Source organism: Hymenobacter sp. 15J16-1T3B (assembly GCF_020711235.1).
Taxonomy (GTDB): Bacteria; Bacteroidota; Bacteroidia; order Cytophagales; family Hymenobacteraceae; genus Solirubrum.
On the sequence record NZ_JAJFAV010000004.1, the window covers coordinates 228,154 to 284,650 of the forward strand.

50 protein-coding genes and 1 tRNA gene (1 of these 51 cut by a window edge) are annotated in these 56,497 nt (G+C 65.1%); 22 read left to right on the plus strand and 29 right to left on the minus strand.

The features are described 5' to 3' along the window. The 7 genes from LJ737_RS08985 to LJ737_RS09015 all read right to left on the minus strand — a co-directional run. A protein-coding gene (locus LJ737_RS08985) for a DUF58 domain-containing protein (protein ID WP_227764843.1) crosses the window boundary here: on the minus strand, nt 1–79 show its start. Its footprint begins 1,277 nt before the window's first position; only the first 79 of its 1,356 coding nucleotides appear in the window; it begins with the start codon at nt 77–79; the stop codon falls past the left edge of the window. A gap of 172 nt (nt 80–251) precedes the next feature. Then, the gene (locus LJ737_RS08990) at nt 252–1,295 is read right to left on the minus strand and encodes an AAA family ATPase (RefSeq protein WP_227764845.1); all 1,044 of its coding nucleotides are present in this window, start codon (nt 1,293–1,295) and stop codon (nt 252–254) included. A 147-nt stretch (nt 1,296–1,442) separates the two neighbouring features. Then, nucleotides 1,443–2,666 carry a DUF4350 domain-containing protein gene (locus tag LJ737_RS08995; RefSeq protein WP_227764846.1) on the minus strand — a complete coding sequence of 408 codons (1,224 nt, stop codon included), beginning with the start codon at nt 2,664–2,666 and terminating at the stop codon, nt 1,443–1,445. Beyond that, nucleotides 2,666–3,457, minus strand: a complete 792-nt coding sequence (locus tag LJ737_RS09000; protein WP_227764849.1) for a DUF4129 domain-containing protein — start codon at nt 3,455–3,457, stop codon at nt 2,666–2,668. Before LJ737_RS09000 ends, LJ737_RS08995 begins: the two co-directional genes overlap by 1 nt. Then, nucleotides 3,457–4,431, minus strand: a complete 975-nt coding sequence (locus LJ737_RS09005) for a hypothetical protein (protein WP_227764851.1) — start codon at nt 4,429–4,431, stop codon at nt 3,457–3,459. The genes LJ737_RS09000 and LJ737_RS09005 overlap by 1 nt, the downstream gene beginning before the upstream one ends. A 29-nt stretch (nt 4,432–4,460) precedes the next feature. Beyond that, nucleotides 4,461–5,336, minus strand: coding sequence for a hypothetical protein (locus LJ737_RS09010; RefSeq protein ID WP_227764853.1), 876 nt, complete (start codon nt 5,334–5,336; stop codon nt 4,461–4,463). 29 nt (nt 5,337–5,365) lie between these two features. Then, a complete protein-coding gene (locus LJ737_RS09015; RefSeq protein ID WP_227764855.1) occupies nt 5,366–6,355 on the minus strand; it encodes a stage II sporulation protein M in 990 nt (329 codons plus the stop codon). A 90-nt stretch (nt 6,356–6,445) separates the two neighbouring features. Between LJ737_RS09015 and LJ737_RS09020 the strand changes: the two genes are divergently transcribed. Both LJ737_RS09020 and LJ737_RS09025 read left to right on the plus strand, forming a co-directional pair. Beyond that, nucleotides 6,446–7,204, plus strand: coding sequence for an RDD family protein (locus LJ737_RS09020; protein WP_227764857.1), 759 nt, complete (start codon nt 6,446–6,448; stop codon nt 7,202–7,204). Nucleotides 7,205–7,311: 107 nt separating this feature from the next. Then, entirely contained in the window at nt 7,312–7,689 is a 378-nt protein-coding gene (locus LJ737_RS09025) for a hypothetical protein (RefSeq protein WP_227764859.1), read from the plus strand. Between the two features lie 75 nt (nt 7,690–7,764). On the opposite strand, the gene LJ737_RS09030 is transcribed toward LJ737_RS09025, so the two are convergent. The 17 genes from LJ737_RS09030 to LJ737_RS27110 form a co-directional block, all read right to left on the minus strand. After that, a complete protein-coding gene (locus LJ737_RS09030) occupies nt 7,765–11,346 on the minus strand; it encodes a M36 family metallopeptidase (RefSeq protein WP_227764861.1) in 3,582 nt (1,193 codons plus the stop codon). A 134-nt stretch (nt 11,347–11,480) separates the two neighbouring features. Continuing rightward, entirely contained in the window at nt 11,481–11,657 is a 177-nt protein-coding gene (locus tag LJ737_RS09035; protein WP_227764863.1) for a hypothetical protein, read from the minus strand. A 39-nt stretch (nt 11,658–11,696) separates the two neighbouring features. Continuing rightward, a complete protein-coding gene (locus LJ737_RS09040) occupies nt 11,697–12,035 on the minus strand; it encodes a hypothetical protein (protein ID WP_227764865.1) in 339 nt (112 codons plus the stop codon). Between the two features lie 210 nt (nt 12,036–12,245). Continuing rightward, nucleotides 12,246–13,793, minus strand: coding sequence for a carbon-nitrogen hydrolase family protein (locus LJ737_RS09045; RefSeq protein ID WP_410779949.1), 1,548 nt, complete (start codon nt 13,791–13,793; stop codon nt 12,246–12,248). Between the two features lie 324 nt (nt 13,794–14,117). Then, nucleotides 14,118–15,236 carry a hypothetical protein gene (locus LJ737_RS09050; protein ID WP_227764869.1) on the minus strand — a complete coding sequence of 373 codons (1,119 nt, stop codon included), beginning with the start codon at nt 15,234–15,236 and terminating at the stop codon, nt 14,118–14,120. Between the two features lie 113 nt (nt 15,237–15,349). Beyond that, nucleotides 15,350–16,006, minus strand: coding sequence for a CoA transferase subunit B (locus tag LJ737_RS09055; protein WP_227764873.1), 657 nt, complete (start codon nt 16,004–16,006; stop codon nt 15,350–15,352). Between the two features lie 18 nt (nt 16,007–16,024). Further along, nucleotides 16,025–17,332, minus strand: coding sequence for a serine hydrolase domain-containing protein (locus tag LJ737_RS09060; RefSeq protein WP_227764874.1), 1,308 nt, complete (start codon nt 17,330–17,332; stop codon nt 16,025–16,027). Between the two features lie 24 nt (nt 17,333–17,356). Next, entirely contained in the window at nt 17,357–18,058 is a 702-nt protein-coding gene (locus LJ737_RS09065; RefSeq protein WP_227764877.1) for a CoA transferase subunit A, read from the minus strand. A gap of 58 nt (nt 18,059–18,116) precedes the next feature. After that, nucleotides 18,117–19,370, minus strand: a complete 1,254-nt coding sequence (locus tag LJ737_RS09070; protein WP_227764879.1) for a carboxypeptidase-like regulatory domain-containing protein — start codon at nt 19,368–19,370, stop codon at nt 18,117–18,119. Between the two features lie 38 nt (nt 19,371–19,408). Next, nucleotides 19,409–20,830: a T9SS type A sorting domain-containing protein gene (locus LJ737_RS09075; RefSeq protein ID WP_227764881.1), complete on the minus strand. Its 1,422-nt coding sequence runs from the start codon at nt 20,828–20,830 to the stop codon at nt 19,409–19,411. Nucleotides 20,831–20,983: 153 nt separating this feature from the next. Continuing rightward, nucleotides 20,984–22,231: a carboxypeptidase-like regulatory domain-containing protein gene (locus LJ737_RS09080; protein WP_227764883.1), complete on the minus strand. Its 1,248-nt coding sequence runs from the start codon at nt 22,229–22,231 to the stop codon at nt 20,984–20,986. A 308-nt stretch (nt 22,232–22,539) separates the two neighbouring features. Beyond that, nucleotides 22,540–23,493, minus strand: a complete 954-nt coding sequence (locus LJ737_RS09085; RefSeq protein WP_227764885.1) for a bifunctional riboflavin kinase/FAD synthetase — start codon at nt 23,491–23,493, stop codon at nt 22,540–22,542. A 257-nt stretch (nt 23,494–23,750) separates the two neighbouring features. Next, complete coding sequence (truB, locus tag LJ737_RS09090) at nt 23,751–24,581, minus strand: tRNA pseudouridine(55) synthase TruB (RefSeq protein ID WP_227764886.1); 831 nt, start codon at nt 24,579–24,581, stop codon at nt 23,751–23,753. After that, a complete protein-coding gene (locus LJ737_RS09095) occupies nt 24,578–25,408 on the minus strand; it encodes an undecaprenyl-diphosphate phosphatase (RefSeq protein WP_227764888.1) in 831 nt (276 codons plus the stop codon). The genes truB and LJ737_RS09095 overlap by 4 nt, the downstream gene beginning before the upstream one ends. 10 nt (nt 25,409–25,418) lie before the next feature. After that, nucleotides 25,419–25,742: a DUF3098 domain-containing protein gene (locus LJ737_RS09100; RefSeq protein ID WP_227764890.1), complete on the minus strand. Its 324-nt coding sequence runs from the start codon at nt 25,740–25,742 to the stop codon at nt 25,419–25,421. A gap of 288 nt (nt 25,743–26,030) precedes the next feature. Then, a complete protein-coding gene (locus LJ737_RS09105; protein WP_227764892.1) occupies nt 26,031–26,924 on the minus strand; it encodes a cell division protein FtsX in 894 nt (297 codons plus the stop codon). Nucleotides 26,925–27,020: 96 nt separating this feature from the next. Further along, complete coding sequence (locus tag LJ737_RS27110; RefSeq protein ID WP_227764894.1) at nt 27,021–31,598, minus strand: translocation/assembly module TamB domain-containing protein; 4,578 nt, start codon at nt 31,596–31,598, stop codon at nt 27,021–27,023. Between the two features lie 234 nt (nt 31,599–31,832). On the opposite strand from LJ737_RS27110, the gene tsaD reads away from it, so the two are divergent. The 6 genes from tsaD (at nt 31,833) to LJ737_RS09140 (ending at nt 36,292) form a co-directional block, all read left to right on the plus strand. Then, nucleotides 31,833–32,843 (plus strand): tRNA (adenosine(37)-N6)-threonylcarbamoyltransferase complex transferase subunit TsaD, encoded by a 1,011-nt coding sequence (tsaD, locus tag LJ737_RS09115; protein ID WP_227764896.1) that lies wholly within the window; start codon nt 31,833–31,835, stop codon nt 32,841–32,843. An 82-nt stretch (nt 32,844–32,925) separates the two neighbouring features. Then, complete coding sequence (locus LJ737_RS09120) at nt 32,926–33,327, plus strand: hypothetical protein (protein ID WP_227764898.1); 402 nt, start codon at nt 32,926–32,928, stop codon at nt 33,325–33,327. A 44-nt stretch (nt 33,328–33,371) separates the two neighbouring features. Beyond that, the gene (locus LJ737_RS09125) at nt 33,372–33,779 is read left to right on the plus strand and encodes a thioesterase family protein (RefSeq protein ID WP_227764900.1); all 408 of its coding nucleotides are present in this window, start codon (nt 33,372–33,374) and stop codon (nt 33,777–33,779) included. 83 nt (nt 33,780–33,862) lie between these two features. Then, nucleotides 33,863–34,333: an SsrA-binding protein SmpB gene (gene smpB, locus LJ737_RS09130; RefSeq protein WP_227764902.1), complete on the plus strand. Its 471-nt coding sequence runs from the start codon at nt 33,863–33,865 to the stop codon at nt 34,331–34,333. A gap of 291 nt (nt 34,334–34,624) precedes the next feature. Continuing rightward, complete coding sequence (locus LJ737_RS09135) at nt 34,625–35,428, plus strand: C40 family peptidase (protein WP_227764904.1); 804 nt, start codon at nt 34,625–34,627, stop codon at nt 35,426–35,428. 369 nt (nt 35,429–35,797) lie between these two features. Further along, nucleotides 35,798–36,292 (plus strand): HNH endonuclease, encoded by a 495-nt coding sequence (locus LJ737_RS09140; protein WP_227764907.1) that lies wholly within the window; start codon nt 35,798–35,800, stop codon nt 36,290–36,292. 345 nt (nt 36,293–36,637) lie between these two features. On the opposite strand, the gene LJ737_RS09145 is transcribed toward LJ737_RS09140, so the two are convergent. Continuing rightward, nucleotides 36,638–37,531, minus strand: a complete 894-nt coding sequence (locus tag LJ737_RS09145; RefSeq protein WP_227764908.1) for an alpha/beta fold hydrolase — start codon at nt 37,529–37,531, stop codon at nt 36,638–36,640. A 225-nt stretch (nt 37,532–37,756) separates the two neighbouring features. Between LJ737_RS09145 and LJ737_RS09150 the strand changes: the two genes are divergently transcribed. Further along, on the plus strand, nt 37,757–38,995 hold the full coding sequence (locus LJ737_RS09150) for a DUF3298 and DUF4163 domain-containing protein (protein ID WP_227764911.1): 1,239 nt from the start codon (nt 37,757–37,759) through the stop codon (nt 38,993–38,995). An 18-nt stretch (nt 38,996–39,013) separates the two neighbouring features. Here LJ737_RS09150 and LJ737_RS09155 read toward each other — a convergent pair whose 3' ends face one another. Both LJ737_RS09155 and LJ737_RS09160 read right to left on the minus strand, forming a co-directional pair. Next, on the minus strand, nt 39,014–39,214 hold the full coding sequence (locus LJ737_RS09155; protein WP_227764912.1) for a helix-turn-helix transcriptional regulator: 201 nt from the start codon (nt 39,212–39,214) through the stop codon (nt 39,014–39,016). Further along, on the minus strand, nt 39,204–39,677 hold the full coding sequence (locus LJ737_RS09160; protein WP_227764914.1) for a hypothetical protein: 474 nt from the start codon (nt 39,675–39,677) through the stop codon (nt 39,204–39,206). Before LJ737_RS09160 ends, LJ737_RS09155 begins: the two co-directional genes overlap by 11 nt. 248 nt (nt 39,678–39,925) lie before the next feature. Here LJ737_RS09160 and LJ737_RS09165 point away from each other — a divergent pair, with 248 nt between their 5' ends. Continuing rightward, on the plus strand, nt 39,926–40,999 hold the full coding sequence (locus LJ737_RS09165; RefSeq protein WP_227764916.1) for a fatty acid desaturase family protein: 1,074 nt from the start codon (nt 39,926–39,928) through the stop codon (nt 40,997–40,999). Nucleotides 41,000–41,138: 139 nt separating this feature from the next. Next, a complete protein-coding gene (locus tag LJ737_RS09170; protein WP_227764918.1) occupies nt 41,139–41,864 on the plus strand; it encodes a nucleoside deaminase in 726 nt (241 codons plus the stop codon). Nucleotides 41,865–41,877: 13 nt separating this feature from the next. Here the strand turns inward: LJ737_RS09170 and LJ737_RS09175 are convergent, their stop codons facing one another. Beyond that, a complete protein-coding gene (locus tag LJ737_RS09175; RefSeq protein WP_227764921.1) occupies nt 41,878–43,419 on the minus strand; it encodes a hypothetical protein in 1,542 nt (513 codons plus the stop codon). Nucleotides 43,420–43,852: 433 nt separating this feature from the next. Between LJ737_RS09175 and LJ737_RS09180 the strand changes: the two genes are divergently transcribed. The 9 genes from LJ737_RS09180 to LJ737_RS09220 all read left to right on the plus strand — a co-directional run bounded on the left by LJ737_RS09180 (nt 43,853) and on the right by LJ737_RS09220 (nt 52,929). Further along, nucleotides 43,853–44,743: a branched-chain amino acid transaminase gene (locus tag LJ737_RS09180; protein WP_227764922.1), complete on the plus strand. Its 891-nt coding sequence runs from the start codon at nt 43,853–43,855 to the stop codon at nt 44,741–44,743. Nucleotides 44,744–45,000: 257 nt separating this feature from the next. Beyond that, entirely contained in the window at nt 45,001–46,167 is a 1,167-nt protein-coding gene (locus LJ737_RS09185) for a 2-isopropylmalate synthase (RefSeq protein WP_227764923.1), read from the plus strand. A gap of 204 nt (nt 46,168–46,371) precedes the next feature. Then, the gene (leuC, locus tag LJ737_RS09190; protein WP_262907872.1) at nt 46,372–47,811 is read left to right on the plus strand and encodes a 3-isopropylmalate dehydratase large subunit; all 1,440 of its coding nucleotides are present in this window, start codon (nt 46,372–46,374) and stop codon (nt 47,809–47,811) included. 3 nt (nt 47,812–47,814) lie between these two features. Beyond that, nucleotides 47,815–48,411, plus strand: coding sequence for a 3-isopropylmalate dehydratase small subunit (leuD, locus tag LJ737_RS09195; RefSeq protein WP_227764925.1), 597 nt, complete (start codon nt 47,815–47,817; stop codon nt 48,409–48,411). Next, nucleotides 48,399–49,520, plus strand: coding sequence for a 3-isopropylmalate dehydrogenase (leuB, locus tag LJ737_RS09200; protein ID WP_227764927.1), 1,122 nt, complete (start codon nt 48,399–48,401; stop codon nt 49,518–49,520). The genes leuD and leuB overlap by 13 nt, the downstream gene beginning before the upstream one ends. 141 nt (nt 49,521–49,661) lie before the next feature. After that, nucleotides 49,662–49,922, plus strand: coding sequence for a hypothetical protein (locus LJ737_RS09205; protein ID WP_227764929.1), 261 nt, complete (start codon nt 49,662–49,664; stop codon nt 49,920–49,922). A 327-nt stretch (nt 49,923–50,249) separates the two neighbouring features. Beyond that, a complete protein-coding gene (locus tag LJ737_RS09210) occupies nt 50,250–51,317 on the plus strand; it encodes a fatty acid desaturase family protein (protein ID WP_227764930.1) in 1,068 nt (355 codons plus the stop codon). 143 nt (nt 51,318–51,460) lie between these two features. Beyond that, entirely contained in the window at nt 51,461–52,270 is an 810-nt protein-coding gene (locus tag LJ737_RS09215; protein ID WP_227764933.1) for a helix-turn-helix transcriptional regulator, read from the plus strand. Between the two features lie 80 nt (nt 52,271–52,350). Continuing rightward, nucleotides 52,351–52,929 carry a cupin domain-containing protein gene (locus tag LJ737_RS09220; RefSeq protein WP_227764935.1) on the plus strand — a complete coding sequence of 193 codons (579 nt, stop codon included), beginning with the start codon at nt 52,351–52,353 and terminating at the stop codon, nt 52,927–52,929. A gap of 491 nt (nt 52,930–53,420) precedes the next feature. On the opposite strand, the gene LJ737_RS09225 is transcribed toward LJ737_RS09220, so the two are convergent. After that, entirely contained in the window at nt 53,421–53,960 is a 540-nt protein-coding gene (locus LJ737_RS09225) for a hypothetical protein (RefSeq protein ID WP_227764938.1), read from the minus strand. Between the two features lie 181 nt (nt 53,961–54,141). Between LJ737_RS09225 and rpsA the strand changes: the two genes are divergently transcribed. Together rpsA and LJ737_RS09235 are read left to right on the plus strand one after the other, a co-directional pair. Beyond that, on the plus strand, nt 54,142–56,181 hold the full coding sequence (gene rpsA, locus LJ737_RS09230) for a 30S ribosomal protein S1 (RefSeq protein WP_227764940.1): 2,040 nt from the start codon (nt 54,142–54,144) through the stop codon (nt 56,179–56,181). 187 nt (nt 56,182–56,368) lie between these two features. Next, nucleotides 56,369–56,442: transfer RNA gene (locus LJ737_RS09235), tRNA-Cys, on the plus strand. Nucleotides 56,443–56,497: the final 55 nt, after the last annotated feature.

Below are 56,497 nucleotides of genomic sequence, written 5' to 3' on the forward strand. Positions count from 1 at the left end.
CCACCAGCAAGGTCACCGCGGCGGCCAGGGCCACGAACAGACGCGGCGGCAGCAGCAAGGCGCGGAAAAACTCTTTCATGTTGGGGTGATTAGGTGATTAAGGGAGTAGGGGATTGGGGTAGCACGGGCCGGTTGGGCAGGCACAAGCAGGACCGGCGGAGAATAGCAGCCGTTGGTCAACACCTCCGGTGCCGTCTGCTCGACTTGTCCAAGCTGGGCACGCGTTACCTAATCCCATAAGGGCTTAATCACTAGCGCGGTACTTCCACCTGCTGGAGCAGCTGGCGCACGATGTCGTCGGGGCCGAGGCCTTCCAGCTCGCGCTCCGGGGTGAGCTGAATGCGGTGGCGCAGCACCGGGGAAGCGAGGTGCTGCACGTCTTCGGGCGTCACGAAGTCGCGCCCGCGCAGGGCGGCCAAGGCCTTGGCGCCGTTCAGCAGCGCCAGCGAAGCGCGGGGCGAAGCGCCCAGGTACAAGGACTTGTGCGTGCGGGTCAGGCCGACGAGCTTGGCCACGTACTCGAACAGGCGCGGCTCCACGTGCTGCCGTTGCACCTGGGCGCGCAGCGCGGCCAGCTGCCCGGCCGCCAGCACCGGCTTCACGTCGTCGAGCGGCAGGCCGCCGGGGCCGCTGTGGTGGCCCTGCAGAATGAGCACTTCCTCTTCCTGGGTGGGGTAGGGCACCAGCACCTTGAAGAGGAAGCGGTCCAGCTGGGCTTCGGGCAGGCGGTAGGTGCCTTCCTGTTCCACCGGGTTTTGGGTAGCCAGCACCAAGAAGGGCGCTTCCAAGTTGTGGGTCACGCCGTCGTAGGTCACGTGGCGCTCCTCCATCACCTCAAACAGCGCCGACTGCGTCTTGGCCGGGGCGCGGTTGATTTCGTCGATGAGCACGATGTTGGAGAAGATGGGCCCCTGGCGAAACTCGAAGGCGCCGCGGGCGGGCACGTACACCGAGGTGCCGAGCACGTCCGATGGCATCAGGTCGGGGGTAAACTGGATGCGGCTGAACGGCACCGCCAGGGTGCGGGCCAGCAGCTTAGCGGTGAGCGTCTTGGCTACGCCCGGTACGCCTTCGAGCAGCACGTGGCCGTCGGCGAGCAGGGCCACCAGCAGCAGCTCCATCAAATCGTGCTGGCCCACGAGTACGCGGCCCACCTCGCGGCGCACGGCCTCGGTGGTGCCGGCGAGCTGGCTGAGGTCGGTGCGCTGGGCGAAGCCGAGAGTGTTCGGCGTTGCGGGAGCGGCCGGTTGGGGTTGCGGGGCGGTATCGGGCGAGTGGTTCGGAGTCGGTTCCATGCGAAAAAGCAAAGCCTGCAGCTGCGGCGCCTAATGGCGGATAACTCAGGCGAAAAGCGTAAAAAACAGGGCTCGGTTGAAAGGAGAAGTTGGTGTGAGGGCCGGGCGCTGAGCAGCCAGTGGCGCCCCGTTGGATTGCCGGCGCGGTCAGCCTTCGGCGCGCTGGCGAAAGTCGGTGAGCAGCTGGTGCAGGCGGTGCAGCTCGGTTTCCGATACCTGCTCGGCGTCGAGGTAGCCGTGCAGCCGGGCCAGCAGCGCGGTGACTTCGGCTTCGGGCACGCCGGTGCGCAGGCTCAGGCGGCGCGGATAGTCCATGTCGATGCCGGCGGGCACGGGCTCCTGGAAACGGGTGCGCAGGTAGTCGAAAAACAGGCGGATGCGTAGAGCGGCCAGCGGCTGGTGGTTGCGCCCCTGGCGGTACAGGCCGGCCACGGTGCGCGCAAACTGCAGGCTGGTGTTGGGCAAGGGTCGCAGCGTGGGCACCGGGCGCTGCCGCCGCCGCGCCCCGAGCAGGGCGAAGAGTATGCCGCCGATGAGCAGCCCGTACCAGGCCCAGGCCAGCGCGGGGCTGCGGAGCACCACCCGCAGCAAGGAGTCGTCGCCGCCGCGGCCCTGCTTGTAGAACTCGTCCCAGAGCACCCGGCCCCGGGGCAGATACGACAGGGCGCCTTCGGCAAAGCGCACGTTGCGGCCGTGCAGCAGGCCGTAGTTGCTCAGCAAGGCCGGCGTGGTGCACACGTACAGCCAGCCGCGGCCCACCGGCAGGCGCACCAGCACCGGGCGCTGGCGTTGGTCGGCGGCCAGCACCGCGGCCGCGGCCCGGCGCTGCACCGAGTCCCGGCCTCCGAATACCAAGCGGCCGAGCGAGTCGCGCTGAAAGCTGCTGCCGGCCACGCGCTGGGGCACGCCGGCCACGCGGCCGCGCAGGGCGCGAGCCGTCAGGTAGCAGCGCACGGTGTCGCGCAGGCCGTTCAGGGCAAAGTCGTCGTCGAGCAGCGGCAGGCGCCAGAGGCTGTCGAGGCCGATGTCGTCGGCGGCCAGCCAGACGGTGCCGCCGCGCTGCAGGTAGCGGTGCAGGGCGCGGCCGTCGGCGGGGCCGGGGCGGAAGCTGCTCTGCAGGAAAAAGTACGTGGCGGGGGCCGCGGCCGAGTCCTGTAGCACCTCGTAGGGCGAGAGGCGGGTGGCCTGCACCGGGGCGCCCGTCAGCGTGGGCAGCAGGCGGTAGAGGGCGTAGGTGTCAAGCGGGTTTTTGTGGTCGTTGCGGTAGGTGGGTGTCCAGTCGAGCTGCTTGGGCGCGGCCAGCAGCACCAGCGCCCACACCAGCGTGAGCACGCCGAGCACCGTCAGGGGCCAACGAATGGAGCGGAGCATCAGGCGGCGTGGTTGCGGGTGGTCAGATCGGTGAGAAACGCCCGGCGTTCGGCCTGCACCTGCGCGTACTGCTCGCGGCTGAGCGCAAACTCCCCGTACCACACGTACTCAAACTCCCAGGTCAGCTTGCCGAAGGCCGGGGCCAGGGCCGGGCCGTTGCGGCGCAGCTCGGCGTCGTAGTGGTGGTTGGTTTTCTGCGGCTGCCAGTCGATGAGGGTGCGGTCGGTGAGGGCCTTGAGCACCAGCAGGTAGCCCAGGCGGGTGGCCAGGCGCCACTGCCCGGCTTCTTCGGCGGCGCGCAGGCGGTCGGGCAGAGTTTCCTCGTGCACGTCGTCGGCCTCCACGGCGTAGGGCACCGGCACGCGCCGGCCGCGGCCGCGCAACCACTCGCCGGGCTTCAGGCCCAGCAGCTGCAGCACCACCAGCACCAGGGCGCCCAGGGCCAGGCCGTAAAAGAAAATCTTCCAGTAGATGCTGCTGCCGGGGCCAAAGACCGTCCCGAAGATGCGGCGCAGCAGCTGGTAAAACCAGCGCAGGATGGGGTTATCGGGCGGCGGGGGCTGGCGGTACTGCAGGTCGTCGTCGGCGCGCAGGCGCTGCAGCTCGGCGGCGCTGAAGCGGCGCACGGCGGCGGGCGGCGGGCCCGGCGGCAGCACGGCGGGGGCCCGCTGAGCCGTTGTAGGCCCGGCTTTCTGCGCCGGGGCGGCCAAGGGCGCCCCGGCCAGGAGCAGCAGCGCCAGTAGCCCGCCAGCCGCGGGGCGGCCCGAAAAGCGGAAGCGAAGCGGGAGCATCAGAGGGCTTGGTCGCCGTAGCTGGGGCGGAACAGGTCGTCGGCGGCGGGGCCGTCCGGGCCGGTGGGGCCGCCGGGCGTCTGACCCAACTGCTCGGCGCGCCACTGCAGGCTCACATGGTCGCGGCGTTCCACCAGGTTGAAGTATTGAAACATCAGCAGCACGTACACCGTGGGCACGAGCAGCAGGTTGATACCCAGCTGCACCGCTTGCAACACGGCCACGGCGGTAAAGGCGGCTTGCGTGTCGGCGGCCTTCAGGCTGAACCCGGCGGTGAAAATGCCCAGCACCACGCCCACCCCGGCCGACAGCATGCCGATGGCCATGCTGGCCACCATGTACAACCCAAACGTCGACCACCATTTGCCGCGGATCAGCTGCAGGCAGCGGCTGAAGATGCTGCCCAGGTCGGCGTCTTCGAACACCACCACGCTGGGCAGCAGCAGCACCGCAATGCTGAGGTAGATGCCCGGCAGCAGAAGCAGAAAATAACCGAGCACCACCAGCACCCCCGCCACCAACGAGTAACCGATCAACGGCAGCAGATACCGCTTGCCTTCGTCCCAGGCCTCGCCGGCGCTGATGGGCACGGCCGGGTCGGGCTGGTACATGCGCCGTTTCACGAAGCCGTAGAGCATGGCGTATTGCACCAGCAGCGCGGCCAGCATCAGCACCACGAGGCCGAACAGGGCTGGCATCATCAGCACCGCTTGGCTGCTCGCGCCCGACGAGTTGCCGAACTGATTGAAGCGGAAACTGCGGCCGAACACCGTCATCAGCACCGCCAGCGGCACAATGGCGGCCAGCAGGGGCAGCAGCAGGATGCGGTACATGTTGCCGCCGTGCTTGCGCAGAAAGGCAATGGTGGCCTCAAACTTCTGGCCGAAGTCGCGCAGGCGGTAGTAGTCCTGCGGGGTGGCGAAGCTGCGCTGCGCCTCGGATTGGTAGACGTACGTGGGCGTAGGAGTGGCCATGCGCGAAAGAAATCGGGGTGAACAGGATGCTACAGCGGCCGCTCGTCGTCGGGCGCGTAAAACGAGTCGGGGGTGAGGGCGGGTGCCGGGGCGGCTTCGCCGAGCCGGGCGGCGCGCCACTCCAGGCCGGGGCTTTCCTTGGCCTCCACGATGCTGAAGTAGTTAAACGCCATCAGCACGTTCATTACCGGGTTCAGCAAAAACATGCCCGTGGCCGACAGCAGCGAGAAAGGCAGGCCCACCAGGTGGTTGTCGGGGTTGGTGGCCATGAAGTAGCCCAGGGCCATGGCCGGCACAATCAGCAGGCTCAGAAACAGAAAGCCGTAGACCACGGCCAGGGCAAACGTCGACCACCAGTAGCCTTTGATCAGGTCGAAGCAGCGCGAGATGCCGCCTTCCTCCTCCAGAAATACCACCGCCGGCAGCAGCGTCAGAGCCACGGCCACGTAGATGCCGGGCAGCACCAGCAGCAGCACGGCAAAGCCCGTAATCATGCCCCCGACAATGGTTTTGCCGAAGTACGCGCCGGTGTTGCTGGTGGCTTCCCACACGTCGGCCACCGTCAGCTCGCGGCCCGGCGTCTGGTAGTGCTGAATGCGCAGGCGCAAAAAGCCGAAGGTGATGCCCGTGCCCACGATGATGGCCACGCGCTGGCAAATGCCGCCGACAAAGCCCACGGCCGTGTCGTTGCCGGTGGCGTAGCCGGCCGCTTCGATGATAAAGCCCAGCAGCAGCCAGGGGCCGGTGTAGCGCAGCAGCGCGGCGAAAAGCACGCGGCCGTGCTGGCGCAGCAGCTGCGCGGTGGCTTCCCACTTCTGGCCGAAGTCGCGGGTCTGGTAAAAGTCAGCCGGCTGGCTGAAAGTGGTAGCAGTGGCGTCGGCCACAACGGTGGTAGAAGTGTTCATATAGGCAAGCAGGGTAAGAAAAACAAGGGTTAGGGCGCTTCCGCGTCGGCCTCGGGCAGCGCGAAGCCGCTGCGCCGGGCCCGCCGGTGCAGCCGCCAGGGATACACCACGAAATAGCCGATAATCAGCACCAGCGAGAGGGCAATAACCGGCGCGCTGATGGCCACCGGGTGGCGCGGGGCCAGGCGCGTGACGAAGCCCTCCAGGAAAGCGGCCAGCACGATGAGCGGCACCAGGCCGGCCATGAGCTTCACGGCGTCTTGGGCGCCGCGGCGCAGGGCCTCGCCCCGCGGGTAGCTGCCCGGAAACAGCAGGCTGCCGCCCAGCACCAGCCCGGCCCCGGCGGCCAGCACGATGCAGCTGATTTCGATGGTGCCGTGCAGCCAGATGGCCAGCGAAGCCCGAAGCCCCACGCCCTGCGCGATGAAAAAGTACTGGAAGCTGCCCACCATCACCGCGTTGCGAAACAGCAGGTAGAGCGTGCCCAGCCCGGCCGTGGCGCCGAGCGCGAAGGTGGCCAGGGCCACCCGCACGTTGTTGTAGGCAATGAAGAGGAACATCTCGACCTCCGGGGCGGTGCCGTACACGTCGGTGGGGCGGCCGCGGCGGATGTTCTCCAGGGTCATGTTCACGTACCCGTCGCTGAGCACCAGGCGCACGAAAGCATCGTCTTCGGCCGCCGACAGCGCCCCCAGGCCCGCAAACAGCAGAAACAGCCCCAGCGCGGTGAGCAGCGGCTTCCAGTGCCGGGCCACCAGAAGGGGCAGCTCCGTGAGCCAGAAGTAGCCGAAGCCGCGGCGCCGGGCCGCCGGGCGGCGGTACAGCTGCTCGTGGAAGCGGCTGGCCAGCTGGTTCAGGTGCTGCGTGACGGGCGAGGTCGGGTAGAACGTGCGGGCGTAGGCCAAATCGTCGGTGAGGGCCACGAAACGGGCGGCCAGTTCCTCGGGCGTGGCCGCCGGCTGGTGTTCGTAGGAATGCCACCGCTCTTGGTTGCGGCGGATGAATACAACTTCGCGCATAAAAAACCACCCGGCCGGCCGGACCGGGCGCAGAACATGCCCGGAAGATGGTAGTTTTGACCGTAGCATCCAACTATTTGCCGGCGCTGTATGGCTCTCTTGCGCATTCCCACGACGCAGAACGTCACCCTCGAATACGAAACCGCTTCCGTCGGGGAGCGGATTGCCGCCACCCTGCTCGATGGCGTGATTATGGTCGGCTGGGTTATTGCCTGGATCCTCATCAGCGTGTACCTGCTCGGGCTAGACGGCGACTCGTCGCGCAACGGCGGCACGGCCTTCGTTATTTTCATCTTTGCGCTGGTGCTGCTGCCCATGTTTCTCTACCACCTGCTGAGCGAGGCGCTGTTGCAGGGGCAAAGCATCGGCAAAAAGGCGTTGAAGATTCGCGTCATCAGCCTCAACGGCGCCCCGCCGCGCTTCACGCAGTACCTGCTGCGCTGGGTGTTGCGCCTGGTCGACGTCGACCTGATTTACGGCGTGGTGGCCATGGCCTGCATCCTCGGCAGCGGGCGCGGTCAGCGCCTCGGCGACATGGCCGCCGGCACCGCCGTGGTGCGCCTGAACCGCCGCGCCACCGCCGCCGACAACTCCCTGTTCGGCTCCGACTTTGACCCCGCCTACCAGGTTACCTTCCCCGAAGTCGCCAGCCTGGCCGACCACGACGTGCGGCTGATTCAGGAACTGGTGACGCAGAGCGAGCAGCGCGGGGCCACCCACATCTTGGCCGACGTGGCCCAGCGGGTGCGTCAGCTCACCGGCATCCAGACGTACCTGCCCGACCACGAATTCCTGCTCATCGTGCTGCGCGACTACGCCCACCTGGCCGGCCAAACCGCCGAGCGGTAGCGTCGGGTACGCGGCGCGGCGGCCCTTGGGACGGCGCCAACTTCCCCCGGCCGCCTGCGTACTGCCAGAAGCCGGGGCGGTAGCATTCCACCCGGCGTACCGATCCGATGAACAACGAGTCCAGCTTCCGCCAAAACCCCGACGAATTCCACGGCCTCGGTGCCGAGGACAATGCCGAAAACCTGCAGCGCGGCCGCCAGGCCGCGCACCAACGCCCCGAGGACGGCCAGACGGGCCAGCCCACCACGGGCCATACCAATGCCCCCAACTACGGCGAGTTTGGCAAGCCCGAAGACGCGGCGGCCACCCCGGCCCAGCCCGAGGGCTTTGTGCCCCGCTACGGGCAGGAAGACCCGCCCCAGCTCGACGACACCCACCACGGCGACGACCGGTTCCGCCACAGCGGCACCCGCAACTGGAAAACCGACGAGCCCGCCAACCCCCACCAGGCCAAGCCCGGCGAGTGGTCGGACATCGACGACTAACTCCTGGCTACTCCCGCCAACAAAAAGGCCCGCTGCACTCTGCAGCGGGCCTTTTTGTTGCGGATGCGTAGCTGGTTATTCCTTCACCACGCGCAGCACCGTGGCGCTGCCGTCGGGCAGTTGGGCGCGCACCAGGTAGAGGCCGGCCGGCAGCTTGGCCGCCTCGCTCCAGCTGATGGTGTTCGGGCCGGCGCTGAGGTGGTCGGCCGGGCGGCTCAGCAGCAGGCGGCCGGCCACGTCGTAGAGGCTGAACGTTACCTCGTTGAGCGTGGCGGGCACGGTCAGCGTCAGGTGCAGGCCGGTGCTGCCGAAGGGGTTCGGCAGGGCCGCAAACTGCAGGGCCTGGGCCAGCGCGCCCTGCTGGGCCGTGGTGGTAGTGGGCAGCAGGTAGGTCATGATGCTGGCGCTGCCGGCCAGGGCGCTGCTGCCGTCGCGCAGTTCGATGAGCTGGGTGCCGCCGCAGCCGTTGGACACCTTGATGTCGTCGACGTACCAGCCCTCGAAGGCGCTGGGGCTGCCCTGGTCGGTGCGCACGCGGAAGCGCACGCGCAGAGCTTGGCCGCTAAACGAAGTCAGGTTCATTACCGAGCGGATGAAGGCGGTGCTGGTGCCCGTCACGCTGCGGCCCGTGAAGCAGGGCACGCCGCTCGTGCCGGTGGTCGAGGCGTCAAACGTGCTGTTCGGACCGTTTTCGATGAAGTACGGCGCGGCGTTGGTCCACGTCACCCCGTTGTCCGCCGACAGCTCCACCGAGCCCCCGTCGTAGGAGCCCTCGAAGTTGTAGAAGTGGTTGAAGGTCAGCGAGGAAAGCCCCGTGGGCGTAAACGGCGTCGAGGTCAGCACGTAGTCGGTCGGCGTGGTGGGCGCCGTGCCCCACCACGAGCGGGTCGGGCTGCTGGCCATGGTCGTGCTGCTGGTCCAGCCAGCGGTGCCGCTCAGGGCCGTGCTGGCGAAGCCGCCCAGGGTGTTGCCGTCCCGGTCGTCGTTGACGGGCAGCGCCGGCGTGCAGCCCGCCGAAGCCTGGGACTGGGCCCGCAGGTGGAAGGTTTTCACCTGCCCAGGCGCCGTGAACTGGATGTTGGAGAAGGTCACCGTGTTGCCGCTGACGGTGGCCGCGGGCGTGCTGCTCACGTACTGCAGGCCCGTGGGCAGCTGGTCGGTGAGGGTGTAGGCGGCGGTGGGCACGGTGCAGTTGCAGTTCAGTTGCAGGGCCACGTCAAACGTGTTACCCGCCATCAGCGCGGTGGTTTTCTGCAGCGTCACGGGCGGCGGCATATCGTAGGCCGCAATCTGGTCGGTGGCGCTGTTAGAGGAACCCTGCACGGCGCTGTAGCCCATGCCGCGGCGGGCAAACGCGCGCCAGATCGAGCAATGGTACTGCCCGCCGTAGAGCAGCGAGTCGGCCGACAAGATGGCGTCGCGCGCGTCGAGGAAGCCGGGCATGCAGGGCTGCAGCTTCATGCCCTGCATCACCAGTTGCAGGGCGGCCACGTTGCCGCCGGTGCCGGCGCTGTTGTAGAAGTTGCCGGTGAGGCTGCCCTGCTGCTGAATCACGTTCCAGGTCATGTCCCAGAGCACGGCGGTCCAGATTTCGCCGATGGCGTGCACCTCCGGGTTAGTGGCCACGTCGGCGTAGGTGAGCGGGTTCACGCTCAGCGAGGTGGAATAGGGGAAGCGGCGGATGCCGGCGCCGGTGTTGGCTTGGCCGGCGGCGTAGGTGCCCACCGTGATGGCGCGGGGGCCGTCGTTGATGGTGGCCGCGGTCCAGTCGGTGTTGAGCATCAGCGCGAGGTAGTCGCTCCAGCCTTCGCCGCCCTGCTCGGCGTTGCCGAGGCAGCTGGCGTTGGAGGGGCCGCCGGTCAGGCGGTTCGACACGCCGTGGCCGTACTCGTGCACCATGATGCCGCTGTCGAAGTCGCCGTCGAGCTGCGGGCCGGGGCGGTTGAGCGTCACCTGCACGCCGTCGCTGGCGCGGGCGGTGATGAGGGCCCCGTCGGCCTGCGAAATCATCACGGCCGGGATGGTGATGGTATTGTCGGTGCCGCCCATGACGATGGGCGCGCCGGCCACGTTGTTAATCACGATGGCGGCAATGGCGCCGGCCAGCTGGGCGTTTTTCACCTTGGCCGGGAAGCCGCAGGCGCCGCCGCGGGTAATCAGGGCAATTTTGCCGGTCAGCGAGGGGCCGCTGTGGGCCACGCAGGCAATGTTGGTGGCCGGGCTGCTGCCCGCGTCCACGTACAGTCCCACTTGCCCCGATATCGGGCCGAGGTTGGCCAGCTTGTTGGCCGTGCTGAAGTTGCTCTCGCGCGACTGGTACGAGCCGGCAATAACCGAGGGCGCCGTTACCGTGATAGGGGCCGGCGCGGCGCTCCACAGATACATCTGCATGCGGCCGCTGCTGCCGTCGGGCGGGGTGTTGAAGTTGGCGTTGTTGGTGCCGTTGCCGTCCTGGGCTTCGGCCAGCACGTGGTCGTTGCCGTTGCCGCCGCGGCCGATGTTGTCCTTCTGGAAGTTGCCGGCCGCCTCCGTGAACCCGTACTGGTACAGCACGTCGTGCGTGATGTTGTTCCAGTAGAAGAGGTTGGTAACGGCCGCGTTGCGGTTGAGTACCACCGAGGGCGCCTGCGCGAAGTCGGGCGTGTAGCCGAAGGTGAGCGTGGTGCCCGTGGTGGTCGACGGGGCGTAGTTGCCCGGGGCGTTCAGGCGGGCCGCGTCGTCGTAGGCCGACACGTTGTTGCCGCGGGTGAAGGCGTAGTCGGTGGTGCCGTCGTAGTGCCAGCCGTGGGTGGTGGCGTTGTTGCCGGCGCCAGCGTTCAGCCACGGGTCGGTTACCGTTTGCAGGCCGCCGGTGCTGTTGGGGTTCAGGCGCGGGTACGGCACCACGAAGTACGAGGCCGTGGTGGTAGCGGCCGGGAGGTAAGCCGCTGCGTAGGGGTGGCGTGCGACTGCCGCGGCTACCGCCGGTACGGCCGCCGTCGGGGCCGCTGCGGCGTGATGCTGCGCGTCGTCGTGCGCTTTTTCTTCCACCGTCCAGTTGTCCTGCCCGATGATGGTGCCGCTGGCCGCGTCCACCTGCACGTTCCACCAGTCGGGGCTGTTCAGCACGTCCACGTTCACGTTCCAGGCCAGGTGCGGCCGGCCGGCGGGGTCGAGCACCCAGGCCAGGCTGGCCACGATGTCGCGCTTGGCCACGCCCGTCGGGGCGAAGTATTGCCGGGCTTCGGGGCCGCCTTCGTTGCGCAGCAGCGCGGGCTCGGCGCCGCCCGCGGGCAGCAGGTGCCGCACGGCCCGGGCCACGGCCCCGGCCGCCGACACCACCGGCGTGGCCGGCAGGGCAGCCAGCGGCTTGGCCGGCACAAAGCTGCCGGCGTGGTGGGCGAGGCGCCCGCGCACGAAGGCCAAAGACAACACGCGGTTGTACACCGGGATGCCGCGGTGCACCTGCTGCACGTACACGTGCTCCAGGCCACTGGCTTCGGTGTAGGCGTCGGTGAGGCGGAAGTCTTCGGCCGAGAAGCCGTTGCCGGCCCACAGGGCGCGGGTGTCAGCGGCTCGCTTGTAGGCGCTTTGGGTGGGGAGGGTTTGGGCGTGCAGCGCAGCCGGCAGCAGCAGCCCCAGCGTGGCCAGGGCCAGCAGGGTAGAGGGTTTCCTCACGGGCAGAATAGTTCGGGGAATTGCGAAACTGACGCTTGGTGGAAGCGTCCACCGCATCGATTTCTAAAAATACAACGCGCCGCCGACTAAATGCTTAGGCGGCGGGCAAAATCGCGCCGCCCCGGGCGGCGTATTCAGCGGCGCGCGGGGCCTTGCGCCGTGATGACGACGTGGTCGAGGTACCGGCCGGTGCCGGGCAGCTGGCGCGCGGCCAATTGCTGGTTGGAGGTCTTTAATTCGGCGGCGTTGCCGACGATGCGGAACGTTGCTAGCAGGTAGCATTTGGCCGCCACCGGCCGGCCAAGGTGCACGGCGGGTATCCAGCGGTATAACCGCTGACTCAGCGCCTGTCACACTGCCTGGTCGCAGTCGGGCGAGAGGCCCTGCCCCACCAAGAAGTCCCGGGCCTGCCCGTCGGGGCCGACCACGTACGAGATGAGCACGTCGCGCTGGCGCTGGTCGCGCAGGGAGCCGAGCGGGTAGCGTAGGGGCCGCGCCAGTTGCGCCACGTCGTGGGCGCAGCTGCCCAGCAGGCGCGGGGCCCGCGTCGGCCGCAGCAGCTGCCAGCCGGTTGGTGTTTGCAGCCAGTAGCGGGCGGTATCGGGCCGGACGAAGACGATGCGGCTCGAATCGTGGTCGAAGGGTAGCTCGGGCTGGCCTTGCTCGTCGAAGTATTCCCACCTACCCATCGGGCGGTTGTCGCGCAGCTTGCCTCGTTCGTATTTGTTGCGGCCGGGTTTAAGAGCCTGTTAGGCGCTTGCGCGGCTGCCAACAACCAGCAGCCCTAGGGTAATCAGGATAGCAACGCGAATAAGCATAGGCTGGCTAAAATAACAAACGGCGCGGAAGCCCGGCCCGTTGGCCCGCTCCCGCGCCGAATGCCGGCGGCCGCCCAAAAATTAACCGGCCGTGTGCTGCAGCTTGTTTTTGCGGCCGGCGCGCAGGTGGCCGCGCTCCTCGCCCTGGGCCAGCAGCTCATCGTCGCGCTCGGTTTTCTTCACCCAGCTCACCGAGTAGAGGTCCTTGCGCCGGTCGCGCAGGTTGCGCACGGCCCCGGAGGTGTTCAGGTCCTTGAGCAAGTCCAGGTCGAGGTCGGCGATGAGCGTCATCTCGGTGTTGGGCGTGGCTTCGGCCACGATGGCGTCGTGGGGGAAGGCGAAGTCGGAGGGGCTGAACACGGCCGACTGCGAGTACTGAATGTCCATGTTCTCGACGCGCGGCAGGTTGCCCACCGAGCCGGTGATGGCCACGTAGCACTCGTTTTCGATGGCCCGGGCCTGGGCGCAGAGGCGCACGCGCTGGTAGGCGTTCTTGGTGTCGGTCCAGAACGGCACGAACAGAATCTTCATGCCTTCGTCCGAGAGCATGCGCGAGAGTTCGGGGAACTCCACGTCGTAGCAGATCAGGATGCCGATTTTGCCGAAGTCCGTATTGAAGCACTGCAGCTTGTTGCCGCCGCGCATGCCCCAGTACGAGGCCTCGTCGGGCGTCACGTGCAGTTTGTACTGCTCGTCCACGGTGCCGTCGCGGCGGCAGAGGTAGGCCACGTTGTGCAGCTTGCCGTCCTCGTAGAGCGGCATGGAGCCGGCCACGATGTTGATGTTGTAGCTCACGGCCAGCTCCATGAACTTGGCCTTCAGCGGTTCGGTGAAGGCTGCCATGGCGCGGATGGCCACCGAGGGCGAGTCCTCGTTGGTGAGGGCCATCAGCGGGGCGTTGAAGAACTCCGGGAACAGCACGCAATCGGCCTTGTAGCCCGACACGGTGTCGACGAAGAACTCGATCTGCTGGAACAGGTCCTCCAGGCTCTTGGTGCCGCGCATCTGCCACTGCACAATGCCGATGCGCACGTTGCTCTTCTGGTTGCCGATGAGCTTCTCCGAATCCTCGTCGTAGTACACGTTGATCCACTCCAGCAAGGTGGCGTAGGCCTTGGAGTCGCCGTCGTAGGGCAAGTACCCGCGGATCAGCTTGCGCACGTAAAAGTCGTTGGCCAGCTGGAAGGTGAGGATGGGGTCGGTCAGCTCCTTGTTGCGCACCATCTCCACGTACTTCTGCGGCGTCATTTCCTCCGCGTACTTGGCGTAGCCGGGGATGCGGCCGCCGGCCACCATGGCGCGCAGGTTCAGGTTTTCGCAGAGCTCCTTGCGCGCGTCGTAAAGACGGCGGCCCAGGCGCAGGTTGCGGTACTCCGGGTCCACGAACACGTCCACGCCGTAGAGCGTGTCCCCGTCGGGGTTGTGGGTGTTGAACTTGCCGTTGCCGGTAATCTTGGTGTAGGTGTGCCGGTCGCCGAAGTCGGAATACTGCACGATGATGGCCAACGCCGCGGCCACCACGCGGCCGTTGTCCTCGATGCAGATCTGGCCCTCGGGGAATTTCTTGAGCAGGGCGTTGTACTCGTCCTGGGCCCAGGCGCCTTCCATGTTGGAATACACCTGGTCCATGATGTCGCGCACGGCCTTGTAGTCGGAGCGGCGCAGGGCGCGCAGCACCAGCTTGTGGGCCGCGGCGCTGGCCGAAGTGGCCGGGGTGTCTTCGCCGGTTACCGTCGCCACGGTGGTAGCGCCGGTTTTTTTGTCGGACTTATCGGCGGCCTTTTTGGCCTGGCCGTTGGATTTGGCGGAGGAAGTCGATGCCATGAGTGCGAAAGGTGAAACGCGCAGCCAAAAGTACGGGACCCGCGGCGCGCAGTTGATAGCAACGTCAAGCGGCCCGGCGGTGTTCCGCCGGGCCGCTTTGTTTCGTGGGCGCTGCCGCGTCGACGAGGCTTAGTACCGCACCACTTTGCCCACTGCTGTAGCGCCGTCGACTTGCCGCACGCGCAATAGCAGCGTGCCCTGCCAAGCCGGATTTAGCGTTAACGTCGAGGCCCCCTGCGGCTGCTGAAAACGGCCCAAAACCCGCCCCGCGAGGTCGGTAACGGCTACTTCGGCGGCCGTGGGCAGCTGCAGCCGCACGGCTTCGCCGGCCGCCGCCGCGGTGGGCCAAGCGGTCAGCGGGGCCGCTGCCTTGCCCGCTGCGGCAGCCGTGGGCAGCTGAATGCGGCGGTAAATGTCGCGGTACTCGATGCTGGTAATGACTTCCTGCCCAGCCGTGACGGCAGTGCTGATGGTGAGCACCGGCACGTGAATGGTCTTGGCCAGCCACTTGTACTCGCGGCGCACCGGCAGGGTCAGGCCCTGCCCGGGCGTGCCGCCCACGGCGAGGCTGTCGTGGTCTTCGAGGCGCGTGACCACCCGCACCGTCTGAAACGTGCCGAAGGGCGTGGTGAGCGTGCCCCAGGCATCGACGCGGTTGACGCGCTTGCGTCGTTGCGAGAGGTAGCCGGTGCTGGCAATGATGGCCGGCGTCTCAAAAAACGAGTTGCTGGAGTCGGGCGCGGAGCTGAAGCTGAGCGGGAAGCGGTAGATAACGTCCTGCAGCGCCTGGCTCTGGTAAGTCACCGGCAAGCCGAAGCCGCTAACGGTGGCGCCGAAGCCCACGGAGCGAAAATCGGCGTTCGAGAGGTTGTAGAATTCCACCGGGTCGGTGATGGGCAGGCCCGCGCCCACGGCCGGCAGCTGCTGCGGCGACACTAGGGTGGCGCGGTTCACGCCGCCCAGCGGGCCGAAGGCAAACTGCAACGTGGTGGCCGTGGTATTGATGTTGGCGTAGCGCTCCACCCGCTGGGCCGTGGGCGTGAGGGCCGCGTAATTCCAGGTCTGGTTGGCGCCGCGGCGCGTCAGGGGCGGGGCCGAGGCGGGCAGCACCGGCGCGGCCTGGCTCAGGCGCAGCGTGTCGCCGATGATGGGCATGTCGGTGCGGTCGATGCTGGGCGAGGTCTGGGCTTGGGCCAGCGGAACGGCCCCGAGCAGCAGGGCGGCAAGCGGGTAGAGAGTGGGGCGCATAGGCAGCAAGGGGCGGTTAGGGCTCAGCAAGATACGCAGCCGGGCGCGGCGACAAAAAAGCTCCGCCCGGCCGAAGCCGGGCGGAGCCGTAGCAGCGGCGCGGGCGCCGGACCTTACACGCTCATTTCGGGCACGCCGGCGTCGGGTACCACCAATCGGCCGGCGGTGGCCTGCTGAATCTGTTCCACCGTCACGCCCGGGGCCCGCTCGCGCAGCACGAAGCCGTCGGGCGTCACGTCGAGCACGGCCAGCTCGGTCACGATTTTCTTCACGCAGCGCAGCCCGGTGATGGGCAGCGTGCAGTCGGTGAGCAGCTTCGAGGAGCCGTCCTTGGCCACGTGCTGCATGGCCACGATGATGTTTTTGGCCGAGGCCACCAGGTCCATGGCGCCGCCCATGCCCTTCACCATCTTGCCCGGAATCTTCCAGTTGGCAATGTCGCCGCGCTCGGACACTTCCATGGCGCCGAGGATGGTCAGGTCCACGTGCTCCCCGCGAATCATGCCGAACGACTCGGCCGAGGAGAAAATGCTGGAGCCCGGCAGGGTGGTGATGGTTTGCTTGCCGGCGTTGATCAGGTCCGGGTCCACCTGGTCGTCGGTGGGGAAGGGACCCATGCCCAGCAACCCGTTTTCGGACTGCAGCACCACCTGCACGCCCTTCGGGATGTAGTTGGCCACCAGGGTGGGAATGCCGATGCCGAGGTTGACGTAGTAGCCGTCCTTTACTTCTTGCGCGATGCGCTTGGCAATGCCGTGTTTGTCTAACATGGGGTGGGAAGTAGCGGGTTATTTGGCCTCCGGGGCCGGGGAAGTCACCGCCTCGCGCACCTGCAGCTTGAACTTGGCCGGCAGGTCGCGGGCGGTGGTGTTGGGGTATTTCTGGGTGTAGAGCAGGGCTACCACCTTCAGCTTCGGGTCGACCCAGTACGTGGTGCCGAAGATGCCGCCCCACTCGTAGCTGCCCTCCGAGAGGCCGGATTTGGCCGCCGTAGCCGCCGTGGTGACGCTAAAGCCCAGGCCAAACTTGTTGCCGCCCTGCTCCAGCGCGCCCATCTGGTTGCTGGTCATCAGGCGCACCGTAGCGGGTTTGAGCAGGCGCCGGCCGCCGTACTCGCCCTCGTTGAGCAGCATCTGCAAGAGCACGGCGTAATCGTCGATGGTGGACGAGAGGCCCGCCCCGCCCGAAAAGTAGGTGCCGGCCAGCTTGGGGTAGTCGGGCTGCATGTGGCCCCAGGCCTGCATGGGCGCGAGGGTTTTGCCCGGCCCTTCCTCGGTGTAGAGCCGGGCCAGCCGGGCCTGCTTGTCGGCGGGCAGGTAGAAGTAGGTGTCGCGCATGCCCAGGGGCTCAAACAGGCGCCGGCGCAGGAACTGGTCGAGCGGCTGCCCGCTCAGCACTTCGATGAGCCGGCCCACCACGTCCACGCTCAGCCCGTAGGTAAACCGTTCCCCGGGCTGGTGCAGCAGCGGCAAGGGCCCGAGCTTGTCCATGGCCGCGGCCAGGGTGCCCTCGGGCGAGCCAATGCCGCTCGGAATGCCAGCTTTGGCGTAAATGGCCCGCGCCTCCGGGCTGCCGATGACCGGGTAGCCTAGGCCGGAGGTGTGGGTGAGCAGCTGCCGGATGGTTATTTCCGCCTTGGCCGGCACCGTGGTGTAGCTGGAGTCCTGGGGGTTGAACGAGGCCAGCACCCGCGGGTGGGCAAAGGCCGGCAGGTACTTACTCACCGGGTCGTCGAGCTGAAACTTGCCCTCGTCGTAGAGCAGCATCAGCCCCACGCTGGCCACGGCCTTGGTCTGGGAGGCAATGCGGAAGATGGCCTCGGGCTGCAGCGGCGTGCGGGCCGCCACGTCGGCGTAGCCGAAGGCTTTGCGGTAGAGTACCTTGCCGTCCTGGGCCACCAGGGCAATGACGCCCGGTTCCTTGCCCGCCGCCACGTACTCCTGCAGCAGCGCGTCGAGGGCCGGGTGGGCCTGGGGCTGCGCCACGAGGGTGCGGGCCGCCAGGCGCGCGGCCTTGCGGACCGGCGCCGCGGTTTGGGCGGCGGCACCCGGCCCGAGGGCCAGCGCGAGCAGAAAAACGGAAACGACCTGTTTCATGGGAGCCAAGGCGCGGTCAGAAACCTACTGCGCGGCGCGGACCGTGCGCTGCTCGATGCGCTTCTCGTAGTTTTTGCCCTGGAAAATGCGCTGCACGTAAATGCCCGGCGTGTGAATCTGGTTGGGGTCCAGCTCGCCGGCGGGCACCAGCTCCTCCACCTCGGCCACCGTGATTTTGCCGGCGGCGGCCATCATTGGGTTGAAGTTGCGGGCCGTGCCCTTGTAGATGAGGTTGCCGGCGGTGTCGCCCTTCCAGGCTTTCACCAGGGCGTAGTCGGCGTGCAGGGCGGTTTCGAGCAGGTACATCTTGCCGTTGAACTCGCGGCTTTCCTTGCCCTGGCCCACCTCGGTGCCGTAGCCGGCCGGGGTGTAGAAGGCCGGGATGCCCGCCCCGCCGGCCCGGCAGCGCTCGGCCAGGGTGCCCTGCGGAATCAGCTCCACTTCCAGCTCGCCCGAGAGCAGCTGCCGTTCGAACTCGGCGTTTTCGCCCACGTAGCTGGAAATCATCTTCTTCACCTGCCGCTGCTGCAAGAGCAGCCCGATGCCGAAGTCGTCGACGCCGGCGTTGTTGGAAATGCAGGTCAGGTTCTTCACGCCCAGGCGCAGCAGCTCCTGGATGCCGTTTTCGGGAATGCCGCACAGGCCGAAGCCGCCCAGCATCAGCGTCATGCCGTCGGCGACGCCCTGCAGCGCAGCCTGCGCGTCGGACACTACTTTGTTGATCATAGGGTTGGGAATGGGGAAACGAGCGAGTCGCCAGCCACCGGGCCGGCGCGGCGCAAACCTACTCTTTCTTGCCCGCCCGCCCAACGCCGCCGTCCGCGGGCGGCTCGTAGTCCACGGGCAGCAGCTCCCCGATTCGCTCAAAGCCCCAGTAGCCTTCCGTGAACACCGCCAGCGGGTCGAGCAGCTGGCCAGTGGGCGTAATTGCTATGGCCGGCAGCAGCAAGTGCAGCACCGACACCTGCTGCTCGGGCCGCGCGGCCGGCTCGCCCACGCGGTGGGGCAGGGCATAGGCCGGGTCGGGCGGTTCGCGCAGGTAGGTCACCTGTACTAGGTCGCGGAAGCGCAACAGCAGCGCGTGGCCGTCGGCGCTGGGGCGGCGCAGGCTGTCGGCGGGCAGGGGGCGGGTGTAGAGGTAGGCGTACTGGGGCGGCTCCCGCAGCCGCTGCAGCAGCGAGTCGGCCGGGTGCCACACCTCGCCGGCGTGGCGCTGGCGCTCCAAACTCAGCAGCGAATCGGCCCGCACCCAGCGCGGGTTGGGCACGCGGCGCAGGCGGTTGGCCACGAAGCCTTCCTCCGTTAATTGGCCGGTGCGCACGCTGCGCAGAAAGTGGGGCAAGGAGCCGCGGTACGCGGTGAGCCGGTTGGCGGCCCAGCGCGCCCGCCGCGCCGCGCTCTTGGTGGGCAACTCCTCGAACACCGGCCAGGCGTAGTACGACTGCACCTGCTCGCGGAAGTTGATTTGAAAGTGCAGGCCGTAGAACCGGATGCGGTAGCCCAGCGCCGCGTTATCGACCTGCAGGTAGTCGTAGGCTTCGGCCGTCAGCTCCCCGCTGCCCGGGTCGAAGTCCACGCGCACGCCGTCGGGGTTGCGGATGCGGCACTGCCCGGAAAACGCGGTGGTGCCCACAAACAGCTCCACGAAGCGCTGGTAGTCCTCGGGCCGGTTGCGGTGGGGCCGCACCACCACGCCCGCCAGCTGCTGACTGAGCGGCGCCGGCCGCAGCTGCACCGTGACGGGCGCCGCGCCCACCTGCACGCCCCGCCGGGCGAGGCGGTAGCCGAGGTAAGAGCACACCACGTCGTACGAACCCGCGGGCACGTTGGGCAGGGTGAAACGGCCTTGCGCGTCGGTGGTGGCGCCGCGGGTGGTGTTGGCCAAAAACACGCTGGCAAATGCCAGCGGCGCCTGCGTAAGGGAGTCGCGCACTTCGCCGCTGATGCTGGCCTGGGCCTGCGCGGCGCCCGGCAACGCCAGCGTGCCCAGCACTACCAGCAGCCAGCGCCACCCCAAGCGAAGCAATAGGCCGTGCATAAAGACTCGGGCAGGATGTGAGCCCCGCACCGGCGGCGTTAGCGTTTAAACAAGTGCATGCGCCCCGTCTTGCCCTGGCCGTTGGTGCCCACCAGCAAGTAGGCCCCCGGCCGCAGGCCCCGCAACGACAGCTGGGCCGTGCCGCCCGCTACCGCCGGCCAGCAAGCCACTTGGTGGCCCGACAAGTCGTAGAGGTACAGCGGGTGCGTGGTGGCGTAGGAGTTGGTGACGGTGAGCAGCTCGTCGTCGGTTACGGGGTTGGGCCAGGCGGCCAGGGCCGTCGGGGCGCCCAGCTCCAGCTCGGCAAAACTCCCGAGCCGCAGAAACAGGCCCTCGGTCACGTCGCCGGCCAGGAAGAACGAGCCGGGCGCGTCGCCGGGCAGCACGCTGGCCACGGAACCGCGGCCGGTGGCGTCGAGGTTGGTCACGGCCGGCTGGTTGGAGGCTTCCAGCTGCTGAATGGTGCCGTTCGGGTTGAGCAGGGCCAGGTAATGCGTGATGATGTGGCTGTTGCGCACCGTAAAGCCGCTCAGCAGCACTTCGCCGCTGGGCGAGGCCGCCCACTGCTCGGGGCTGAGCACATTCCCGTCGGGGGTAAACAAGTCGCGGGACCACTGCACCCCGCTCACGCCCAGCGAGAGGCGGTGCAGGTGGCCGTCGTAGGCCAGGAAGTCATTGCCGCCGAGGGCCAGCAGCTTCGTCGGGCCGATGTAGGAGCCGGGCAGCACCGTTTCGGCTCCGCGCACCCCGTCATCCGACACGAAGATGACCTTGGCCACGGCACTCGTGGCCGACAAGGAGGTGTAGCCGCTGGCGCCCACCAGCACGCCCCCCGGCTGCGGCAGCAAGGTGTTGATGACGGAGCGCACCACCGGCATGCCAAAATCCAGCGGCAGCAGCTGGCGCTGGGTGCCGTCGGCCTGCAGGTAGAGCAGCGAGGCCGCCATGCCGCGGTCCGAGAGGGCCACGACGAAGCCCTGGTGCGAGTCGTCGGGGGCCAGGTCGACGATGCGGCGCGAGCTGCCGCTGAAGTCGCGCGTCCAGCGAATCGGGCCGCGCGGCGTCAGCGCCACCAGCAAGTTCGGGCTGCCGAAATCCGTGGCCAGCGGCGAGTTGACCAAGCCGAGCAGCAGGTCGCCCCGGCCATTCTGGCTGGCGGCGCGCACGAAAATGTGGGGAAAGCCGGGCACGTCCAGCCGCTGCTCCCAGAGCTGGCGGCCGCGGGCGTCGGTGCGCACCAGCAGCAGGCGGCGCGGAGCCGGCTGGCTGCTGCTGGCTTGCTTGAGCAGTTCTTCGCCCACGAGCAGAAACCCGCCGTCGGGCTGGCGCAGGGCCTTGATGCACGACTGCGGTCGGGGGCCGGAATACAGCTGCTGCCAGCTCGGTTGGGCGGCGGCCGTGCGCAGCAGCAGCGCGCAGAGGGCGCTCAGCAGGATGCGAAGTGCAGAGGAGGGTAGCATGGACTCGATAGGCAGAATGGTAAATGCAACACGCTGGGCCCTAGGCCCGCCTAAATGTACGGCGGCCGCGAGCAGAAGGTACACGCCGGCTCGTTAACGCGCCGGGGCGCCCGCCGAGATGCGACGGGCGCCCCGGCGGCCAGTTGCGGGACGTTATTTGGATTTGCCGGGCGGCGCGGCGGGCGGCGTGGGCACGTAGTCGAAGGGCAGGAACTCCCCGATTTTCTCGAAGCCCCAGTACTCGCCTACCGACACGGCCAGCGGGTTGAGCAGGGAGCCGTCGGCCTGGATTTCGGCGCGGCGCCCGTTGAGCCGCAGCCGCGACACCTCGCGCAAGGCGGGGTAGGCCGTGCGCGAGGCGCCCAGCGGCGACATGGCCTGCTTGTAGCGCGGGTCGGGCGCTTCGCCGAAGTAGGCCACCTGCAGCTCGCCGGTGAAGTTCAGAAACACCCGCTTGCCGTCGGCCGACACCTGGCGGATGCTGTCGATGGGCAGGGCGGCGGGGTTGAGCGTGGCGTAGATGGGCGCCGAGCGGCTCCACAGCCGCAGCGAATCTTTCTCCGATTTGGTCAGGTCGCTGCCGTCGGGGTGGCGCTCCAGCAGCATCTGACGCAGGCTGTCGGTCTGGCCAAAGCGCTTGTTCACCGTCACCTTGATCTGCTGGGCCATGAAGTTTTCGGTGCGCAGGCGGTTGCGGTACACGCTGCGCAGAAAGTGCATAAACGAGCCGTTGTAGGCCTTCAGGCGGTTAGCGGCCCACAGCCTCTGCTGAGCCTCGTCCTTGGGCTTCATTTCCTCGAACACCGGCTGTCCGTAGTACGACACGGAGCCGTCCTCGGGGTCGTAGCTAAACTCCAGGCCGAAGTACTTCAGGCGGTAGCCCAGCGCGTCGTTGTCGACCTGCAAATACTCCTTGGCCCGGGCCCGCAGCTGTTTGTCCTCCTCGTCGAAGAAAACGCGCACGGCCTCGGGGTTGCTCACGTGGCACTGCTCCGAAAACTGCGAGCCGCCCAGAAACAGGTCGGAAAACTGCTTGTACTCCTCCGGCTTGTTGGGCTCGGGCTTGATGACGACCTCGCCCAGGCTGTTGCCCACCGGCGAGAGCAGCAGGGTGAACTGCTGCGAGGGCCCGCTCATGGTCACGCTTTGCTTGGAAAGGCGGTAGCCCACGTAGGAGCAGACCATGTCGTAGGTGCCGTTGGGCACCCGGCTGATTTCAAACTTGCCTTGGTCCGTGGTCGACGAGCCGAAGGTGGTGTTGGCCAAAAACACGCTGGCAAACGCCAGCGGCTCCTTGGTGAGCGAGTCGAGTACGACGCCGCTAAACCGGTTCTGTGCCTGGGCCGCCGCGCCGACGAGCAGCAGGCAACCCAGTAAAAACATCCGCAAAGAATTCTTCATGCAAAGGGGAAATACAAAATCAGGGCCAGCCCGGCAGAGGCCGCCCATAGAACGAACAGCCGGCGCAGAACGTCATGTCGAGCCCCGCAGGATATCTCGCGTGCTGATGTCGAACAATCCAAGCCCGTCCTGGCGAGCTTGTCGAGACATCTCGCCAGATAGTAACCCTCTGTTGAGGTTACTACTTGGCGTCAGCACGCGAAATTCCACGGCTGCGCTCAGTATGACGCTCCGGAGGGTATCGTTCAACGAAGCAACAAAACCCAATTCGTCCGCAACGACGCTCAAAAAGGCTTTTGGCTGCCCGGCTAGCCGCCAATCAGGTGGGCCCGGGCTGCGTCGGCGTCCTTGGCCAGCTGCGCCTTGAGCGCGTCGAGGCCACTGAACTTCTGCTCGTCGCGCAGGCGGGCCACAAACTGCACCGTCAGCGGCTGGTCGTACAGGTCGCCGTCGAAGTCGAGCAAGTGCGCCTCCACGGTCTCCTGCAAGTCGCCGCCCACAGTGGGCCGCACGCCGATGTTGAGCATGGCCGGGTGCCGGGTGCCGGCCGCCGTGGTGGCCATGACGGCGTACACGCCGCGGCCCGGCACCAGCTTCAACGTTTCTTCGCAGCGAATATTGGCCGTGGGGTAGCCAATGGTGCGCCCCAGCTGCTGGCCGCGCACCACCGTGCCCGTGAAGGGGTAGTCGTAGCCGAGGTAGCGGGCGGCCGTAGCCACGTCGCCGGCTTCCAGGGCGCGGCGGATGCGGGTGCTGCTCACGCCCACCGCGTCCACGTCCTCGCGCGGAATTTCCTCAACTTCCAGCCCGTACTCGGCCGCGTGCTGCTGCAGGTACTCGAAGCTGCCCTCGCGGTTTTTGCCGAAGCGGTGGTCGTAGCCGATGACCAGCTTGCTGGTACCGACTTTGTCCAGCAGCAGTTCGCGGATGTACTGCTCGGAGGTCCACTGGGCGAATTCGCGGGTGAACGGCACGATAAGCAGGTAATCCACCCCGTACTGCTCCAGTTTCTCGATGCGCTCCTCCAGGGTGTTGAGCAGGTGCAGGGGCTTGGGGTCGGGGTGGGCGGGGGGCGGCGCCAGCACCAGGCGCGGGTGCGGCCAGTAGGTGATGACCACGCTCGGCCCGCCCGACAGCCGGGCTACTTCCTGCAAACGCTGCAGAATCTGCTGGTGGCCCAGGTGCACCCCGTCGAAGGTGCCGCTGGTAACCACGGCGTTGTGGAGGCGCGGAAATTCGGCGGGGTCGCGGACTACGTGCATGGCGGAAGGGGGACTGGTGGCACTCACGCGCCGGCCGGCGTCGTGCGCGGGTTCTTGAACGCAGGTAGGCCGCCGGTGGATTTGACAGCGTACCCTACCTAGGCTTACGGCGCTGCGAAAGTAGGCACAGCCCGCCAAAAGCGGCTGGCTCGGCCGTAACCTATTGTTCCGGGCGGAGCGAGGAAGCTGGGCAACCGCATGTTGCGCCGGCTTCCTCGCTCCGCCCGGAACGCTGTTGCTTGCCGCGAAATGAGTCGTTACTCGGTCGTTTCGTCCGCCGGGGCATCGGCTGCCGCGGCCTGCTGGGTGGCATCGTAGTGCTCCAGGCCCAGGCGGCGCTCCGGGCGGGGCGTACGCTCCCGGCGGGGCCGCTCGGCTTCGCCCTCGGGCCGCGGCGGGCGGCGGGCTTCGATGTCGGCCATGCTCAACGCGTTTTCCAGGCGGTACTCGCCGATGCGGGTGCGCACGAGCCGGGTGAGGTGGGCGCCGCAGCCCAGCAGCTCGCCAAAGTCGCGGGCGAGGCTGCGGATGTAGGTGCCCTTGGAGCACACGATGCGGAAATGCACGTCGGCCCCGTCGATTTCGGGCAGCTCGAAGGCTTTGATGTCGACCTGCTTGCTCTTGATTTCGGCCGTGTCGCCGCGGCGGGCCACTTCGTAGGCCCGCTCGCCGTTGATTTTTACGGCCGAAAACAGCGGCGGCGTCTGCTCGATTAGGCCGGTGAGCTGGGCAGCGGCGGCCAGCAGGTCTTCGCGCGTGAGGTGCTGCCAGGGCCGCTCCGCGTCGACGGCCGTTTCCAGGTCAAACGACGGGGTGGTCTGGCCCAGGCGGAACACGCCGGTGTACTCCTTTTCCTGGGCCTGAATCTGGTCAATGGTCTTGGTCTTCTTGCCTGTGCAGAGGATGAGCAGGCCGGTGGCCAGCGGGTCCAGCGTGCCGGCGTGGCCGATTTTGCGCGGCTTCAGGGCGTACTTCACCTTCTTCACCACGTCGAACGAGGTCCAGCGCAGGGGCTTGTCGATGAGCAGCACTTCGCCGGGTTCCTGCTCGGGCTGGGGCACCTGCGGCTTGCGGGGGGGCTGACTCATACTAGTTGCAGGGAAATGTTCAGGGCCAGCATCAGCAGCAGCAGGCCGCCTACGATGATGCGGTACACGCCGAAAGCGCGGAAGCCGTAGCGGGCCACGAAACCCACGAACAAGCGAATGGCCAGCAGTGCCACCACGAAGGCCACCGCGTTGCCGAGCAGCAGCAGCTTGATTTCCTGGGCCGAAAACAGGTTGCTCAGGTCGTGGCCCTGGGCGTGGGCTTCCTTGTAGTAGTCGTAGAGGTCCTTGGCGGCGGCGGCGGCCATGGTGGGCATGGCCAGGAAGAAGGCAAACTCGGCCGCGGCGCGGCGGGTCAGCTTCTGCGAGAGGCCGCCGATGATGGTAGCAGCCGAGCGGCTCACGCCCGGCACCACGGCAATGCACTGAAAGCAGCCAATGATAAACGCCTCGCGCCAGCCGGGATTGGTGACGGGGTGGCCGCCTTCCTGCGGGTCTTCCTGCGGAAACAGCCGGTCGATGAACAGCAATACGATGCCGCCCAGCAGCAAGCTCACGCCCACCGTTGTCACCGACTCCAGCAGGGCGTCGATGTACTTCTTCAGAAACGCGCCCACCACCACGATGGGCAGAAAGGCCACCAGCAGCTTCAGGTAGAAGTCGAAGCTCTGGAAAAAGCGCCGCCAGTACACCACCAGCACCGACAGGATGGCGCCGAGCTGAATGACCACCAAGTAGAGCTTGGTGAAGGCCGTGGGCGGAATGCCCAGCAGGGCCGAGGCAATAATCATGTGCCCGGTGCTCGACACGGGCAAAAACTCAGTCAGCCCCTCGACAATGGCCAGGAGCACGGCATGCCAGTAATTCATTTAGCAGGGCTTAGCGGCGCTGGTAGGTGGGCGGCGTGGTCGGGGCCACCGGCGTCACGGGAGCCGTCGGGCCGGCCGGTGCTACGGGCGCGCCGGGCGTCACCACCTGATTGACTACCGGGGCCGGGCCCGATTTGGCCATGATGGCGAAAAACTCCACCACAAAGCCTGCCGCCAGCAGCAGCGGGCCCAGCGTCAGGCCCAAAAATCCTTCGCCGTAATCAGCGCCGTCGAGGCTCATGGTGATGAAACCGGCGGCCAGCAGGGCCAGCCCGATGAACATCAGGCGGTAGTTGCGCGGCCCGAAGGCGAAGCGGGGAGAAGGCGTGGACATAGAAATAGCAGTCGGGAAAAGCAAAGGTAAGCGGCCGGGGGCGGACGCCGCCGATGACGCGCCAGATGGGCGCACCACAAAATTAGTTGCTTCGGCCCGGAAAGAACGCGCTAGCGCCAACTCAGTCGGCGCGGAAACCACTGGAGGTCATGCCGGGAGCAGCCGAGGCCTCTTGCTCGGATGCTAATCTGCCTGGTTTACTAGCTAGCGTCAGCCCGCGAGATGCTTCGACAAGCTCGATAGGACGTTGGAATCGTGTTCTAGGCCCGTCGAATGTCTATGGGCTCGTCAATACAGCTCGTCCAGCGACATGCGCAGGTACTTGCGCACGGCCCGGTAGGAGCTGAAAAAGCCGATAACGCCGCCCAGCACCAGCAGCACCAGCAGCACCGCGCCGATGAGCCGGTCGTCGCGCAGCAGGGCCAGCTCGTCGAATTCGTAGTACGCGTATTGGAGCAGGGCCAGCAGCAGCAGCGCAGCCAGTGCCCCGCTCAGCACGCCTTGCCAGGTGGCGCGGCGCAGGAAGGGCTTCTGGATAAACCAGGCCGTGGCGCCCACCAGCTGCATGGAGCGGATGAGGAAGCGCTGCGAGAACAGGGCCAGCTTGATGGTATTGTTGATGAGCACGGCCACCACCAGCAGCAAAATCACCGCGAAGCCGAGCAGCACCAGGCTGATTTTGCGGATGTTCTGGTTGACCGACGTAATCAGCGTTTGCGGGTAGGTCACCTCGAACACGCCCTGCTGCTGCTGCAAATCCTGGCTGATGCGCCGCAGCTGGCTGGAATCGGCAAACTCCGGGTTGAGCTTCAGGATGTAGGCGTCGCGCAGCGGGTTGTCGCCGAGCAGGGCCACCGGGTCCTCGCCGGTGCGGTCGATGAACTGCTTCACGCCCTCTTCCTTCGATAGAAAGCGCACCTGCGGCTGGTTTTGGCGGTAGGCAATGTAGGGCTTCTGGGCCAGCGTCCGTTGCAGGCGCAACAGCTGTGTTTCGGGCAGGTTGCGCTCCAAAAACACCTGCACCTCCAGGTTTTCCTTCACCACGCCCGAAATCTTGTGCGCGTGCACCAGCAAGAGCCCGAACAAGCCCACCACCAGCAGGGCCATGGTAATGCTGAACATCACCATGGTGTAGGGGTAGGAGCCAAGCTTCTTCTTGCGGGCGGGGCGGAACTGGGGCATCGAAGGGTAAAGGTAAGTTGTGAATTTGTGAAGGGTGAAATTGTGAATGGAGGTTCTGCCAATTCACAATTTCACCCTTCACAAATTCACCTTTGACTAGAGGGCCGTGCGCGGGTCGTCGTCGATGATGAGCTGCTCGCGGGCTTTGCGGCGGGCCTGCTCGCGGCGGCGCAGGCGCTTACGGGCAAACAGCTCCTGCAGGTTGTCGAACTGCTCGGTGTGCACCACCGAGAGGCCGGCGCGGGCCTGGTTCTGCACGCCGATGTCGCGCGGGGTGGTTTCGTAGCGCAGCCGCACGCGGAACTTGCCGTCCTGGCGCAGGAAGTACTCCAGCCCGATGTCGCCGATGAGCGAGGTCTGAGCGGGGGTGATGCCGGGCGTGGGCGTGGCGGTGCTGTTGCTGCTGATGCCGCCGAAGCGCGTGACGCGCAAACGACCCTGCAATAGGCTGTAGCTCAGGCGCACCTGCAGGTTGCGCAGCTCTTCCTGGGTCACGCCGTCGAGGTTGAAGGCAATTTCCAGGTTCTGGTCGATCTGGGAGGTGAGCAGGCCCAGTTGCGTCGACAGAATCTGCCCCAGGCTGTTTTGCACGGCATTCGAGCCGCTGGTCAGGGCCGCGTTGTTGAAACCGCCGGGCTGGGTGAGCTGCCGGAACAAGAGCAGCGAAAACACCTGCCGGTTCAGCTCCTGCTCGTCGTTGCGGATGTTGGAGAGGAAGGAAGTCAGCGGGCCTTCCACCGAGGAGGGCGCGTCGTTGAACTCCAGTCCGAGCTGAATGCGCGGCAGCAGCATGTCGCCGGTTAGGTGCATCACGGCCGTCACGCTGGCGTACACGTTGCCGCTTTCGGTGTCGGTGCTGCCCGTGCCCAGGATGGGGGCCAGCGAGGTGCGCTGGGTGTAGGCCGCCGTCACGTCCATCTGGCCCTGCATCGGGTCGCCGTTCCAGGTGAGCGTGCCGCCCGGTCGCACCTGAAACTCTTTGTTGACCAGGCCCTCCAAAGTGAAGTTGTAGGCCCCGCGCACCACTTCCAGCTGCCCGAACATGTTGAACTCGCCGCGGGTATCGATGGCCAGGCGCAGCTGCCCGGTGGCCGAGCCGCGGATAACGTCGCCGGTCGTCTCGTCCAGAATCACCTCCATGTAGGCGTCGGGCGTCACGTCGAAGGTGGCATTGAGCAGGATGCCCGAGAGGTCCACCGGCGGCTTCGAAGCGGCTATGGAATCCTGCTTTTCGATGGGCAGGTTGCGGTTGACGAATTTGATGTAGCTGGCCTGCTGCACCGTGGTAGCGTTGTCGAGCGGCAGCGAGAGGCGCGTGCCCGATTCGCTACGGGCCCGCACGTTTATCACCAGGTTGTCGACGGGCCCGGTCACGGAAGCGTCGCCGGTGGCGTAGGCCGTGCCGAAGTACAGCTCGTTTTGGCGGCGGGTGGTGTTGAGTACCTGCATGCGCCGGAAGTTGGCCTTCAGGGCCAAGCGCATGTTGTTGAAGCCGTTGTGGTAAATCGAGCCGTCGAGCGTGCCTTGGTTGCCGAGCACGTCGCGCAGCTTGATGTTGCGGAACACCATGCGGTCCTCGAAGAAGCGAATCTGGTCCTCGAAGGTGTAAGTCGTGTTCAGGTAGGCAAACGTCAGCTGCCCCTTCGTCACGTCGACGGTGCCGCGCAGGGAAGGCGCCGAAAACGGCCCCGTGAGGCGCAAGGTGCCGCGGCCGGTGCCGCCGAGGTTGACCAGCACGCCGGCCAGGAAAGGCTCGGCCAGCTTGATGGGCGCGTCGTTGAGCACGCCGGTCAGGTTCAGCTGGTCGTCGGGCGCACCGGTGGGCGCGATGGTGCCGGCCACGCTCAGCACGTTCTGCCCGTCGCGCACCACCGAGAGGTTGGTGCCCAGGCGGCTGGCGGCGTTGTCCCAGTTGGCCACGCCCGCCACGTTGCCGATGAGGGTGTTGTCGAAGTACAGCGAATCCACCGTCAGGCGGGCGGCCGACACCAGTTGCCCAAACACCCCGCGCACGTCGCCGCTGGCATTCACGCGGCCGCGCATGTTCTGGTTGGTCAGCGGGGCCAGGGTGGCCAGCTCCAGATCCTTCACCTCCAGGTGCAGAGTGCGCGAGGGGTCGTCGGATACCTCGCCGGTGGCCAGAATCAGCTGGTGGCCGTTCGAGAGCGAGAAATTGGGCACCGTAATTTCGTGCCCCCCCCCGGCAATGACGATGGCGTTGTCCTGGGCAATAGTCCACTCGCGCCCCAGCAGGTTCACACCCGACTGGCGGAACACGATTTGCACCGCGTTGGGCAGAAAATCCAGCGCCCCGTTGATCTGAGCGCGGTTGGTGGTGCCCGTCTGGGCCAGCGAGGAGGAGAAGTTGATTTTGTCCTGGTCCCACACGCCTTCCACGTAAAACTGCTCGGTGCGGCCCAGGCCCGGCAGGCGCTGCCGGGTGCTGGTCACGCTGGCCTGGGCCAGCACGTCGGGCGCGTCGGGCAGCTTCGACGTCAGCAGGTCAAACGACACCTGCTCGGCCCGGATACTGTCGTACTGCACCGCTTTGGCCGTGCCGCCGAGCTGCAGAATGGACGTGGCCCCGTTGCGAAACGAGCCTTCGATGTGGGTGGAGTCGCTGACGGTGAGCTGGGGCACGAACACGTGCAGCAGCGGGTTAGGCCGCTTCAGGTCCAGCGTCAGGTCGATGTTGTAGTCGGGAATGGTCTGGCGGCGCTTGCGGCGGTAGTAGGCCTCGGTGGCGCGGGCGTCGCCCTCGAAGTTCAGGCGGTACTCCTCGATAAGCTGCTGCACGTCGCTGAGCGCCTGCGAGAACTGGTAGTTGCCGCGGGCGCGCAGGCGAAACGCCTCCGAGCGCATGGCCAATAGCCGGTCCCCCTCGCGGCGGGTGGCCAGCAGGTCGAGCGTGTCGAGGTGCACCGAGCGGCCGTCCACGGTCAGGCGGGTGTCGCGCAAGTGGATGCGGCCCAGCAGCTCGTCCAGGGTCAGGCCCTGGAAGCGCACGTCGGCCTGGGTGCTCACCACGATGGACTGGCTGGTGATGCCTAGGGCCCGCAGGTCGGCGCGGCGCACGTCGCCGACGAGGTCAAACGCCTGCCGGCCGCGGCCCCAGTTCACGTTGCCTTCCCCGGTCATCTGCAGGTTCGGGTCGTTGATGTCGATGCGGCCGTCGAATTCCTGGCGGGTCACGCGGCCGTTGGTCACCTTGATGTTGCGGTAGCGGTAGCCCTTCACCCACACCGAGGCAATGTCGGCCGTGGCGTTGACGCGGGCGGCGTCGGGGTCGAAGCCCACGCCCGACACCTTGCCGTTAACGGCCACGTCGCGGATAACCGATTCGTCGCCGAGCAGCTTGCCGAGCTGGAAGCCGGCGGTGCGCACGGTGCCCTCGTAGCTGGAGTTGCGCGGGTCGTTCTTGAACTTCAGGTTTACGTCGGCCGTCACGTCGCCCAGGCGGGTGTTGAAGTTGCCGTTGGCCACGAAGTCGTTGTAGAACCCGAGAAACTGCCCGTTCAAGGTGACGGTGCCCACGCGCTCAAAATAGGGCCAGACCGAGGCCGGCAGCACCGGCTTCAGGTCTTTGGGGTTGACCACCGTGCCCGGCCGCAGGCGCAGCTCGGCAAAGGTTTCCTTCCACTCGGGCAGGCCCTGGGCCGAGATGTTGCCGATGATGTGGGTGCCGCCGTTGCTGTAGCGCAAATCGAGGTTTTTGGCCGCGAAGTCGCGCACGTAGCCCTTGGCCTCGCCCGAAATGGCTACTTCTTCGCCCCAGCCCCAGAGCTGCGGGGCAAACAGGGCAATGTCGTCGGCGTACACGCGGCTGGGCTTGAGCCGCGCCGTCACCTTCACCGAGTCGTTGAAATCGGTGAAATTCAGAAAGTGCTGGTAGTCGAAACGGACGTAGTCGGAGAGGTGCGAGCGGCCCACGCGCAAATTCAGCTTCTGGAATTCCCAGAACTTGGTGGCGTAGGTCATGTCGGCCGTCAGCTCGCGCAGCCGCGTCTTAGAGGGAATATCAATGGCCCGCAGCCCGTCGACCTGGGCGTGAATCGTGTCGCCGCGAAACCAGATCTGCGAGAGGTCGGCGTACACGCTGTCGATGTACATGTGGGCGTAGTCCATGGACTTGCCGTACTCCGGCACCCGCGGCTCGTCCTTGCGGTCGAGCACGAAGCGGGCGTTGCGCAGGCCCACTTGCTCCACTTTGAAGTCGAAGGGCTGGCTGGTCTTGGTCGTGTCCGGAGCGCCGAGCAGGCGCTTGAAGGCCGTCAGAAACTCGTCGAGGTTGGTTTCCTTGTTGGGCGAGTTGGGGTAGGTCACCAGCTCGAAGCGCGGCTCCGTGAGGGTAACTTTGCTGAGGTAGAGCTTGTTGGGCGAGAAGACGGAGAAGGTGCTGATGTCGGCCTCCAGCTCCCCGATGTAGAAAAGGTTGCCGCCGCGCTTGTCGAGCACCTGCACCCGCTCCAGCACCACCTTGGTAAACGGCCGGATGTCGACGCGGCCGATGCTGACGGGCTGCTGCAGCTTGTCGGAGAGGATGGTGGCCGCGCGCTGGGCCACCTCCGTCTGCACCGCCGGCACGCGCAAGGCCAGCACGGCCGCCCCGAGCAGCAGCGCCAGCAGCAGCACGAGCCCGAGCAGGACCTTCAGGATGACCTTTATAACTTGCACGCGGGTTGGGGCGGAAGAAAGACGAGTCGGCGGCACTGAGCCCCGGCACGAAGACGTAAACGACGCCGGGATGGATGCTTATACGCCCCGACCCAACGGATATTCTGCAAAAAAAGCCAATTAGCGGTGAAATGGTGACATAGCGAAATCGGGAGGGCCGTTCTGGCGGCGCCAACTGCGCGGCTGCGGCCTCCCGAGCATCCGCTCACCAGTTCCCCAATTCATCCTCTCACCATGGAGCACCCAATCATTCTGGCCATCGAGTCGTCGTGCGACGACACGGGGGCGGCCGTCATTGCCGGGGGCAATATTCTGGCCAACGTGGTGGCCTCGCAGCAGGTTCACGAGCAATTCGGCGGCGTGGTACCCGAATTGGCCTCGCGTGCCCACCAGCAGCACATCCTGCCGGTGGTGCAGGCGGCGCTGACCAAGGCCGGCATCCACAAGGAAGACCTCGACGCGGTGGCCTTCACCCAGGGGCCCGGCCTGCTCGGCTCCTTGCTGGTCGGCGGCATGTTTGCCAAGAGCTTCGCCCTGGCCCTGGGCAAGCCGCTGATTGCCGTCAACCACATGCAGGCCCACATCCTGGCGCACTTCATCGAGGAGCCGCGGCCAGCCTTTCCCATTCTGTGCCTCACGGTGAGCGGCGGCCACACCCAACTGGTCATCGTGCGCAGCCCCATGGACATGGAAATCATCGGCCAGACCCAGGACGACGCCGCCGGCGAAGCCTTCGACAAAACGGCCAAGCTGCTCGGCCTGCCGTACCCCGGCGGCCCCCGCCTCGACAAGCTGGCCCAGCAGGGCGACCCGCTGCGCTTTCCGTTCCCGGTGAACCAGATGCCCGGCTACGACTTCTCCTTTAGCGGGGTGAAAACGGCCGTGATGTACTTCCTGCGCCAGCAAACCCAGCAGAACCCGAAGTTCATCGAGGAAAACCTGGCCGACCTCTGCGCCAGCATTCAGCACACCATCCTGCAGACGCTCATCCGCCAGCTGCGCCGCGCCGCCAAGGACTACGGCCTGACCAACATTGCCATTGCCGGCGGCGTGGCCGCCAACTCCGGCCTGCGCGCCGAGCTGCAGCGCCTCGCCGACGAGCTGGGCTGGCAGGTGTTTATTCCCGCCTTTCAGTACTGCACTGACAACGCCGGCATGATTGCCATGACCGCGCACTTTCAGTACGAGGCCGGCGACTTCGCCACCCAGCTAGCCAGCCCCGACCCGCGGCTGAAGCTGGCGTAAGGGAGCTGGAGCTCGAATAAGAACGTCATGCTGAGCTTGCCGAAGCATCTCTACCGCTTCGTTGCTTTATGAATTGCCATCAATGGAACACCCTGCAATTAACTTGATCAGCAATTCAGGGCTTGTTCTTCGGCATTTTGGATACTGGCCAAGTTTACATGATGCGGTAACCGAAAGAGTTTCTTTCGAAGTAAAACCGCCAGCATTTCGGGCATCTGCAATCTTTCTCATTGCTGCTTGCGAAACAACCGATGAGGTTGACGAAGATGGGAGTTACAACCAAGTGAAGCATTGTAACATTGAACTTCAATTCACGGGCATACAGGAAATGAATTTTGCTCTTGATCATCAACCTGTAGTTTTTGGAATGCGCTTCGAAGGGAATGAACAGAATATCAAGTGTATCTACTCGTCATCTGCTGGGACAGGTATTATAGTTGCAGAAGATACTCTAGTGCTGAGCTTAACTCCAACGAAGCGGTAGAGATGCTCCGACTGCGCTCAGCATGACGTTCTAGATTTACAAGAATGCACAACCCCTTCCGCCCCGGCGACCAGCAAACCCACCGCTACACGGTCGTGGCGGCCGACTTCGCCGCGTTTGAGGCTGGCGGCGGGCTGGTGCACCCGGTGCTGAGCACCTTCGCCCTGGCGCGCGAGATGGAGTGGGTTGGGCGCCTGTTCGTGCTGCAAATGCGCGAAGCGGGGGAGGAGGGCATCGGCACCCGGGTGGAGGTGCAGCACCACGCCCCGGCTTTCGAGGGCGAAACCGTGGAGCTGACTGCTACCTTTGCCGCCCTCGACGGCCGCGAGCTGACCTGCACCGTAGAAGCCCGGGTGGGCGCGCGGCTGGTGGCCACCGGCCGCACCGGTCAGCGCATCGTCGACAAAGCCAAGCTCGAAGCCCGCTTTGCCGCCCTGCGCGCCGCCAGCTAAGCCCGTTTTCCGTTTACCTTCCCAACGCAACGGCGGCTTCGGCCGCGCCGCTGCTTGTTTTCCCGCGACTCCCGATCTGCATCATGGCTAAAGCCAAAGAAACCGCCCCGCGCAACGTCAACATCCAAAACCGCCGGGCCGGCTACGAATATTCCTTTCTCGCCAAATACACCGCCGGCATGGTGCTGGTCGGCACCGAAATCAAGAGCCTGCGCGTCGGCAACGCCAACATCACCGACGGCTACTGCACCTTCGGCTCGAACGGCACCCTGTGGCTGCACGGCGTGACCATTGCGCAATACACCCAGGGCACCTACAACAACCACGAGCCCACCCGCCCGCGCCAGCTGCTGCTCACCAAAAAGGAAATGCGCCAGCTGCACGACAAAAGCCAGGAGCAGGGCCTGACCATCATCCCGCTGCGCATTTTCATCGGCGAGCGGGGCTTTGCCAAGGTGGAAATTGCCCTGGCCAAGGGCAAAAAGCTCTTCGACAAGCGCGAAGACATCAAAGCCCGCGACGTGAAGCGGGAGATGGACCGCAGCCAATACTAGCGCAAGCGTAAGCAGACGGTTCATCCCGTAGTCATTGCGAGCGAAGCGCGGCAATCGTTCCTCTCGTGGCACCGCCGACGCAATCCTTACCAACCGAAAACAGCCCCGCCAGAAACCAGAGTCACTTGGTTCCAGGTGGGGCCGTTTTCAGTTAATGCTTCTTGTACCGTTGTACCCCGAGAGGAAGAATTGCCGCGCTTCGCTCGCAATGACTACTTATGGACTGCCGCCGGCAGTACGCGGCGCCGGTTTCCTTCCGTACCTTGCAGGCTGATTTACCCCTGATTATCATTGGAACACGGAATTTGCGCCCTGAGCGTCGTGCCGGTGCGCGCCGAACCTTCGGATAAAGCCGAAATCGTCACCCAGCTGGTGTTCGGCGACTGTTACACCGTGCTGCTCACGCAGGGCAACTGGCAGCAGATCCGCACCGCGGCCGACAACTACGTGGGCTGGATGGACCCCAAGCAGCACCAGCCCGTGTCGGCCGAGTACCTGGCCGCCTGGCAGGCCCAGGACCACCCGCGCAGCCTCGACGTGGTGCAGGTGGTGAGCAACGCCAAGGTGCGCGTGCCCATTACCCTGGGTGCCCGCCTGCCGTTTTTCGACGGCATGACCCTGCGCCTCGGCGACGAGGCCTATTTCTACAACGGCGCGGCCACCAATCCCGCCAACGGGCACGGCCTGCAGGGGCCCACCGACAAGCGCACCGCCCTGCTGCTCAAGGCCGGGCAGCTGTTTTTGAAGGCGCCCTACCTCTGGGGCGGCCGCACGCTCTTCGGCGTCGACTGCTCGGGGCTGATGCAGCAGCTCTACGGCCTCATCGGCGTGCAGCTCCCGCGCGACGCCCGCCAGCAAATCGACCACGGCCAAATCGTGCACTTCGTGGCCCAGACCCAGCCCGGCGACCTGGCTTTCTTCGACAACGCCGAGGGCAACATCATCCACGTGGGCATGCTGCTCGACGACCAGCAAATCCTGCACGCCAGCGGCGAGGTCCGCATCGACCCGCTCGACCACAACGGCATCTACAACCGCCAGCGCCAGAAGTACACCCACAAGCTGCGCCTGATCAAGCGCCTGTTGCCGGAGTAGCCAGCGGCGCGCCCCGCTGCTGTTGTCCGTGGCTACGGTAGCACCGGCCCTCATTGCCAGCGAAGCGCGGCAATCCTTCCTCCAGTAGCAGAAACGCTAGGACCAGCACCGCCCGAAACCAGCAGCTGCAGTTTCGGGCGGTTGCTTTTTTGGTGGGTACTTGGTGGGCCGGTTGGGCCGCGGGAGGCAGGATTGTTTCGCGTTGCTCGCAATGACGGCCAGTATCACCGTCTGCTGGTTGAATCGTTGGCCGCTGCTGCCAGTTTTGCGGTGGTTTCGATTTGAACCAAGCCCTTGGCTGCGTGGTTGCTAAATCGGCTGGAATCCCCTAGCTTACCGCTAGTTCCAGCTGCTTACACCACCGCGCGTATGGATCAAAAAGTGCTTGTACTCAATGGCGACTATACTGCCATTACCCTGTGCAGCGTGCAGAAGGCCTTCGTGTTGCTTTACCTCGACAAAGCCGAGTTGATTGCCAACAAGGAAGGGGCTTTTTTGCGTACCGTCAGCAAGGCGTACCCCAAACCCAGCATCATCAAGCTGCAGCGCTACGTGCGCGTGCCGTACAAGGGCATTGCCCTGAGCCGGCACAACATCATGAAGCGCGACGGATTCCAGTGTCAGTACTGCGGCTCGACCAAAAACCTGACCCTGGACCACGTGCTGCCCCGCAGCCGCGGCGGCGACTCCAGCTGGGGCAATCTGCTCACGGCTTGCGCCCGCTGCAACCACTCCAAGGGCCACCGAACCCCCGAAGAGGCCGGCCTCGTCGTCAGACAGAAGCCCAGGAAACCTACCCTGTCGAGTTTCCTCAAGCTTAGTGCCGGCACCATCGACCAGACGTGGCACGCATACCTCAACTGACACCGGCGTAGCAACCTGCTACCCGGTTTTTTTGTGGCCTTGACTTGCCGAGGGCAAGACCAAAAACGCCTGTCATCCTGAGGTGCCTCCTCTGCCTGCATAGTGCCGACCGCAAATCAGTACTGGCATACCGAGCGCAGCGAGACTTCCGGGTAAACGAAGCTATCCGAATGTCTCGCTGCGCTCAACACTGTAATCAAGAAGCGCAGCCGCGACCCGACCAAAAGGACATTGGTGGCTGCGCTAGCGGAACGTCCTTCGGCTGCGCCTCCGGATAACAGACGAACACAAACGGCCCGGCAGACAAATCTGCCGGGCCGTTCTGGGCTTAAGAGCGGCTACTGCTTACACCAGCGGCTCGCGCCGGGTGGTGTAGCGGTTGTCGCCGCTGGGGGCGGTGGCGCCGGTGAAGTCCAGCAGGTCTTGGGTTAGGCGGTCCTTGCCGTCTTCGGTGGCGAAGAGGCCGTGCGGCTCACCGTCGTACTTGATGTAAGTGGCGCTGGGTAGCAGCTTGGCCAGCTGGTCGCCGCTCGATTCAATCGGCACGGTCTTGTCACTGGTGCCGTGGATGATAAGCGTGGGCACCTGAATGCTGCGCACGTCCTGGCGGAAGTCGGTTTCGCTGAAGGCGCGCACGCACTCCTCGGTAGCATGCGGGGCGCCCTGCAGGCAGATCATCTGCATCCAGTCGAGGGTGGCCTGGCTCACGGGCTTGCTCACCACGCCCACGCCGTAGAACTGCTTGCCGAAGGTTTGCAGGAAGTCAGGACGGTCCTGGCGCAGGTTTTTCACCATGTCGTCGAAGGCGTCCTTGTCCACGCCGTCGGGGTTGTCATCGGTTTTGAGAAGGTAGGGCGTCACGGCCGACACGAAGGCCACTTTGCTGACGCGGGCACCGCCGTAGCGCGCCATGTAGCGGGCTACTTCGCCGCCGCCCATGGAAAAGCCCACCAGCGTCACGTTTTGCAGGTTCAGGCCTTCGAGGAGGGCGTTTAGGTCCGCGGCCAGGGTATCGTAGTCGTAGCCGTTCCAGGGCTTATCAGATTTGCCGAAGCCGCGCCGGTCGTAGGCAATGACGCGCTTGCCGTAGTGGGCCAGCGTGTGCGACTGATGCTCCCACATCTGGTGGTCGGCGGGCCAGCCGTGAATGAGCACGACCGGGTCGCCCTGCCCCCAATCCTGATAAAACAAATTGATGTCTCGGCCCTGGGCATCTTGGCCTACTTTGATAAAGCTCATGGTGTGGTTGGTTGTGGGTTAGATTTGCCCAAGACATACTTGTAAACTGTGGCCGAGGTTGTCGGCAAACTAACCCTGCGCGCGGGGCTAATTAGACGAACTGCGCCATCAATGGCAGTTGATAATCGGTGAATCGGGCCGGTGGGTCGATAAATATTTTTTGCCGGACGGCGTATAGTTGAGCAGTTCCGTCCGCCGCTACCTTGCCGGCTCTTCCCGTTTGTTATGCCGCACCCGCTTCGCTTTGCCAGTGCCCGCTGGGGCTGCCTCGCCCTCGGCTTGCTAGCTGCCTGCCACTCCCGCCAGGACGCCGGCACCGCCACCACCGCGCCACCCGCTGCCCCGCCCGCAGCGGCTGCGGTGCCCGCCGATTCGCCTGGAGCTTGGTACCGGCAGTACCGCGGCCTGCTGCCGGGCACTGCCGATAGCATCACTTTGCACCTGCAGGCCTGGCCGCGGCAAGCCAACGACTCGGAGTCGGCCGGCGTGGCGGGCTCCTACACCGGCCCCGACGGCCACCCGTACGAGCTGTTCGGCGACTACGAAGCGCCCGCGTCGGCCGACAGCTTCGTGCTCGTGGACTACAGCCCCGAGCACAACCCCGGCGAGAACAACGCCGGCATCCGCTGGCAGCTCCGGCGGAACGGGCCGGCGCTGACGGGCACCGTGGGCGGCCAACCGGTGCGCCTGCGCGAAGCCCGGCCCCTGAGCAGCCTGCCGCTGACGGCGCGCTTCTTCCAGGATTCCGTGGCGGCGTACCCGGGCCAGGCCGCTTCGCCCCACGCGCAGCTGCGCCTGCTGGCCTTGCTGCCCGGCGGCACCAGCAAGGCGGCGGCCGCCCTGCGCGACAACCTGCTGCGCCACCTGCGCGGCGACACCCTAGAAACCCAAGCCGCCCCGACGCTGGAAAAGCTGTGGCAGCAGCGCCGCCAGGAGTACGCCCGGGACTATCAGCAGGACGCCAAGGAGCGGCAGGGCGAAGCCACCGGCGACTCGCTGCCGAGCTACGCCCTGCGCTACGACAGCCAGGAGTTGATGCGCGTGCTCTGGAACCGGGCCCCGCTGCTGAGCCTGGGCTACTTCCGCTACAGCTACACCGGCGGCGCCCACGGCAGCTACACCACCGACGTACTAACCTACGACACGCGCAACGGCCGCCCGCTGCACTTCGACGACCTCTTCCGCCCCGGCGCCAACGCCCAGCTAGGGCCCCTGCTCGACGCGGCCGCCCGGCGCAGCTTCGGCCTGGCCCCCGACGCCCCGCTCGACGGCCCGCTGTTCGAAAAGCACGTGCCCGCCACCACCAACGTGTTCTTGACCGACGGCGGGGCCACGTTCGTGTACGGGCCGTACGAACTGGCTTCGTTCGCCCAGGGCGAAATCCGCCTGTTTCTCTCCTTTGAGGAGCTGAAGCCGCTGCTGCAGCCCGGCCTGCCCATCGGCGCCGACGTCGCGCGGCACTAAGCAAGGCGGCAGGCGGGGCTAGTCGTCGGCTTCCAAGATGAACAGCTCCTCGACCGGCTTGGCAAACAGCCGCGCCACTTTCAGGGCCAGCACCGTGGAAGGCACGTACTTGGCCTGCTCCATGGCGTTGACGGTCTGCCGGCTCACGCCGATGCGGCGGGCCACGTCTTCCTGCGTGAGGCCCAGCGCCACCCGGGCCAACTTGAGCTTATTCAGCATAGCGGGCGGCGCGGCTGGCGCGGTAGAGCACGTAGTGGAAGCGCAGCAGAAACAGCACCAGCGGCGTGAACATGCTGTACACCATCAGGTCGAAAAACAGCCAGTCGTAGGTCAGCACCAGCGCCAGGGCCAGCAGGGCGTAGTTGACGTACAGCGCCCAGAGCAAGGATTCCAGGCGCAGGCGCATGATGAATTCGTCCTCGGCCCGCTCGCGGGAGCAGGCGGCCAGCAAGGCGCCGGCAATGCACAGCAAGCCGCTGAGTTCGGGCAGAAAGTTGTGCCGGCTGCGCGTGTCGGCGTTGCCAAGAAGCGGGTCGAGGCGCAGCCACGCCGGCAACTGCCAGGTGAGGACGGCGGGCTCCAGCTGAAAATGCAGGTACAGCACGCCCAGCACCACGCCGGCGGCAAACAGCACCCAGCCGAGGGCCTTGTAGCGGTGCGGAAATAGGAAACGGGTATTCATGAGGGTAACAATCAAGTACGCTGCAATTGTAAACTATACTTTACATAAAGTCAAGCGAGGTTTACATATTGGATCCGGCTAATTCAGTTCGGCGGGAACGTGCCGCGGCCAATGGGCGTATGGCAGGAGCAGCGGGCCGCCGCGCCCGACTGAAAACTGACCAAGCTCATCCGGCAAATCCGGGGCGGCCGCAGTCCGTAGCCGGCTCCGCGCCGTACCTTTGCCGACCATACCGTTTACCCACCCGCATGTCCGTACCCAAGTTTGCCGCCGTCCGGCAGAAAGAATCCTTTCACTACGAGCTGAAGCGCCGCGTCAACGAGTACTTCGAGCAGGCCGGCACGGCCCCGACCGGCAACGCCACGCTCTTCACCAAAGCGGCCCTGCTCACCGGCGCGCTGCTGTTTCTCTACGTCCACCTCGTATTCTTCACGCCGCCCACCGGCTGGGCCATCCTGGAGTGCGTGCTCATGGGCGGGGTAGGGGCGGCCATCGGCTTCAACGTGATGCACGACGGGGCCCACGGCTCCTTCTCCAAGCACGGCTGGCTGAACCAGGCGGCGGCGTTTACGCTGAACGTGTTCGGCGGTAACTCCTTCATGTGGAACATGAAGCACAATCTCATCCACCACATGTACACCAACATCGACGGGGTGGATGACGACATCGACGCGCAACCCTGGCTGCGCCTGAGCGAGACGCAGCCGCGCCGCGCCCTGCACCGCTACCAGCACTACTACTTCTGGTTCTTGTACGCGCTGTTCTACCTGGCCTGGGTGGTGATGATGGACTACCAGAAGTACTTCAAGGGCGCCATCGGTTCGGTGCCGCTCAAGAAGATGACCTGGCAGGACCAGCTCACGTTCTGGGGCTTCAAGGTGCTCTACCTCGGCCTGTTCGTGGCGCTGCCCATCTACACCGTCGGCCTGCTGCCTTGGGTTATCGGCTTCCTGATCTTTGCCGCCGTGGCCGGCTTCTCGCTGAGCCTGGTGTTCCAGCTGGCCCACACCGTGGAGCCCGCCACCTTCCCCGTGCCCGATCAGGAAACCTTCAGCCTGGAGGACGAGTGGGCCGTGCACCAGCTCAAGACCACCGCCAACTTCGCCACCAACAACAAGCTGGTGACCTGGCTGCTGGGCGGGCTGAACTTCCAGGTGGAGCACCACCTGTTCCCGAAGATTTCGCACGTGCACTACCCGGCTATCAACAAGATCATCAAGCAGGCCTGCGCCGAATTTGACGTGGTCTACAACGAATTCCCGCGCATGCGCTCGGCCGTGCTGTCGCACGTGTTGTTCCTGCGCCAGCTGGGCCGCGCCTAAGCACCAAGCCGGCGTTTATCTTTGGAGGGCCGCTGCCGTTGGGTAGCGGCCCTTTTTCATTGCCACGCTGAACAACGCGCGGCCGGCGGCCGAGAGCTGATGCAGCCCCTCGCCGCCGGCGCCCGGCCCCGTACCGCCGATGCTGCTCCCCGTTTTCTCCCTGCTTTCCTGGCTGGCCGCGCCGGCCGCCCCGCCGGCCATTTCGCTGCAGCGCGAGCGGGACCAGATCTACGCCTGGCTGGCCTACGCCGTGGTATACCAGGATTGGCAACCCACCGCCCAACCCGATTCCAGCCGGGGCTACAACATCGGCTCGGTGCTGGTGAATGCCGACGGCTACGTGGTGCACTGGGGGCGCAACTGCATCAACGCCACCCGCAACCTCACCCAGCACGGTGAGGTGCGGCTCATGCAGAGCTACCTGCAGCGCACCCGGCAGCGGGCCCTGCGGGGCTATACCATCTACACCACATTGGAGCCCTGCGCCATGTGCTCGGGCATGATGACGCTCACGCAAGTCACGCGCACCGTGTTTGGGCAAAGCGACCCGGAATACGGCAACGCCCTGCAGCGCCTGCAACTCGACTCCCGCGCCTGCGGCCCCGGTCACTACGGCCCCTATCCGCGCGCCGTGGAGGTCAGCCAGGCCCCCGACGCGGTGTCCTGCGCCATCGACTCGGCCTACGACCGGCACCGCGCGGAGCGCATCGTGCAGTTTTTGGCCAGTGCCGCGGTGAGGCCCCTCTACGCCCGCGCCGCGGCCCAGCTGGCCCGCTACCGCGCCCAGCACCCCGATAACCAAGTGCGCCTCGACAGCGCGCGGCGCTTTCTGGCCCGCTTGCCCAAGACCGAAGAGTTGCGCTAAGGCACCCGAGTGGCTACTTCAGCCCGGCAAACTTGCGCTGCATGATGACCTCTACCGGCTGGTCTTCGATTTTGCTTTCCAGCCAGGAAATGATGTCGAGGTAGAGGAAGGGGCGTCGCTCGTAGGGGTTGGCCGATATGGCCAGCAGCTGGTCTTTGAGGGTGCGAAAAGCATCCTTGAGCTGGCCCGGCGTGAGGCGGCCCACGGTGCGCAGAAAGCGGAAAATCTCAATCTGCATCTGCTGCTGTTCGTTCATCTTGCCGAGGAAGCGGTAAACGGAGCGTATCTGGTAGTCCAGCATTTCGTCTTCGCCGGCCTCGTAGTGCGCAATCAAATTCAGGATGCGGGCAAAGCACTGAATGTCTTCGCGCAGGGTCACGTCCTTGTACTGAATGATGCGGTTCAGGTACTCGATGGCCTTGTGAAAGTGCCCGCTGCCGAAGTACAGGCTGGCAATTTTGTAGTAGAACACCAGCCGGCGGTGCAAGTCGAGCTGGGGCTGGAAGAGCACCAGCTTTTCCAGCAGCTCGGGCATGAGCTGCAGACCCGCCGTGAAGCGCCCTTCCAGAAACACCGCGTTGATTTTGTGGGTGTAGATGTACTGAAACAGCAGCAGCTCGAGGTTGGGCGTGGGGCGCGTGAGCGTGGTCGCAAACTGCTCCAGCTTGGTCAGCGTAGCAGCGAACTTGCTGTAGTAAAGCAGATTGTAGAGCGCCGCCAGCAGGTTGTGCAGGCCTTTGATGTAGAGCATGGGCTGCTGGGTCTGCATCTCGGGCGCCTGCTCAAACAAATCTACCCACTTCTGCGCGTAGCGGTAGCAGGCCCGGAAGTCCTGGGTGATGGTGTAGAACCACACGTGGGCCTGGTAGTAGTAGAGCCGCTCGAAAAAGCCGGCCTGGCGCACGTCGATGCCCACCAGCGCCGCGTGAAACCGCAGGCTGATCTGCCGGGCGTCGGCCTGGCTACGGGCGTGGCCCACCCGCAAATACAGCCCGTACATGCGCAGAGCCACGTTTGAGAGCCGGTGCAGCTGCGCCACCTGCTGCACCGTGGCCAGGGCTTCCGCCGACAGGTCCTCGGCCCGGCCGCGCAGGCTGCGCGTGATATACTGGCCCTCGATGTGCTTCTCGAAATCCAGGGCCATCAGGGCCACGTGGGGCAGCTGCAGCTGCTGGGCCTGCTGCTTGGTTTTGTCGAGCATGCGCAAGGCCTGCTGGTAGAAGCCCTTGTTGTAGAGCACGCGGGCGTAGTCGAGCTGCTCGTGAAGCTGGATGTCGACGTTCTGGCCGGCGTGGTACTGGCGCAGGCTGCTGAGCAGCTGCCGGTAGAGGTTGGCCTTAAGGTTGGCCAGCTGCACCTTGCGAATGGCCGGCACCTGCTGCAGAATGCGCTCCTCGTCGTAGGCCGGCAGCGCGTCGAGGGCGTCGAAGAGCTGCAGAAACTTCAGCTCTTCGGCGGCGCCCTGGTGCCCGCTAAACAGCCGGAAATGCCGCTTCTCGGTGCGCGTCAGCGACTTTACCAGCTGAAATACGGGGTCGGTACTGCCGTTGGGCATTGTAGCGGGTTTTAGGGCAATGTGCTGGCTATTAGTGCTTTGTTGGGCGAGGTAGCCGGGGTGAAGATGGTAGCGGGCTGCAAAAGTAGTTTTCGACGCGCGCCGGGCCGGTGGTATTTGCGGGCGGCATTCGGGTAGCCTCGTGCACCGGCCTGGCGCGCCAACTTCTTCATGCCCACGTCACTGCACCCGGCGGCCACTGCCAGCCGGGCGGCGCAAGCTAAGGAGGAAGCCCGCCCGGTCGGCTACCCGATAGCCGGAAAATAATCCGCCCCCGTTCGTCTGCGCGTCCGGAGCGCCGCTCACCGCTCCGGACTCCCCGCCCCGCCGGTGCGCGCCGCGCGGGGAAGGCGTCCGGCCGCTGGCCGCCCCGGCCTTTCGTCGCCCCGCGCCGGAAGGCTTTTTACTGCGTCCGCCCTTTTCGTTTCGTTCGATGTACTTCACCAGCCACACCGTCGCTTTTCTCGACGGCGAATTCCTGCCGGCCGCACAGGCCACCGTCGGCGCCTACGCCCAGTCGCTGCACTACGGCTACGCCGTATTCGAGGGCATCCGGGCCTACCGCACGCCTGCGGGCCCGCGCATGTTCAAGCCCCGGGAGCATTTCGAGCGGTTTCACTATTCCTGCCAAGCCATCGGGCTGCCGCTGACGTATTCGGTGGAGGAGCTGACCGAAATCAGCTACCGGCTGCTGGAGCTGAATGGGCTGCAGGACGCCTACATCCGGCCGCTGGCCTTTGCCGGAGCGCCCAACATGAGCCTGCAGTGCCCGCCGGCCGGCAACCTGCTCGTGGCCGTGTGGGACTGGGGCAAATACCTAGGCGACCGGGCCCTGCGCCTGACCATCTCGCCCTACGAGCGGCCCAACCCCAAGGCCGTGCCCATCGAGGCCAAGGTGGCCGGGCACTACGCCAACTCCATCATTGCCAGCACCGAGGCCAAAAACCGGGGCTTCGACGAGGCCTTGCTGCTCGACATGCACGGCCACGTGGCCGAGGGGCCGGGTGCCAACTTCTTTTTCGAGCGCGACGGGGAGCTGTTCACGCCGCCGGCCGGCAGCATTCTGCGCGGCATCACCCGCAACACCATCATCGACCTGGCCCGCGAAGCCGGCATCCGCGTCACCGAAACGTTTTTCCGACCCGAGGAGCTGCGCACGGCCACCGGTGCTTTTATGACGGGCACCGCCGCCGAAGTCGTGGGCGTAGCTGCCATCGACGAGTTGGTGTTCGACACGCCTTTCGCCCAAACCCTCGGCGCCGGCTTGGCCCGACGCTACACCGCGCTGGTCACGGGGCAAGCAGTGCCGGCCGAATCAGCCTAGGGGCGACGGGGCCTACAGCTGCAGCGCGTGGGGAGGCTCACGCTACGCCGTTTGGGTAGCTCTATCACCTCTTTCTAGGAGCGCGACAATCGGCTTTGGGTATCGTATACGGTTGTTTTGCTACCTGCTGATAAACAGATATTTGCGTTTTAAGGCGGCCCTTTTGGAAATAGTACGCCTGCCGCAACATTGTTTTTGCTGCCCCCGCCCGGCGGTGTTCTTGCGACCAGCAATTCGCTGAACCGAACCCGAAGCTCATGGCAGCTCAAAAAGTACAGATCTTCGACACCACCCTGCGCGACGGGGAGCAGGTGCCGGGGTGCAAGCTCAACCGCGACGAAAAGCTTCTCATTGCCGCCCAGCTGGAACTGCTCGGCGTCGACGTCATCGAGGCCGGCTTTCCGGTATCGAGCCCCGGCGACTTTGCCGCCGTGCAGGCCATTGCCGCCCAGGTCAAGGACGCCACCGTCTGCGGCCTTTCGCGCGCCGTCGAAAACGACATCCGGGTGGCGGCCGAGGCCCTGCGCGGGGCCCGCCGCCCGCGCATTCATACCGGCATCGGTACCTCCGACCTGCACGTGCGCTACAAGTTGCAGACCACCCGCGAGGACGTGCTGCAGCGTGCCGTGGCGGCCGTGAAGCTGGCCAAGAGCTTCGTGGAGGACGTGGAGTTCTACGCCGAGGACGCCGGCCGCACCGACAACGAATTTCTGGCCCGGGTGTGCGAGGCCGCCATCCGCGCCGGGGCCACCGTGCTCAACATCCCCGACACCACCGGCTACTGCCTGCCCGAGGAGTACGGCGCCAAAATCAAGTTTCTGCGCGAAAACGTGACCGGTATAGCGGGCGTCACGCTTTCCACCCACTGCCACAACGACTTGGGCATGGCTACCGCCAACTCCATGGCCGGCGTACTCAATGGAGCCCGGCAGATCGAGTGCACCATCAACGGGGTAGGGGAGCGGGCCGGCAACACGGCCCTGGAGGAAGTGGTGATGATTCTGCGCCAGCACCCCTACCTGCACCTCGATACCGGCATCAATACCCGCCTGCTGGCCGAAACCTCCGCCATGGTGTCGCACCTGATGTGCATGCCGGTGCAGCCCAACAAAGCCATCGTCGGCGCCAACGCCTTTGCCCATTCCAGCGGCATTCACCAGGACGGCGTCATCAAGCACCGCGAAACCTACGAAATCATCGACCCGCGCGAAGTCGGCGTGCCCGACTCTTCCATCGTGCTGACCGCTCGCTCGGGCCGGGCCGCCCTGGCTTACCGCTTGCAGAAGCTCGGGTACGATCTGGAGCGCGCCGCCCTCAACCAGGCCTATGCCTCCTTCCTGACGCTGGCCGACCACAAAAAGGAAGTAGTCGACCACGACCTGCACGTGCTCGTGGAGCAGGAAAATCTCGTCACCGCCGGCTAGGCCTGACGCCAAACGTCATGCCGAGCCCTGCCAATACATCTCGCGTGCTGGCATTGAACAATTGGAACAACACGTCATGTCGAGCGTAGCCGAGACATCTCGCGTGCTGATGCCAGGTAGTAATTACTATCCGGCGAGATGTCTCGGCTACGCTCGACATGACGGTCGAATTAGTCGCATAGCCCAATTCCCACCCCGCCTATTATGGCCAACACTCTCTTCGACAAAATCTGGGACGCACACGTGGTCAGCTCCATTGCGGGCGGCCAGGACGTGTTCTACATCGACCGGCACCTCATCCACGAAGTCACCAGCCCGCAGGCCTTCGACGAGCTAGGCGCGCGCGGGCTGCCGCTGTTTCGGCGGGCGCAGATGGTGGCGACGGCCGACCACAACGTGCCGACCCGCAATCAGCACTTGCCCATTGCGGACCCGCTGTCCCGCTCGCAGGTGGATAAGCTCACCGAAAACTGCCAGAAGTACGGGGTGGAGCTGTTTGGGCTGGGCCACCAGCGCCAGGGCATCGTGCACGTCATCGGGCCGGAGCTGGGCCTTACGCAGCCGGGCATGAGCATCGTGTGCGGCGACTCGCACACCTCCACCCACGGCGCCTTCGGGGCCATTGCCTTCGGCATCGGCACCAGCCAGGTGGCGCAGGTCATGGCCTCGCAGTGCCTGCTCTTGAGCCGGCCCCGGCGCATGCGCATCACCGTCGACGGCCAGCTGCGCCCCGGCGTGACGGCCAAGGATCTGATTCTCTACATCATTGCCCAGCTCGGCACCGGCGGGGCCACCGGCTACTTCGTGGAATACGCCGGCGAGGCGGTGCGCAGCCTGAGCATGGAAGGGCGCATGACCGTATGCAACATGAGCATCGAAATGGGGGCCCGCGGCGGCCTGATTGCCCCCGATCAAACCACCTTCGCCTACCTGCAGGGCCGGCCCTACGCCCCGCAGGCCGAGCGGTGGCCCCAGGCCCTGGCCTATTGGCAGACGCTTTACACCGACGAGGAAGCCGAATTCGACGCCGAGGTGCGCTACGACGCGGCCGACATCGAGCCGATGATAACCTACGGCACCAACCCCGGCATGGGCCTGGCGTTGCGTACGCCCATTCCGCTGACGGTGGCGGAGGGCGAAACGGCGGGCTTTCACAAGGCGCTGCAGTACATGGGTTTTCAGCCCGGCGAGTCGCTGCTGGGCAAGCAAATCAGCCACGTGTTCATCGGCAGCTGCACCAACTCCCGCATCGAGGATTTGCGCACCGTGGCGGCCTACGTGCGCGGCCGGCAGAAGGCCCCGCACGTGGAGGCCATCATCGTGCCCGGCTCCAAGGCCGTGGAGCAGCAGGCCCGCGCCGAAGGCCTCGACCAAGTACTGGCCGCGGCGGGCTTCGAACTGCGCGAACCGGGCTGCAGCGCCTGCCTGGCCATGAACGAGGACAAGATACCGGCCGGCGCCTACTGCGTGTCGACTTCCAACCGCAACTTCGAAGGCCGCCAGGGCCCGGGCGCCCGCACCCTGCTGGCCAGCCCGCTGGTGGCGGCCATTACCGCCGTCGAGGGCCGCTTGGTCGACGTAGCGGCCCTGCTCGAAATCATTTCCCGCACCGAACCGGCCGGCACAGTGGCCGTCAGCGCCTAGCTCATGGAAAAGTTTGCAATTCTGCGCTCCGGCGCCGTGCCGCTGCCGGCCGAAAACGTCGATACCGACCAGATTATTCCGGCCCGCTTTCTGAAAGCTACCTCGCGGGAAGGCTTCGGCGAGAATCTATTCCGCGACTGGCGCTACCAGCCCGACGGGCAGCCCCGGCCCGATTTCGTGCTGAACAACCCGCGCTACGCGGGTCAGATCCTGCTGGCGGGCAAAAATTTCGGCTGCGGCTCCTCGCGGGAGCATGCCGCCTGGGCCCTGTACGACGCGGGTTTCCGGGTGGTCATCAGCAGCTACTTCGCCGACATCTTCCGCGGCAACGCCCTGAACAACGGCCTGTTGCCGCTGCAGGTGTCCGAGGCGGTGCTGCAACGGCTGCTGGCCGAGGTGGAGCGGGAGCCCGGCACCGGCTTCATCGTTGATCTGGCCCGGCAGGTGCTGTTCGTGCCGGTGTGGGAGGAAAACATTGCCTTCGACATCGACCCCTACAAGAAAGAGTGCCTGCTCCACGGCTACGACGACATCGATTTCCTGGTCAACCAACAAGCGGCCATTGCGGCCTACGAACAGCAACGGGTATGGGCATACTGAGCAAGAAAATCACCGTGCTGGCCGGCGACGGCATCGGCCCCGAAGTCTGCCGCGAAGCCATCAAGGTGCTCGACGCCGTGGCGGAGCGTTTCGGCCACGCGTTTGACTACGACCACCAACTGATGGGCGCCTGCGCCATCGACGCCACCGGCAACCCGCTGCCCGAAGCCACGCTGCAGGCCTGCTTCCGGGCCGACGCGGTGCTGCTCGGCGCCATCGGCGACCCGAAATACGACCACAACCCGGCCGCCCCGGTGCGCCCCGAGCAAGGGCTGCTGCGCCTGCGCAAGGCGCTGGGCTTGTTTGCCAACATCCGCCCCGTGACGGCCTACGACGTGCTGCTGGCGCACTCCCCGCTGCGGCCCGAACGCATCCAGGGCACTGACCTGCTCATCTTCCGCGAGCTGACCGGCGGCATCTACTTCGGCGAAAAAGGACGCACGGATGACGGCGCGGCCTACGACCACTGCACGTATTCGCAGGCCGAAATCGAGCGGATAGCGCACTTGGCATTTCAGTCCGCCGCAACGCGCCGCCGCCAGCTTACCCTGGTCGACAAGGCCAACGTGCTGGAAACGTCCCGGCTCTGGCGCGAGGTGGTGCAGCAGCTGGCCCCCGCGTACCCCACGGTGCAGGTCGACTACCTCTTCGTCGACAACGCGGCCATGCAGGTGATTCTGAACCCGCGGCAGTTCGACGTCATCCTGACCGAAAACATGTTCGGCGACATCATCAGCGACGAAGCCTCGGTTATTGCCGGCTCCCTGGGGTTGCTGCCCTCGGCTTCGGTGGGCAGCACGGTGGCCCTGTTCGAGCCCATTCACGGCTCCTACCCGCAGGCGGCCGGTAAGGGCATTGCCAACCCCATTGCCGCCATCCTCTCGGTGGCCCTGATGCTGGAGCACTTCGGGCTGCTGGAGGAAGCCGAGGCCGTGAAAGCCGCCGTGCAGCAGGCACTGACCCAGGGCGTGCTCACCCCCGAGCTGAACGCCGACCAGCCCAGCGGCACCGCCCAGGTCGGCAGCTACATTGCCGCCCAGGTGGCCGCGCACGACGAGTCGCCGCTGTACCTGGAAAACATCGGCGTGGGGCTGAGCACGATTATCTGACCGAATTTGAAAGCTGACCGCCGCCGGGCGCCCGTCGTGGTAACGGGCGTCCGGCGGCGGTTTTGCGTTTCGCCGCCTAGCTCGGCGCTAACCCTGCGGGCGAATTGCTGCGTAACTCTACGTTCACCTGCCTGCCCCGCCATGAACACTCCCGACTCCACGGCCAATAACAACCAGCTCGTCCGTTACCGCCTCGCCCTGCCCGCCATGACCGACGACGCCAGCGTGGTGAAAGCGCGCGAAGTGCTGCAGCAGCACCAGCTGCTCGTCGACCGCGTGGCCCCGGGCGAGGCGGTGGTGGCCTCGGCTACGGGTGCCGAGCCGGACTGGCCCGTTATCAAAGCGGCCCTGCAAGCCGCCGGGCTGGCAGTAGCGCATACCACCACCGTGGACGAAGGCTAGTCCGAACCAGCCGCGTAGGGCCCCGCTGAGCACCGGCGCCGCTGCCTGCGCGGTATTTTGCCCGGATGGGTTGTATTTGGTGGGATGACGCCAAAAAATAGTTTTCCAGTATAAAGCTGGCCCACCGGCTGGGTTAGCCGCTTTTCGGGCCAGCGCGCCGCGGCGGGCCGGAGCGCCTGAACCAGACCAGCTAGTGCGCCGTTGGAATAAGCGTAACTCGCGGCAGAAACGCTGCCGCTGGAGCTGCGACCTATCGTCGGAGGGGTTCTTCGGCTCGGCTTCGGTGCCTGCGGATGCAGGCAGCCGGGGCGCATCACCCTTGCCCGAATGTCACTCCCCAAATTCGCCGCCTCCCGTTCTTTTCATGCCGAACTAAAACGCAGAATCAGCCTCCACTTCGAAGCCACTGGCACCTCTACGGCCGGTAGTACCGGCCTGCTTTCCAAAGCGGTGCTGCTGCTCGCGGGGTTTGTGGCGTTGTACGTACACCTGGTGTTCTTCACCCCGCCCGTGGCCGTGGCCTTGCTCGAAGCGGTGCTGCTCGGCGGCTTTATTGCCGCCATCGGCTTCAACGTGATGCACGACGGGGCCCACGGCTCCTTCTCGCGCCACAAGTGGCTGAACCACTTCGCCGCCTTTACCCTGAACGTGCTCGGCGGCTCGTCCTTCATGTGGAACATGAAGCACAACGTGGTGCACCACGCTTACACCAACATCGACGGCATCGACGACGACATCGACGTGCAGCCTTGGATGCGCCTGAGCAGCACCCAGAAACGCTACCGCCTGCACCGTTTCCAGCACCTGTACTTCTGGTTTCTCTACTGCATGCTCTACCTGTCGTGGATTTTCGTGATGGACTACCAGAAGTACTTCAAGCGCAAAATCGGGACGGTGGAGCTGAAGAAAATGGCCCTGAGCGACCATCTGGTGTTCTGGGGCTTTAAGGTGCTCAACTTCGGGCTCTACGTAGCCCTGCCCATTTACACGCTCGGCTTCCTGCCCTGGCTGGTGGGCTTCCTCACCATTACCTGCGTGGCGGGCTTTGTGCTGAGCTTGGTGTTTCAGCTGGCCCACACCGTGGAGCACACCGCCTTTCCCATGCCCAACGAAGCCTCGCTCAAGATGGACGACGAATGGGCCATTCACCAGATCAAGACCACGGCCAACTTCGCCACCAACAGCCGCGTCATCAGCTGGCTGGTCGGCGGGCTGAACTTCCAGGTGGAGCACCACCTGTTCCCGAAGATTTCGCACGTGCACTACCCGGCCATCAACAAAATCATCAAGCAGGTGTGCCAGGAGTTCGACGTGGCTTACAACGAATTCCCGCGCATGCGCTCGGCCGTCCTGTCGCACGTGTTGTTCCTGCGCCAGATGGGCCGCGCCGCGTAAGGCGGCTCCCGACAACCTCCTACGAAACGGCCGGCGCTTGCGTCGGCCGTTTTTGTTGCCGGCTCACATGCTTATGTGGGTGCGAATGGTAGCCAGCAAAGGAGGATTTGGGTTATTTTGTATAACCCTCACGGCCGCCCGTCATGGAGCAAGCTTACCACACCCCGCCCGACTCGCCTCTGCACGACGTGCTGCGCCAGTGCTGGCAAATGGAACGTACGGCCCCGACGCGGGCGCACGAAACCATTATTCCGAAGGGGCTGGTCGAAATCATCTTCAACCTCAACGACCGGGAACCGGTAACGGCCCAGATCGAAACGCAGGCGTTTCAACTGCCGCGCTGCTTTCTGAGCGGTTTCAACTCCGTGCCGGTGCAGACCTGGATGCCCCGGCAGCACAGCTTGTTCGGCGTGGTGCTGCACCCCAGCGCCGCCGCCCGCATTTTCCGGGTCGAAGCCACCGACTTTGTCAACCAGTGCCTGGACTTGACGCTGGTGCACGCCCCGCTGCTCGACCTCTGGCACCAGTTGCTGGAGCACCCCGGCTTCGCCGAGCGCGTGGCCCTGGTGCAGCGCTGGCTGCTGCCGCTGCGGCCCGAGCCCACGGCCCAGGAACGGTTTCTCAACGACTACCTCAACCGCGGCGCCGCGCCCGACCTCACCGTGCCCGCCCTGGCCGACCAGCTCTGCTACTCGCCCCGGCACCTCACGCGCAAGCTGCAGGCTTTGACGGGCATGAACGCCGAGCAAACCCTGCTCTACCAGAAATACCGCCGCGCCGTCGAGCTGATGCACACCACGGAGCTGACGCTGACGGAAATTGCCCACGCCTGCCAGTTCACCGACCAGGCGCACTTCAGCAAAACGTTCCGTGGCTTCGCCTGCCTTGCGCCCCGGGAGTACCGCCGCCGCAAAAGCCACCTGCCCGGCCACCTGTTTGCCGACGTGGGGTAGGGGCGAATGTCCGTTACGTACAAGTTGCCGGGCGGGCCGGCGCAGACCTTTGTGGTACATCAACCAACCCCACAACGGCTATGAAAACCAACCTGCCCACCTCCCCGAACCCGACCTTGCCCCACACCATCGACAACGGCCTGGGCGAGCAACTCACCTTCGTGCGCGTGGAGCCCGAGCCCGACGGCGACCGGCTCATCGTCGAAAACGCCGTGGCACCCGGCCACGGCCCGCTCATGCACACGCACTGGTTGCAAGACGAAGCCCTCACCGTGGTTAAAGGCCTGATGGGCTACCAGATTCTGGGCCAGCCCGCGCAGCTTGCCCGGGAAGGCGAAACCGTCGTGTTCAAGCGCGGCGTGCCCCACCGCTTCTGGAATGCCGGCGACGACACCATGAATTGCCGTGGCTGGGTGAAGCCCGCCAACACCCTCGTGTACTTCCTCTCCGCCGTGTACGACGCGCAGCTGAAGTCCGGCAAGCCCGAACCGGAGCAATTCGACGCCGCCTACCTGATGATGCGCTACGCCAGCGAATACGACCTGCCGACCCTGCCCACCTTCGTCAAGCGCGTTATTATCCCCGCCACGTACCGGGTGGGCAAGCTGCTGGGTAAGTACCGGAAGTTCAAGCATGCGCCAGCGCCGGTGCTGGCTTAGTATGTAATTCTGCTGGTGTCGAGGCCGACGTTTAACGCGTCGGCCCTGGCTGATAAAAGCGTCTGTTGCTTGATCGTTTCTGCTTTTTTACCTGCTGCATGATGTCACCCACCGTTTTTAATCTAGGCCAGTTACTAATCAGTTTGCGCCGTCTCCCGAACCGGCCAGCCGAATACCGAGTCGGCTTTTCTGCGAATGGTGAGCCGGGCTGCTCCCCGCAGGCGAGCAAACTGCTGCGTCAGCAAGCCCTGCTAAGTCAATTGTTTTGGCTGCTTACCGCTGGTATGGCAAGCACGCTGCTAAGCGGCCTGCTGGAGTGAGTTTGACGCACTAACCGGCACTAAAGAACATTAAGCAGGTGTGCTAGGAGTGGGGCGTAAGGTCTGTGAATTCTCGCGTACATACCCGGCGGTGCCTTACCGCATGTTGCTCCTGCGAAAGATGGGACAGGCGTAGAAACCAAAAACTAAAGCAAAAGGAGATTCTAATTGCTAGTCAGAGGCTCCTTTTGCTTTTTGATCGTACTCCTTTGGCTGAAGCTCGCTTTGAACTAACCGCCAGCCTTGCTTTAAAAACGATTCGGCTTCGGAGCCTATATAGCAGCCGAATTCTAGCTTCTTAAAATGCTTCGTCAGGGTCCGGCGAAAGAACTTGTATGTTGACAAGGCATACTTCGATTTTGATGCTGTACCGATTGTGCCTTCAATAAGTACCTCGGCTCTGAAGATGCCTCCAGGACGAATAGTGATTGTGTCTGGATTAATTAGCTGATCAATAGCATAGTTAACGCTGCCTTTGCGTTGAGGGATGGCCCGCGTTTGAATAGTGCTATTGGAGGCTAGAACAAGATAGTTTGGGGACTGAGCAGACACTTGTTCAGCAATGCCTAACTCTGGGACGAGAGCAAGCGAGGAATAATAAAGTACATCCGAGGTGTCAAAAAGGCCTGTTGCACAGTATCGAACGGCTAGCCTAGATTCTACATCAATAATGAATGGTAGTAAGTCGTGTTTGGTGGCGAAAAATCGCATGAGAGCAATCGGATAGGTCGTTGATTGCCAAACGTAAGGGTATTTATTCCTCGCTCAAAATCCGTATCTTTGCGGCCCGCCAAGGTGGCGGAACGGCGCTTCGGCGCTGGTAATCAATAAAAAACGCGTTCCGGAGGCGGGCCCTGCGCCGGACGTGTACATCAGGGCCAACTGCAATATCATGGCAGAAGTAGTAGACAACTTCGATTGGGACAACGTCGGAGCCAACAGCTTCGGTGGCATCTACTCGAAAGAGGAGCGCGCCCGTCTCGAAGAAATGTACGCCGGCACCCTGACCACCGTCGAGGAGGAGCAGGTTGTGAAAGGCACGGTCGTTTCGGTCAATGACCGCGACGTAATCGTGAACATCGGTTTCAAATCGGACGGTCTGGTTCCGCGCTCGGAATTCCGCGACCTGGCCGAGCTGAAGCCCGGTGATGAAGTAGAAGTCTTCATCGAAGACCAGGAAGATGCCAACGGCCAGCTGATCCTCTCGCGCAAGAAAGCGAAGATCAAGCAGGCTTGGAAGGCCATCTACGACGCCCTGGAGAACGACACCATCCTGGAAGGTGTGGTTAAGCGTCGCACCAAAGGCGGTCTGATCATGGAGCTGGACGGCGTAGAAGCCTTCCTGCCCGGCTCGCAGATCGACGTGAAGCCCATCCGCGACTTCGACATCTACGTGGGTCGTCGCATGGAAGTGAAAGTGGTGAAAATCAACGCCGCTTTCGACAACGTGGTTGTTTCGCACAAAGTCCTCATCGAGAAGGACCTGGAGAAGCAGCGCGAAGCCATCCTCAACAACCTGGAGAAAGGCCAGATTCTCGAGGGCGTTATCAAGAACATGACCAACTTCGGCGTGTTCATCGACCTCGGCGGCGTGGACGGCCTGCTGCACATCACCGACATCTCGTGGGGCCGCATCGCTCACCCGAGCGAGGTACTGCAGCTCGACCAGAAGCTGAACGTGGTAGTGCTGGACTTCGACGAAGCCAAGAAGCGTATCTCGCTGGGCCTGAAGCAGCTGACCCCGCACCCGTGGGATTCGCTGCCGCAAGACCTGCAGCCCGGCTCCAAAGTGCAGGGTCGCATCGTGAACGTAGCCGACTACGGCGCGTTCATGGAGATTGTACCCGGCGTTGAGGGCCTGATCCACGTATCGGAAATGTCGTGGAGCCAGCACCTGCGCAACCCGCAGGACTTCATCAAGCAGGGCGACGTAGTAGAGGCTCAGATCCTGACCCTCGACCGCGAAGACCGTAAGATGAGCCTGGGCATCAAGCAGCTGACCGAAGACCCCTGGACCCGCGCTGACTTCGGTTCGAAGTACGCTGTGGGCACCAAGCACAACGGTCTGGTGCGCAACCTGACCAACTTCGGCCTGTTCGTAGAACTGGAAGAAGGCGTAGACGGCCTCGTGCACGTATCGGACCTGTCGTGGACCAAGAAGGTGAAGCACCCCTCCGAAATGGTGAAGGTGGGCGACCGTCTGGACGTGGTAGTGCTCGAACTGGACGTAGCCAACCGTCGTCTGGCCCTGGGCCACAAGCAGCTGGAAGAAAACCCATGGGATACCTTCCAGACGGTGTTTACCCCCGGCTCGACCCACAAGGCGACCATCACCGAGAAAACCGACCGCGGTGCGGTGCTCGAGCTGCCCTACGGCATCGAAGGCTTCGCATACCCCAAGTCGCTGGCCAAAGCCGACGGCTCGTCGCCGGAAGTTGGTGAGTCGCTGGACTTCCGCGTAGTGGAATTCTCGAAGGACGACCGTCGCATCGTGCTGTCGCACACCGCTACCTACGGTGCCGGCCAGCAGGAAGAAGACAGCCGCATGGCCAAGTTCACCAAGAAGAAGCCCGCCGGCGGCAACGCTGGTGCTTCGGCCCAAGGTGAAGGCAAAGCTGCTGACCTGAAGAAAGCCGAGAAGTCGACCCTGGGTGACCTGGACGCGCTGAGCGCCCTGCGTGACCGGATGATGGGCAACGAGCGTGAGGCCGCTGAGCAGAAGCTGAGCACCCCCGCCGCCAAGCCGGCCAAAGCTGAAGCCGCTCCCGCCGAGGAAGCTGCTCCCGCTGAAGGTGGTCTGCTGAGCACCATCGCCGACGCCGCTTCGGCCGTCGTTGACAAAGCCAAGGAAGTTGCCGGTGACGTTATCGACACCGTGAAGCACCTGGGCTCGTCGGACGAAAACGCTGACGACAAGAAAGACAACGCGTAATTGCTGCGTCTGCCTTGCGTAGGCTAGAAGAAGCCCCCGGCCGCGAGGTCGGGGGCTTTTTTGTGGTCCTGGGGCTCATTTTTTCCCGCACGAAACCAACGGCTTACCCGCGCCGCGGGCAAAACCGGGCGTTTTAGTTTGGGAAACGCGCAAGATGCCGTATGTTTGCGGCCCTAAGGACCACTATGGTGACGTGACCGAGTGGCTAGGTAGAGGTCTGCAAAACCTCCTACAGCGGTTCGAATCCGCTCGTCACCTCCACTGAAAAGCCCCCGCAGCAGCTACTGCGGGGGCTTTTTCATGTTGGGCAGTTGGG

Excerpts from the sequence above, each read along its gene's own strand:
- LJ737_RS08990 (WP_227764845.1), bottom strand. The coding sequence starts at position 1,295 with ATGGAACCGACTCCGAACCACTCGCCCGATACCGCCCCGCAACCCCAA.
- LJ737_RS08995 (WP_227764846.1), bottom strand. The coding sequence starts at position 2,666 with ATGCTCCGCTCCATTCGTTGGCCCCTGACGGTGCTCGGCGTGCTCACG.
- LJ737_RS09000 (WP_227764849.1), bottom strand. The coding sequence starts at position 3,457 with ATGCTCCCGCTTCGCTTCCGCTTTTCGGGCCGCCCCGCGGCTGGCGGG.
- LJ737_RS09005 (WP_227764851.1), bottom strand. The coding sequence starts at position 4,431 with ATGGCCACTCCTACGCCCACGTACGTCTACCAATCCGAGGCGCAGCGC.
- LJ737_RS09010 (WP_227764853.1), bottom strand. The coding sequence starts at position 5,336 with ATGAACACTTCTACCACCGTTGTGGCCGACGCCACTGCTACCACTTTC.
- LJ737_RS09015 (WP_227764855.1), bottom strand. The coding sequence starts at position 6,355 with ATGCGCGAAGTTGTATTCATCCGCCGCAACCAAGAGCGGTGGCATTCC.
- LJ737_RS09020 (WP_227764857.1), top strand. The coding sequence starts at position 6,446 with ATGGCTCTCTTGCGCATTCCCACGACGCAGAACGTCACCCTCGAATAC.
- LJ737_RS09025 (WP_227764859.1), top strand. The coding sequence starts at position 7,312 with ATGAACAACGAGTCCAGCTTCCGCCAAAACCCCGACGAATTCCACGGC.
- LJ737_RS09040 (WP_227764865.1), bottom strand. The coding sequence starts at position 12,035 with ATGGGTAGGTGGGAATACTTCGACGAGCAAGGCCAGCCCGAGCTACCC.
- LJ737_RS09045 (WP_410779949.1), bottom strand. The coding sequence starts at position 13,793 with ATGGACCAGGTGTATTCCAACATGGAAGGCGCCTGGGCCCAGGACGAG.
- LJ737_RS09050 (WP_227764869.1), bottom strand. The coding sequence starts at position 15,236 with ATGCGCCCCACTCTCTACCCGCTTGCCGCCCTGCTGCTCGGGGCCGTT.
- LJ737_RS09055 (WP_227764873.1), bottom strand. The coding sequence starts at position 16,006 with ATGTTAGACAAACACGGCATTGCCAAGCGCATCGCGCAAGAAGTAAAG.
- LJ737_RS09060 (WP_227764874.1), bottom strand. The coding sequence starts at position 17,332 with ATGAAACAGGTCGTTTCCGTTTTTCTGCTCGCGCTGGCCCTCGGGCCG.
- LJ737_RS09065 (WP_227764877.1), bottom strand. The coding sequence starts at position 18,058 with ATGATCAACAAAGTAGTGTCCGACGCGCAGGCTGCGCTGCAGGGCGTC.
- LJ737_RS09070 (WP_227764879.1), bottom strand. The coding sequence starts at position 19,370 with ATGCACGGCCTATTGCTTCGCTTGGGGTGGCGCTGGCTGCTGGTAGTG.
- LJ737_RS09075 (WP_227764881.1), bottom strand. The coding sequence starts at position 20,830 with ATGCTACCCTCCTCTGCACTTCGCATCCTGCTGAGCGCCCTCTGCGCG.
- LJ737_RS09080 (WP_227764883.1), bottom strand. The coding sequence starts at position 22,231 with ATGAAGAATTCTTTGCGGATGTTTTTACTGGGTTGCCTGCTGCTCGTC.
- LJ737_RS09085 (WP_227764885.1), bottom strand. The coding sequence starts at position 23,493 with ATGCACGTAGTCCGCGACCCCGCCGAATTTCCGCGCCTCCACAACGCC.
- truB (WP_227764886.1), bottom strand. The coding sequence starts at position 24,581 with ATGAGTCAGCCCCCCCGCAAGCCGCAGGTGCCCCAGCCCGAGCAGGAA.
- LJ737_RS09095 (WP_227764888.1), bottom strand. The coding sequence starts at position 25,408 with ATGAATTACTGGCATGCCGTGCTCCTGGCCATTGTCGAGGGGCTGACT.
- LJ737_RS09100 (WP_227764890.1), bottom strand. The coding sequence starts at position 25,742 with ATGTCCACGCCTTCTCCCCGCTTCGCCTTCGGGCCGCGCAACTACCGC.
- LJ737_RS09105 (WP_227764892.1), bottom strand. The coding sequence starts at position 26,924 with ATGCCCCAGTTCCGCCCCGCCCGCAAGAAGAAGCTTGGCTCCTACCCC.
- tsaD (WP_227764896.1), top strand. The coding sequence starts at position 31,833 with ATGGAGCACCCAATCATTCTGGCCATCGAGTCGTCGTGCGACGACACG.
- LJ737_RS09120 (WP_227764898.1), top strand. The coding sequence starts at position 32,926 with ATGGAACACCCTGCAATTAACTTGATCAGCAATTCAGGGCTTGTTCTT.
- LJ737_RS09125 (WP_227764900.1), top strand. The coding sequence starts at position 33,372 with ATGCACAACCCCTTCCGCCCCGGCGACCAGCAAACCCACCGCTACACG.
- smpB (WP_227764902.1), top strand. The coding sequence starts at position 33,863 with ATGGCTAAAGCCAAAGAAACCGCCCCGCGCAACGTCAACATCCAAAAC.
- LJ737_RS09140 (WP_227764907.1), top strand. The coding sequence starts at position 35,798 with ATGGATCAAAAAGTGCTTGTACTCAATGGCGACTATACTGCCATTACC.
- LJ737_RS09145 (WP_227764908.1), bottom strand. The coding sequence starts at position 37,531 with ATGAGCTTTATCAAAGTAGGCCAAGATGCCCAGGGCCGAGACATCAAT.
- LJ737_RS09150 (WP_227764911.1), top strand. The coding sequence starts at position 37,757 with ATGCCGCACCCGCTTCGCTTTGCCAGTGCCCGCTGGGGCTGCCTCGCC.
- LJ737_RS09155 (WP_227764912.1), bottom strand. The coding sequence starts at position 39,214 with ATGCTGAATAAGCTCAAGTTGGCCCGGGTGGCGCTGGGCCTCACGCAG.
- LJ737_RS09160 (WP_227764914.1), bottom strand. The coding sequence starts at position 39,677 with ATGAATACCCGTTTCCTATTTCCGCACCGCTACAAGGCCCTCGGCTGG.
- LJ737_RS09165 (WP_227764916.1), top strand. The coding sequence starts at position 39,926 with ATGTCCGTACCCAAGTTTGCCGCCGTCCGGCAGAAAGAATCCTTTCAC.
- LJ737_RS09170 (WP_227764918.1), top strand. The coding sequence starts at position 41,139 with ATGCTGCTCCCCGTTTTCTCCCTGCTTTCCTGGCTGGCCGCGCCGGCC.
- LJ737_RS09175 (WP_227764921.1), bottom strand. The coding sequence starts at position 43,419 with ATGCCCAACGGCAGTACCGACCCCGTATTTCAGCTGGTAAAGTCGCTG.
- LJ737_RS09180 (WP_227764922.1), top strand. The coding sequence starts at position 43,853 with ATGTACTTCACCAGCCACACCGTCGCTTTTCTCGACGGCGAATTCCTG.
- LJ737_RS09185 (WP_227764923.1), top strand. The coding sequence starts at position 45,001 with ATGGCAGCTCAAAAAGTACAGATCTTCGACACCACCCTGCGCGACGGG.
- leuC (WP_262907872.1), top strand. The coding sequence starts at position 46,372 with ATGGCCAACACTCTCTTCGACAAAATCTGGGACGCACACGTGGTCAGC.
- leuD (WP_227764925.1), top strand. The coding sequence starts at position 47,815 with ATGGAAAAGTTTGCAATTCTGCGCTCCGGCGCCGTGCCGCTGCCGGCC.
- leuB (WP_227764927.1), top strand. The coding sequence starts at position 48,399 with ATGGGCATACTGAGCAAGAAAATCACCGTGCTGGCCGGCGACGGCATC.
- LJ737_RS09205 (WP_227764929.1), top strand. The coding sequence starts at position 49,662 with ATGAACACTCCCGACTCCACGGCCAATAACAACCAGCTCGTCCGTTAC.
- LJ737_RS09210 (WP_227764930.1), top strand. The coding sequence starts at position 50,250 with ATGTCACTCCCCAAATTCGCCGCCTCCCGTTCTTTTCATGCCGAACTA.
- LJ737_RS09215 (WP_227764933.1), top strand. The coding sequence starts at position 51,461 with ATGGAGCAAGCTTACCACACCCCGCCCGACTCGCCTCTGCACGACGTG.
- LJ737_RS09220 (WP_227764935.1), top strand. The coding sequence starts at position 52,351 with ATGAAAACCAACCTGCCCACCTCCCCGAACCCGACCTTGCCCCACACC.
- LJ737_RS09225 (WP_227764938.1), bottom strand. The coding sequence starts at position 53,960 with ATGCGATTTTTCGCCACCAAACACGACTTACTACCATTCATTATTGAT.
- rpsA (WP_227764940.1), top strand. The coding sequence starts at position 54,142 with ATGGCAGAAGTAGTAGACAACTTCGATTGGGACAACGTCGGAGCCAAC.